At 27.5% G+C, this 57,671-nt stretch carries 57 protein-coding genes (2 of these 57 running past the window's edge); 48 read left to right on the top strand and 9 right to left on the bottom strand.

Features of this window, described 5'->3' with window-relative positions; translation table 11 throughout:
* The 3 genes in view from VJI77_RS01865 to VJI77_RS01855 are tightly spaced (at most 41 nt apart) and all read left to right on the top strand, a layout consistent with a single transcriptional unit that may run on beyond the window.
* On the top strand, positions 1-629 hold the 3' portion of the coding sequence (locus VJI77_RS01865) for a type II restriction endonuclease (RefSeq protein ID WP_323988030.1). Its footprint begins 232 nt before the window's first position; only the last 629 of its 861 coding nucleotides appear in the window; its start codon lies off the left edge, out of view; it ends in the stop codon at positions 627-629.
* Positions 630-644: 15 nt separating this feature from the next.
* A complete protein-coding gene (locus tag VJI77_RS01860; RefSeq protein ID WP_248110287.1) occupies positions 645-1,388 on the top strand; it encodes a TRM11 family SAM-dependent methyltransferase in 744 nt (247 codons plus the stop codon).
* A gap of 41 nt (positions 1,389-1,429) precedes the next feature.
* Positions 1,430-1,855: a deoxycytidylate deaminase gene (locus VJI77_RS01855; RefSeq protein ID WP_009372833.1), complete on the top strand. Its 426-nt coding sequence runs from the start codon at positions 1,430-1,432 to the stop codon at positions 1,853-1,855.
* Between the two features lie 63 nt (positions 1,856-1,918).
* On the opposite strand, the gene VJI77_RS01850 is transcribed toward VJI77_RS01855, so the two are convergent.
* The 3 genes from VJI77_RS01850 to VJI77_RS01840 form a co-directional block, all read right to left on the bottom strand.
* The gene (locus VJI77_RS01850) at positions 1,919-2,800 is read right to left on the bottom strand and encodes a PSP1 domain-containing protein (RefSeq protein WP_004833069.1); all 882 of its coding nucleotides are present in this window, start codon (positions 2,798-2,800) and stop codon (positions 1,919-1,921) included.
* A gap of 174 nt (positions 2,801-2,974) precedes the next feature.
* Complete coding sequence (locus VJI77_RS01845) at positions 2,975-5,284, bottom strand: ABC transporter permease (protein ID WP_323988028.1); 2,310 nt, start codon at positions 5,282-5,284, stop codon at positions 2,975-2,977.
* A gap of 1 nt (position 5,285) precedes the next feature.
* Complete coding sequence (locus tag VJI77_RS01840) at positions 5,286-5,984, bottom strand: ABC transporter ATP-binding protein (RefSeq protein ID WP_323988027.1); 699 nt, start codon at positions 5,982-5,984, stop codon at positions 5,286-5,288.
* Positions 5,985-6,204: 220 nt separating this feature from the next.
* Here VJI77_RS01840 and uvrB point away from each other — a divergent pair, with 220 nt between their 5' ends.
* The 23 genes from uvrB to VJI77_RS01725 all read left to right on the top strand — a co-directional run bounded on the left by uvrB (position 6,205) and on the right by VJI77_RS01725 (position 30,466).
* Complete coding sequence (gene uvrB, locus VJI77_RS01835; RefSeq protein WP_009354255.1) at positions 6,205-8,178, top strand: excinuclease ABC subunit UvrB; 1,974 nt, start codon at positions 6,205-6,207, stop codon at positions 8,176-8,178.
* Positions 8,171-11,008: an excinuclease ABC subunit UvrA gene (gene uvrA, locus VJI77_RS01830; RefSeq protein ID WP_323988025.1), complete on the top strand. Its 2,838-nt coding sequence runs from the start codon at positions 8,171-8,173 to the stop codon at positions 11,006-11,008. The genes uvrB and uvrA overlap by 8 nt, the downstream gene beginning before the upstream one ends.
* A complete protein-coding gene (locus VJI77_RS01825) occupies positions 11,001-11,591 on the top strand; it encodes a DJ-1 family glyoxalase III (protein WP_323988023.1) in 591 nt (196 codons plus the stop codon). Before uvrA ends, VJI77_RS01825 begins: the two co-directional genes overlap by 8 nt.
* Positions 11,581-12,627, top strand: coding sequence for a 23S rRNA (adenine(2503)-C(2))-methyltransferase RlmN (rlmN, locus tag VJI77_RS01820; RefSeq protein WP_323988021.1), 1,047 nt, complete (start codon positions 11,581-11,583; stop codon positions 12,625-12,627). The genes VJI77_RS01825 and rlmN overlap by 11 nt, the downstream gene beginning before the upstream one ends.
* A 232-nt stretch (positions 12,628-12,859) precedes the next feature.
* Positions 12,860-13,120, top strand: coding sequence for an HPr family phosphocarrier protein (locus VJI77_RS01815; protein ID WP_009372701.1), 261 nt, complete (start codon positions 12,860-12,862; stop codon positions 13,118-13,120).
* 46 nt (positions 13,121-13,166) lie between these two features.
* Positions 13,167-14,831 (top strand): phosphoenolpyruvate--protein phosphotransferase, encoded by a 1,665-nt coding sequence (ptsP, locus tag VJI77_RS01810; protein WP_323988019.1) that lies wholly within the window; start codon positions 13,167-13,169, stop codon positions 14,829-14,831.
* A 139-nt stretch (positions 14,832-14,970) separates the two neighbouring features.
* A complete protein-coding gene (ftsE, locus tag VJI77_RS01805) occupies positions 14,971-15,660 on the top strand; it encodes a cell division ATP-binding protein FtsE (RefSeq protein WP_323988017.1) in 690 nt (229 codons plus the stop codon).
* The gene (ftsX, locus tag VJI77_RS01800; RefSeq protein ID WP_323988015.1) at positions 15,647-16,543 is read left to right on the top strand and encodes a permease-like cell division protein FtsX; all 897 of its coding nucleotides are present in this window, start codon (positions 15,647-15,649) and stop codon (positions 16,541-16,543) included. Before ftsE ends, ftsX begins: the two co-directional genes overlap by 14 nt.
* A 9-nt stretch (positions 16,544-16,552) precedes the next feature.
* Positions 16,553-17,749 carry a murein hydrolase activator EnvC family protein gene (locus VJI77_RS01795; RefSeq protein WP_323988014.1) on the top strand — a complete coding sequence of 399 codons (1,197 nt, stop codon included), beginning with the start codon at positions 16,553-16,555 and terminating at the stop codon, positions 17,747-17,749.
* A gap of 12 nt (positions 17,750-17,761) precedes the next feature.
* Positions 17,762-18,958: a S41 family peptidase gene (locus VJI77_RS01790; RefSeq protein WP_323988013.1), complete on the top strand. Its 1,197-nt coding sequence runs from the start codon at positions 17,762-17,764 to the stop codon at positions 18,956-18,958.
* A gap of 310 nt (positions 18,959-19,268) precedes the next feature.
* Entirely contained in the window at positions 19,269-20,021 is a 753-nt protein-coding gene (locus VJI77_RS01785; protein ID WP_009372446.1) for a PP2C family protein-serine/threonine phosphatase, read from the top strand.
* The gene (gene pknB / locus VJI77_RS01780) at positions 20,015-21,955 is read left to right on the top strand and encodes a Stk1 family PASTA domain-containing Ser/Thr kinase (protein WP_323988012.1); all 1,941 of its coding nucleotides are present in this window, start codon (positions 20,015-20,017) and stop codon (positions 21,953-21,955) included. The genes VJI77_RS01785 and pknB overlap by 7 nt, the downstream gene beginning before the upstream one ends.
* 1 nt (position 21,956) lies before the next feature.
* Positions 21,957-22,832 (top strand): ribosome small subunit-dependent GTPase A, encoded by an 876-nt coding sequence (rsgA, locus tag VJI77_RS01775; protein WP_323988011.1) that lies wholly within the window; start codon positions 21,957-21,959, stop codon positions 22,830-22,832.
* Positions 22,833-23,492: a ribulose-phosphate 3-epimerase gene (gene rpe, locus VJI77_RS01770; RefSeq protein WP_323988010.1), complete on the top strand. Its 660-nt coding sequence runs from the start codon at positions 22,833-22,835 to the stop codon at positions 23,490-23,492. It begins immediately after the preceding gene.
* Between the two features lie 72 nt (positions 23,493-23,564).
* Complete coding sequence (gene obgE, locus VJI77_RS01765) at positions 23,565-24,830, top strand: GTPase ObgE (protein WP_009372763.1); 1,266 nt, start codon at positions 23,565-23,567, stop codon at positions 24,828-24,830.
* 12 nt (positions 24,831-24,842) lie between these two features.
* A complete protein-coding gene (yhbY, locus tag VJI77_RS01760) occupies positions 24,843-25,139 on the top strand; it encodes a ribosome assembly RNA-binding protein YhbY (RefSeq protein WP_009732731.1) in 297 nt (98 codons plus the stop codon).
* Positions 25,139-26,284 (top strand): nicotinate (nicotinamide) nucleotide adenylyltransferase, encoded by a 1,146-nt coding sequence (gene nadD, locus VJI77_RS01755; RefSeq protein WP_323988009.1) that lies wholly within the window; start codon positions 25,139-25,141, stop codon positions 26,282-26,284. Before yhbY ends, nadD begins: the two co-directional genes overlap by 1 nt.
* Positions 26,285-26,288: 4 nt before the next feature.
* Positions 26,289-26,597: a ribosome silencing factor gene (gene rsfS / locus VJI77_RS01750; protein ID WP_323988008.1), complete on the top strand. Its 309-nt coding sequence runs from the start codon at positions 26,289-26,291 to the stop codon at positions 26,595-26,597.
* 17 nt (positions 26,598-26,614) lie between these two features.
* Complete coding sequence (locus tag VJI77_RS01745) at positions 26,615-26,986, top strand: RidA family protein (protein ID WP_293438692.1); 372 nt, start codon at positions 26,615-26,617, stop codon at positions 26,984-26,986.
* 427 nt (positions 26,987-27,413) lie between these two features.
* Positions 27,414-28,928: a D-alanine--poly(phosphoribitol) ligase subunit DltA gene (gene dltA / locus VJI77_RS01740; RefSeq protein ID WP_293438694.1), complete on the top strand. Its 1,515-nt coding sequence runs from the start codon at positions 27,414-27,416 to the stop codon at positions 28,926-28,928.
* Between the two features lie 10 nt (positions 28,929-28,938).
* Positions 28,939-29,166 carry a D-alanine--poly(phosphoribitol) ligase subunit DltC gene (gene dltC / locus VJI77_RS01735; protein WP_293438696.1) on the top strand — a complete coding sequence of 76 codons (228 nt, stop codon included), beginning with the start codon at positions 28,939-28,941 and terminating at the stop codon, positions 29,164-29,166.
* Positions 29,167-29,168: 2 nt separating this feature from the next.
* Positions 29,169-30,341, top strand: a complete 1,173-nt coding sequence (gene dltB / locus VJI77_RS01730) for a D-alanyl-lipoteichoic acid biosynthesis protein DltB (protein WP_323988007.1) — start codon at positions 29,169-29,171, stop codon at positions 30,339-30,341.
* Positions 30,335-30,466, top strand: a complete 132-nt coding sequence (locus VJI77_RS01725; protein ID WP_009372389.1) for a hypothetical protein — start codon at positions 30,335-30,337, stop codon at positions 30,464-30,466. The genes dltB and VJI77_RS01725 overlap by 7 nt, the downstream gene beginning before the upstream one ends.
* 90 nt (positions 30,467-30,556) lie before the next feature.
* Here the strand turns inward: VJI77_RS01725 and dltD (VJI77_RS01720) are convergent, their stop codons facing one another.
* Positions 30,557-31,699, bottom strand: coding sequence for a D-alanyl-lipoteichoic acid biosynthesis protein DltD (gene dltD / locus VJI77_RS01720; protein WP_293438702.1), 1,143 nt, complete (start codon positions 31,697-31,699; stop codon positions 30,557-30,559).
* 428 nt (positions 31,700-32,127) lie between these two features.
* Between dltD (VJI77_RS01720) and dltD (VJI77_RS01715) the strand changes: the two genes are divergently transcribed.
* The 14 genes from dltD (VJI77_RS01715) (at position 32,128) to VJI77_RS01650 (ending at position 44,238) form a co-directional block, all read left to right on the top strand.
* Positions 32,128-33,282, top strand: a complete 1,155-nt coding sequence (gene dltD, locus VJI77_RS01715) for a D-alanyl-lipoteichoic acid biosynthesis protein DltD (RefSeq protein WP_323988006.1) — start codon at positions 32,128-32,130, stop codon at positions 33,280-33,282.
* A 104-nt stretch (positions 33,283-33,386) separates the two neighbouring features.
* Positions 33,387-33,905 carry an adenine phosphoribosyltransferase gene (locus tag VJI77_RS01710; protein WP_009372315.1) on the top strand — a complete coding sequence of 173 codons (519 nt, stop codon included), beginning with the start codon at positions 33,387-33,389 and terminating at the stop codon, positions 33,903-33,905.
* Positions 33,905-34,144: an RNA-binding S4 domain-containing protein gene (locus tag VJI77_RS01705; protein WP_323988005.1), complete on the top strand. Its 240-nt coding sequence runs from the start codon at positions 33,905-33,907 to the stop codon at positions 34,142-34,144. The genes VJI77_RS01710 and VJI77_RS01705 overlap by 1 nt, the downstream gene beginning before the upstream one ends.
* A 60-nt stretch (positions 34,145-34,204) precedes the next feature.
* Entirely contained in the window at positions 34,205-34,492 is a 288-nt protein-coding gene (locus VJI77_RS01700; RefSeq protein WP_009372834.1) for an FtsB family cell division protein, read from the top strand.
* Between the two features lie 31 nt (positions 34,493-34,523).
* Positions 34,524-35,918: a tRNA lysidine(34) synthetase TilS gene (gene tilS / locus VJI77_RS01695; RefSeq protein ID WP_323988004.1), complete on the top strand. Its 1,395-nt coding sequence runs from the start codon at positions 34,524-34,526 to the stop codon at positions 35,916-35,918.
* Entirely contained in the window at positions 35,906-36,466 is a 561-nt protein-coding gene (hpt, locus tag VJI77_RS01690; RefSeq protein ID WP_009372489.1) for a hypoxanthine phosphoribosyltransferase, read from the top strand. Before tilS ends, hpt begins: the two co-directional genes overlap by 13 nt.
* 20 nt (positions 36,467-36,486) lie before the next feature.
* Entirely contained in the window at positions 36,487-38,433 is a 1,947-nt protein-coding gene (ftsH, locus tag VJI77_RS01685; protein ID WP_323988003.1) for an ATP-dependent zinc metalloprotease FtsH, read from the top strand.
* Positions 38,434-38,478: 45 nt separating this feature from the next.
* Positions 38,479-38,955: a DUF5673 domain-containing protein gene (locus VJI77_RS01680; protein ID WP_313960904.1), complete on the top strand. Its 477-nt coding sequence runs from the start codon at positions 38,479-38,481 to the stop codon at positions 38,953-38,955.
* The gene (locus VJI77_RS01675; protein WP_323988002.1) at positions 38,955-39,830 is read left to right on the top strand and encodes a DNA-3-methyladenine glycosylase family protein; all 876 of its coding nucleotides are present in this window, start codon (positions 38,955-38,957) and stop codon (positions 39,828-39,830) included. The genes VJI77_RS01680 and VJI77_RS01675 overlap by 1 nt, the downstream gene beginning before the upstream one ends.
* Positions 39,831-40,015: 185 nt before the next feature.
* On the top strand, positions 40,016-40,558 hold the full coding sequence (locus VJI77_RS01670; RefSeq protein ID WP_004833108.1) for a helix-turn-helix domain-containing protein: 543 nt from the start codon (positions 40,016-40,018) through the stop codon (positions 40,556-40,558).
* Between the two features lie 9 nt (positions 40,559-40,567).
* Positions 40,568-41,617: a spermidine/putrescine ABC transporter ATP-binding protein gene (potA, locus tag VJI77_RS01665; RefSeq protein WP_323988001.1), complete on the top strand. Its 1,050-nt coding sequence runs from the start codon at positions 40,568-40,570 to the stop codon at positions 41,615-41,617.
* The gene (locus tag VJI77_RS01660) at positions 41,618-42,445 is read left to right on the top strand and encodes an ABC transporter permease (RefSeq protein ID WP_004833110.1); all 828 of its coding nucleotides are present in this window, start codon (positions 41,618-41,620) and stop codon (positions 42,443-42,445) included.
* Positions 42,435-43,211 (top strand): ABC transporter permease, encoded by a 777-nt coding sequence (locus tag VJI77_RS01655; protein WP_269722443.1) that lies wholly within the window; start codon positions 42,435-42,437, stop codon positions 43,209-43,211. Before VJI77_RS01660 ends, VJI77_RS01655 begins: the two co-directional genes overlap by 11 nt.
* Positions 43,204-44,238 carry an ABC transporter substrate-binding protein gene (locus tag VJI77_RS01650; protein ID WP_323988000.1) on the top strand — a complete coding sequence of 345 codons (1,035 nt, stop codon included), beginning with the start codon at positions 43,204-43,206 and terminating at the stop codon, positions 44,236-44,238. Before VJI77_RS01655 ends, VJI77_RS01650 begins: the two co-directional genes overlap by 8 nt.
* A gap of 43 nt (positions 44,239-44,281) precedes the next feature.
* Here the strand turns inward: VJI77_RS01650 and VJI77_RS01645 are convergent, their stop codons facing one another.
* Entirely contained in the window at positions 44,282-45,307 is a 1,026-nt protein-coding gene (locus tag VJI77_RS01645; protein WP_323987999.1) for a M42 family metallopeptidase, read from the bottom strand.
* A gap of 130 nt (positions 45,308-45,437) precedes the next feature.
* On the opposite strand from VJI77_RS01645, the gene VJI77_RS01640 reads away from it, so the two are divergent.
* Entirely contained in the window at positions 45,438-45,665 is a 228-nt protein-coding gene (locus VJI77_RS01640) for a hypothetical protein (RefSeq protein WP_323987998.1), read from the top strand.
* A gap of 23 nt (positions 45,666-45,688) precedes the next feature.
* Here VJI77_RS01640 and VJI77_RS01635 read toward each other — a convergent pair whose 3' ends face one another.
* The 3 genes from VJI77_RS01635 to VJI77_RS01625 form a co-directional block, all read right to left on the bottom strand.
* Positions 45,689-47,188, bottom strand: coding sequence for a C69 family dipeptidase (locus tag VJI77_RS01635; RefSeq protein WP_323987997.1), 1,500 nt, complete (start codon positions 47,186-47,188; stop codon positions 45,689-45,691).
* A gap of 146 nt (positions 47,189-47,334) precedes the next feature.
* The gene (gene pdxS, locus VJI77_RS01630; RefSeq protein ID WP_323987996.1) at positions 47,335-48,192 is read right to left on the bottom strand and encodes a pyridoxal 5'-phosphate synthase lyase subunit PdxS; all 858 of its coding nucleotides are present in this window, start codon (positions 48,190-48,192) and stop codon (positions 47,335-47,337) included.
* Positions 48,193-48,289: 97 nt separating this feature from the next.
* Positions 48,290-48,919 (bottom strand): thiamine diphosphokinase, encoded by a 630-nt coding sequence (locus VJI77_RS01625; protein ID WP_323987995.1) that lies wholly within the window; start codon positions 48,917-48,919, stop codon positions 48,290-48,292.
* Between the two features lie 133 nt (positions 48,920-49,052).
* On the opposite strand from VJI77_RS01625, the gene VJI77_RS01620 reads away from it, so the two are divergent.
* Positions 49,053-50,807 (top strand): 1-deoxy-D-xylulose-5-phosphate synthase, encoded by a 1,755-nt coding sequence (locus VJI77_RS01620; RefSeq protein WP_323987994.1) that lies wholly within the window; start codon positions 49,053-49,055, stop codon positions 50,805-50,807.
* 31 nt (positions 50,808-50,838) lie between these two features.
* Entirely contained in the window at positions 50,839-51,312 is a 474-nt protein-coding gene (locus VJI77_RS01615; RefSeq protein ID WP_323987993.1) for a flavodoxin, read from the top strand.
* A gap of 80 nt (positions 51,313-51,392) precedes the next feature.
* On the opposite strand, the gene VJI77_RS01610 is transcribed toward VJI77_RS01615, so the two are convergent.
* Positions 51,393-52,031 (bottom strand): superoxide dismutase, encoded by a 639-nt coding sequence (locus VJI77_RS01610; protein ID WP_323987992.1) that lies wholly within the window; start codon positions 52,029-52,031, stop codon positions 51,393-51,395.
* 179 nt (positions 52,032-52,210) lie between these two features.
* Here VJI77_RS01610 and trkA point away from each other — a divergent pair, with 179 nt between their 5' ends.
* The 5 genes in view from trkA to VJI77_RS01585 are tightly spaced (at most 28 nt apart) and all read left to right on the top strand, a layout consistent with a single transcriptional unit that may run on beyond the window.
* Positions 52,211-53,566, top strand: a complete 1,356-nt coding sequence (gene trkA, locus VJI77_RS01605; RefSeq protein ID WP_323987991.1) for a Trk system potassium transporter TrkA — start codon at positions 52,211-52,213, stop codon at positions 53,564-53,566.
* A gap of 7 nt (positions 53,567-53,573) precedes the next feature.
* Complete coding sequence (locus VJI77_RS01600; protein WP_323987990.1) at positions 53,574-55,019, top strand: TrkH family potassium uptake protein; 1,446 nt, start codon at positions 53,574-53,576, stop codon at positions 55,017-55,019.
* A gap of 13 nt (positions 55,020-55,032) precedes the next feature.
* Positions 55,033-55,653, top strand: coding sequence for a ribonuclease H family protein (locus VJI77_RS01595; protein WP_323987989.1), 621 nt, complete (start codon positions 55,033-55,035; stop codon positions 55,651-55,653).
* A 3-nt stretch (positions 55,654-55,656) separates the two neighbouring features.
* A complete protein-coding gene (locus VJI77_RS01590) occupies positions 55,657-56,682 on the top strand; it encodes an L-threonylcarbamoyladenylate synthase (RefSeq protein WP_323987988.1) in 1,026 nt (341 codons plus the stop codon).
* A gap of 28 nt (positions 56,683-56,710) precedes the next feature.
* Positions 56,711-57,671 carry the 5' portion of a DUF262 domain-containing protein gene (locus tag VJI77_RS01585; RefSeq protein ID WP_323987987.1) on the top strand. It continues 779 nt past the right edge of the window, so 961 of the gene's 1,740 nt are visible here — the first part of the coding sequence; the start codon lies at positions 56,711-56,713; its stop codon lies off the right edge, out of view.

The following is a 57,671-nucleotide window of genomic DNA, read 5'->3' as shown; positions in this document are numbered from 1 at the left end:
AAGAAATTTATGCTATTGATGAATTTGGAGAATTTAATTATTCTTTTAAGAAAACAAATTTACCAATAGAACAATATAGTATGTTTATGAGAAAAACAGGATTGTTTGATTTGATTCAAAATCATATAATTACGAATTTAGTAGATTACGTTACAGGAGTAGAAACTGGATTAGACTCAAATGCAAGAAAGAATCGAGTAGGGCATGTGATGGAAAATTTAGTTGAGAAATATATCATAAATGCTGGATTTATTAAAGATTTTAATTATTTTAAGGAAATGTATATAAGTGATATTACTAAAAGATGGAATATTGATTTATCCGCAATTTCTAATACTGGAAAAACTGAAAAAAGATTTGATTTTGTAGTTAAAACAGAAGATATGATTTATGTTATAGAAACAAATTTTTATAGTAGTGGAGGAAGTAAACTTAATGAAACTGCTCGTAGTTATAAAAATATAGCAATAGAATCTAATAATATAATAGGGCTAAAATTTGTATGGTTTACAGATGGAAAAGGTTGGGAAAGTGCTAGACATAATCTTGAGGAAACTTTTGACATTATGGAGCATCTATATAATTTAAATGATTTAGAAAATAATGTTATTAAAGAAATTTTTGTCTAATAGAAGGTTATAGCCATGAAAAAAGAAAAAAAATGGGATCCTGAAGATTTTGAATTAGAAATGACAACACATTGGTCTTTTCCAAATAGAGGAAATTGGGCAACTCATGATGCAAAGTGGAGAGGAAATTGGTCACCTTATATACCAAGAAATATAATTCTTAGATATTCAAAAGAAAATGATATTGTATTAGATCAATTTGTTGGTGGGGGTACGACCCTTGTTGAAGCAAAACTTTTGAACAGAAATATTATAGGTGTCGATGTTAATGATATAGCAATACAAAGATGTAAAGAAAAAGTAGATTTTGAATATAAGCAATCCAATAGCAAAGTGATAATTAAAAAGGGAGATGCAAGAAATTTATTTTTTCTTGAAAATGAAAGTATAGATTTGATATGTACTCATCCACCATATGCTAATATTATAAATTATAGTGATGATTTGGAAAATGACTTGTCTAGATTAAATATAAAGGATTTTTTAATACAAATGGAAAAAGTTGCAAATGAAAGCTATAGAGTCCTTAAAAAAGGAAAGTTTTGTGCTATATTAATGGGTGATACTAGACAAAAGGGTAATATGATACCAATGTCTTTTAAAGTTATGGAAATATTTAAAAAAACTGGATTTACTTTGAAAGAAATTATAATAAAAGAGCAACATAACTGTAAAGCTACAGGATTTTGGAAAACTAATAGTATAAAATATAATTTTTTATTAATAGCACATGAATATTTATTTATTTTTAAAAAATAAATAAATTATAAAATTATTTAATAGTAAAAATAGGAGGGAATATGAGAAAACCTTGGAACGAATATTTTATGGATTTAGCGAAGATGGTTGCAACTAGAGGAACTTGTGATAGGGCTTATGTTGGTTGTGTTTTAGTTAATAAGGATAATAGAATTATATCAACTGGATATAATGGTTCAATTTCAGGTAATCCTCAATGTGACGAAATAGGTCATACAATGAGAGATGGACATTGTATTGCAACGATTCATGCAGAACAAAATGCACTTTTGTATTGTGCAAGAGAAGGGATAAAAGTAAAGGGTTGTACTTGTTATGTAACTCATTTTCCTTGTTTAAATTGTACTAAGGCTTTAATCCAAGCAGGAATTTCTAAAATTTATTATGAAAATAGTTATAGAATGGATGAATATGCGATAGAATTATTGGAAAGAAACAAAATAGAATATATAAAAATTGGTAATTAGATTATAAAAAATTAATTGACATAATAAAAAAATAGAGTTAGAAACAACTCTATTTTTTAATGCTTATAATAATTCCTCAATATATTCAAATTGAATATCTTCATCTTTTTTAGCATAAGCCATATCTCTTTCTTTTGTAACTGCAATATCATCTACAAAAAATGGTTTAATAGTTTCAGTGTTATTATCTTCATTTACTATCTTTACTTTTACAATTTCTGATAGAGTATAACTGTCAACTATAATGCCTTTGCCTTCACTTGTTATTACATAAGTACCACAAGGTGGAATTTTTTTTAATTTTTCTTCGTAAACATTTTGTTCGTATTTCAAACAACACATTAGTCTACCACATGTTCCTGAGATTTTATTTTGATTTAGAGATAGAGATTGATCTCTTGCCATTTTTATAGTTACAGGAGCAAATTCTCCTAAAAATCTTTTGCAACAACAAACTTGACCACAAGAGCCGAGAGCACCTACTATTTTCGCATGATCTCTAACTCCAATTTGTCTAAGTTCGATTCTATTTTTAAATATATATGCAAGGTCCTTAACCAATTCTCTAAAATCAATTCTATTGTCAGAAACAAAGTAAAAAATAACTTTTTGATTGTCAAAAGTATATTCACAATCAACTAATTTCATATCTAAGCCGTGTTCATTTGCTTTTACTTTGCAAATTTCAATAGCATCTTTAGCTTTCTTTTTATTTTCTTCATGTATATAATCATCCATGTTATCAGCAATTCTCAAAACTGGTTTTAATGATGAAACTAGTTTTGATTCTTCAACTTCTCTAGGTTCAATGGCTACATTTCCATACTCTATACCACGAGAAGTTTCTACGATTACATTATCATTTTTATTTATACTAAAGTTGCAGGGATCAAAGTAATATATCTTTCCGGCTTCTTTGAATCTTATCCCAACTACTTTTTTCATGATTCCTCCTAAAATTTATACACACATATTATACCATAATTTTCTGTTGAATACTAGATATATTAATTTAATGGGATTAAAGTTGTCATAAAAAACAACGGAATTTTTTCCGTTGTTTTCTAAATTAAATATAAGATTATACTCTTGATTATGACAGAATTAAGTGATAGTAAATTATTCTCTGTTTTTTAGAACTTCGCTGAAATTCATTTTTGATATTCTATAAAATTGTAATATACTTACAAATAAATAAGTAGCAATAGTTATCACAATTGACATTATTACAATTTTTGGCGAAATATCAAGCTCTAAATATCCTGAAAATTTTAGCATTGAATAATACATTATTTGTTTTACTGTATATATTTCAAGTGGTATTAAAGCTATTAAACTTAATAATACTGTTAGAGTTACTGGTCGAATATAGATTTTTGAAATTTCTCTATTAGTGTAACCGAAAATTTTTAAATATGCAATCTGGATAGTATTTTTATCTGTTATTATTTTCATTAGACTGTAAGTAAAGCCTGCTAAGAATATTGTAGATACAGCTATAAATGCAGATAGCATTGGTCCCATGAGTTTAGACATCTGTTTAGAAACATCTGTCATTGAATTTTCATCTATTGTTGTTGAAACATACTTTTCATCAATATCCAATTTTTCATTACTAAAATATCCATTAAAGAATTCTTTATTTTGCTCTAATTCTTCATTCAAATATTCTTGCTTTATAAAGGCTGAAAGATTAGCAGACTTTTTGTGTATATTAACTATTTTATAAGTCTTTTCTTTATCTGACAATTTCCCTTTAACTGTTATTTCATCTCCAACATACTTTCTAAGTTTCTTTGAAAGATTTTCACTAATAACTATCTCATTTTTGTTTTCGGGTAGTTTGGTGTTTTCAAAGTATTTTGAATTTTCAGTAATTCCTAAAAGAAGTATGTCTTCATCTGATTTTTTGATACTGTGATAAACCCTTGCTGGTGTAGTCGTATATTTTTCTGCTGTTTTATTGCTAATTTCAATAGGAGCCTTTAGCACATATTGATATTTACTAATCAAATTTTCTTTTATATTATTTCCGTAGTTGTCGAATGTAGGTTTTGCAGAAATTCCAAAGATGAATAATATTGAAGTAATAAATATTCCAAGTACTATCGCTACATAATCACCTTTGTTGGATTTTATAATTGATTTTCTAAATGAGCCTAAAAAGTTTTTGTTGACTTTTAATTCATTTTCATGCTTTGATTTTCTTTTATTTTTATAATGTTTTAAATTTTTTCTTAAAAAATCTAAAGGTGTGAAGTTTAATTTTCTATAAATATAAATATAATTAAAAATTAAAATTATTGAAATAGGTATGATAGTCGTAATTATTAATGCTTCAAAGTTGAAACTAGGAGTGAAGTTCTGCATATTAAATGATTTGTAGTAAACAGATTTAAAAGAATTTGTAAAAACTGTGTACCCAAAAATATTTCCTAAAACAGCAGCTAAAAATGTAATTATAACAGAGTTTGCTATATAATTTATAACGAGCTCTGATTTTTTATATCCATTCGCAAGAAGTATTCCAATTATTTCAGATTCTTCTTGTATTTTACTCACAATAGAAAGTGCAAATATGAATCCTATTAGCGTTACCATTAGACAAAGCATAACAATAACCATAGGCCTATCTCCACCCATATCGTCAATCAAATAACTTATAGCATTATTATCTTTTTTTGGAAGTTGTTCTAAAACTGTTTTTGATATATTTGCAGAATTTACAACTTCTTTATTTTTTTCTTTCGTTTCTTTTTCACTTAGGTTTCTATCATTAAATCTATATGAAACTTGATATTTTAACTTGCTTTCGTTAAAAATATCTTTGTCTTTATCAGATACTAATCCTACTCCAAAATCTATTGCATTAAATATTAAATCTGTAGATTTTTGAAAAGATGAATTATAATCCGGAGTTGCTATTAAACCAACTATTTTAAAGCTTCTTTCTTTATTATCTTTAAAAAATTCTTTTTTAAAAGTGATAGTGTCACCGACTTTTAAATCATTATTTTCAGCAAATAATTTATTTATAGCTATTTCATTTTTGTTTTTTGCAAGATTACCTTCATTTATAACAGGGAGATTTATATTTTTTCTATTTGTATAAAGTCTAATTGTCTTTTCATCTTTATCATCTTTAATTTTATTAATTTTTGCATCAACGTAAGGAGCTTTTTCGACTTTAACATTAGTTTTTTCAATGGATCTTAATATTTCATCTGTAGGGTCAAATGCGAATAATATTTTTCCATCTTCAACAACTCCAGTTGACATAAGTTCATAATATAAAGTCTTGATACTTCCTGATGAAACTAACATGCCTGAAGTTGTGGAAATCATAAAAAACAGAAGTATAAAGAGAAATAAATTTTTTGACCATTGAGCTTTTAATCCTCTAAGAATTCTTTTATTTAAATTTCTCATGTTACCACTCCAATTCTTGTGCATCAATTACCTTGTCATTTTCAATTTCTTGACATATAATTCCATCTTTTAGCCTTATTGTAATATTAGACATCTTTGTTATTTCTTCATTATGAGTTGCAAGAATAATGGTAGTTTTATATTCCTTATTTATTCTTTGAAGTAGGGATAAAATATCCTTTGAAGTTTTATAATCTAAAGCACCCGTAGGCTCATCACAAAGTAATATTTCAGGTTTTTTTATTAAAGCACGGCCTATTGCACATCTTTGTTGTTGTCCACCTGATAATTGTCTAGGATATTTATTTTTATGTTCCCATAGACCTAAATCTTTTATTAATTTTTCAATATCCATAGGGTCGTTATGTATAAAGGAACCTACTTGAATATTTTCTGTTACAGTTAAATCTGGAATCAGATTATAAAATTGAAAAATAAAACCTAAATATTTTCTTCTAAAATTTGAAAGGGCATTTTGTTTTAAACTTGAAATTTCATATTCATTTATATCTATAGAACCACTGTCGATTTTTTCAAGTCCGCCAATAGCATTAAGTAATGTTGATTTTCCTGAACCAGATGGTCCTAATAGAGTACAAAGTGCACCTTTTTCTAAAGAAAAATTTATATCTTTTAAAACGGAAATTTTATTTTCATTTGTTCCATAAGATTTGTTTAAATTTTTTACAACTAAAAACATAAATACCTCCATAAAAATTTATTTAACTATAAACAAATTATAGCACTTTCGATATTTATTATCAACAATAAAATTTTATAACAGAAAGTATTTTTTAATTTGATTATTAAAGAAATTTTTGCGGTATATTAGTTACGTTATAGATGAAAAATATAGTATAATATTATATAGATTATTTTAAATAAAAATATTTGATTAATAAATAAATGGGGAGTACATTATGGAGTTTGTTTTAAATTCAAAATTTAAGCCTACAGGAGATCAACCCGAAGCTATTGAAAAAATATCGGATTCAATTAAAAAAGGTAATAAAGAAATAATTTTAAAGGGTGTTACAGGAAGTGGAAAGACCTTTACAATGGCAAATATTATTGAAAAAGTTCAAAAACCAACACTTGTAATTGCACATAATAAGACTTTGGCTTATCAGCTTGCGAGTGAATTTAAAGAATTTTTTCCTAACAACGCTGTTGAGTTTTTTGTGTCCTATTATGATTATTATCAGCCTGAAGCCTATGTTCCACAATCCGATACTTATATAGAAAAAGACAGCTCAATAAATGATGAGATAGATAAACTTAGACACTCTGCGACAATGTCTCTTTTTGAAAGAAGAGATGTAATCATTGTTGCTTCTGTTTCTTGTATTTATGGTTTAGGTGATCCAATAGACTATGAAAATTTAGTTGTTTCATTAAGACCAGGAATGATAAAAGATAGAGATGAAGTTATAAGAAAACTTGTAGATATTCAATATGTAAGAAATGATATTAATTTTATTCGTGGTACTTTTCGTGTAAGGGGAGACAGTTTAGAAATATTTCCAGTTTCCTCATCTGAAAATAGTATTAGAGTAGAATTTTTTGGAGATGAGATAGATAAAATTTCAGAAATTGATGCCTTAACAGGCAATGTAATAGGAACACGTGAGCATGTTGCAATTTATCCTGCATCTCACTTCGCTACAAGTTCAGAAAAAATCGAAAGAGCAATTGGTACAATTTCAAAAGAATTGGAAGAAAGACTTTTAGTTTTAAATCAAGAAAATAAATTAGTTGAAGCTCAAAGGCTTGAACAGAGAACAAAATATGATTTGGAAATGTTACAAGAAATTGGATTTTGTAGTGGTGTAGAAAATTATTCTGCTCATTTAAGTGGTAGAGAAAGAGGTTCAAGACCTTATACTTTGATTGATTATTTTCCTGATGATTTTTTGATTATTGTAGATGAAAGTCATGTTACTGTTCCACAAATTGGAGCAATGTATGAAGGGGATAGAAGTAGAAAACAAAATTTGGTTGATTATGGATTTAGATTGCCTTCTGCTTTGGATAACAGACCATTAAAATTCACAGAATTTGAAAGTATGGTAAATCAAATCTTATATGTATCTGCAACTCCTGGCAAGTACGAAAAAAGCCATAATTTAGAAGAAGTTGAACAAATTATAAGACCTACAGGACTTTTGGATCCTTTAATTGAAGTTAGAAAAACAGAAGGACAAATTGACGATATAATTGGTGAAGTAAATTCAGTTATTAAAAAAGGAGAACGTGTTTTAATTACAACTTTGACTAAAAAAATGGCTGAAAATTTAACGGATTATTTAAAAAATGTAGGAATAAAAACAACTTATTTGCATAGCGATATTGATACGATTGAACGTATGGAAATAATTAGAGATTTGCGTGTTGGAAAGTTTGACGTTTTGGTTGGAATAAATTTATTAAGAGAAGGACTTGACTTGCCTGAGGTAAGTATGGTTATAATTATGGATGCAGATAAGGAAGGTTTTTTGCGTTCTGAAACTTCTATGATACAAACAATCGGACGTGCTGCAAGAAATGTAAACGGAAGAGTTATTATGTATGCTGATAGAATTACAAAGTCAATGGATGTGGCAATTAAGGAAACAAATAGAAGGCGTGAAATTCAAAATAAATACAATATAGAGCATAATATCACTCCAAAGAGTGTTAAGAAAGATATTAGAGAGATTATTCAAGCTACAAAGGTTGCTGAGGATAATGTGGATTATAAAACAGAAGATGTTGAAATTACAGATTATGAAAGTTTCATTGAAGATTTGAAAAATGAAATGTTATCTGCTGCCGATTCTTTAGACTTTGAAAGAGCAGCATCAATAAGAGATGAAATAAAGAGATTAAAAGAAATGTGGGGATTAGATGTCTAAAAATACGATTAGAATTAAAGGGGCAAAAGTAAATAATTTAAAGAATATAGATTTGGAAATTCCAAGGGATAAAATGGTTGTTTTTACAGGACTTAGTGGAAGCGGAAAATCATCTTTAGCTTTTGATACAATTTATGCCGAAGGGCAAAGAAGATATGTTGAGAGCTTATCAAGTTATGCAAGACAATTTTTGGGTCAAATGGATAAACCTGATGTTGAATATATTGATGGACTAAGTCCGTCAATTTCTATTGATCAAAAAACTACAAATAGAAATCCAAGATCTACTGTAGGAACTGTTACTGAAATTTATGATTATTTAAGATTGCTTTTTGCAAAAATTGGAATTCCAAAATGTCCAATATGTGGAACTGAAATAAAAAGTCAAAGTATCGATCAAATGGTTGATAGGGTTATGAAACTTGAAGAGAGAAGTAAGATATTTGTGTTAGCTCCTGTAATTCGTGGAAAAAAGGGAGAACATAAAAAACTTTTAGAAAATATAAAAATTCAAGGTTTTGTTCGTGCGATTATTGACGATAAAGAATATGAACTTACTGAAGAAATTGAATTAGATAAAAATAAAAAACATAATATTGATATTGTAGTTGATAGACTTGTTGTAAAAAAGGGGATTGAATCAAGACTTACAGAGAGTTTGGAAACAGCTTTTAAATTTAGTGATAGTATTGTTAAGGTTAAAGTGGTTGATGGAGAAGAAATTTTATTTTCTGAAAAAATGTCCTGTCCTAACGGGCATATTTCATTTGATGAAATTGAACCTAGAACTTTTTCTTTTAACAGTCCTTTTGGAATGTGTCATGATTGTAATGGACTTGGAAGCCATAAAATTATAGATCCGGATTTGGTAATTCCTGATAAAAATAAATCACTTTTAGAGGGAGCTATTGAATGTTACAATATGACTACCGGAGAAGATGGATACTATTATAAAATATTTCACGAAATCATAAAATATAATGGTTTTGATGAAAATACTCCTTTTAAAGATTTAAGTAAAGAAACTATAGATGAACTTCTTTATGGGACAGGATTAAGAAATATAAAATTTAGGTTTGAAAGTAAGTTTACAAATGAAAATAAAACTTTTAATAAACCATTTGAAGGAATAGTAAAGAATTTGGAAAGAAGATATGCTTCTTCTCCAATGTCTTCTATGAGAGAAAAAATTGAAACAGTGATGTCTGAAATGGAATGTGAAACTTGTAAAGGAAAAAGACTTAATGAAAAAGCTCTTTCAATTTTTATAAGAGATAAAAATATTTCAGATGTTACTGCAATGTCTGTTCAAAAATTAAATGAATGGTTTAATGATTTAGAATTAACAGAAACTGAAAGTATTATTGGTGAAAGAATTTTAAAGGAAATTAGAGAAAGACTTAAATTTTTAAAAGATGTAGGTCTTGAATATTTAACTTTGGCAAGAAGTGCTGGAACTCTTTCAGGAGGAGAAAGTCAAAGAATTAGACTTGCAACTCAAATCGGTTCAGGGCTTGTTGGAGTTGTTTATGTTTTAGATGAACCAAGTATCGGTTTACATCAAAGAGATAATGAAAAACTTTTAAATGCTTTAAGAAATTTAACAAATCTTGGAAATACTTTGATTGTAGTAGAACATGATGAGGATACTATTCGTTGTGCTGACCATATTGTAGATATTGGACCAAGAGCAGGCATTCATGGTGGAGAGGTTGTTGCTCAGGGAACTCTTAAAGATATTATGAAGAGTAAAAAATCTATTACAGGTGCATATCTTTCAGGAAAAAGTAAGATAGAAGTACCTAAACAAAGAAGAAAATACACAGATACAATTAAAGTTTTTGGAGCAAGAGAAAATAATTTAAAAAATATTGATGTTGAATTTCCTATCGGTGTTTTTACTTGTGTAACTGGTGTTTCCGGAAGTGGAAAGAGCAGTTTGGTAAATTCAATTTTAAATAAAGAATTGTCAAACAAATTAAATAGGAGTAAACAAAAAACAGGAAAATTTGATAGGATAGAGGGCTATGAAAAACTTGATAAAGTTATTGAAATTGACCAAAGTCCGATAGGTAGAACTCCGCGTTCAAATCCTGCAACTTATACTAAACTTTTTGATAATATAAGAGATGTTTTTGCCATGACTACAAAGGCAAAAATGAAAGGATATAGCAAAGGTAGATTTAGTTTTAATGTTCATGGTGGTCGTTGTGAAGCTTGTAAAGGAGACGGAACAATAAAGGTTGAAATGCACTTTTTACCTGATGTATATGTTCCTTGTGAAGTTTGTGGTGGTAAAAGATATAATAGAGAAACTTTGGAAGTAACATATAATGGAAAAAATATTTCAGATATTTTGGAAATGACTGTTGAAGATGGACTTAAATTCTTTGAAAATCATCCTTCAATAAAAAGAAAATTACAAACTTTATATGATGTAGGATTGGATTATATTAAGATTGGTCAAAGCTCAACAGAGCTTTCAGGAGGAGAGGCTCAGAGAGTTAAACTTGCATCTGAACTTGCTAAACGTGGAACGGGACAGACTGTTTATATTTTAGATGAACCGACTACAGGATTACACATTGATGATATAAAAAAATTGATTGAAGTTTTAAATACCTTAGTTGAACAAGGAAATACTGTTATTGTTATAGAACATAATTTAGATATGATAAAAATTGCAGATCATATAATTGATTTAGGTGTTGAAGGTGGCGATGGTGGAGGAACCATTGTAGTAACAGGCACACCTGAGGAAGTTGCAAAATGTGAGAAATCATATACAGGACAATTTTTAAGGAAAATATTAGGAGAGCAAAATGGATAGATATATTTTAATTTTAACAGATACCTTTGAAGAAGTTGAAGCACTTACTCAAGTTGATTATCTTAGAAGAGCGGATATTAAGGTCGATATGATTTCAATTACAGGAAAACTTCAAGTTACAAGTAATAGAGGAATAACTGTTTTAGCAGATGATTTGATTGAAAATATAAATTTAAAAGAATATGCAGGAATTATTATTCCAGGTGGACTTCCTGCTGCTTTTGATATCAGAGATGATAAAAGAGTTTTAGAAATAATAAAGAAATTTGACGAAGAGCATAAATTAATTTCTGCGATTTGTGCAGGACCTTCAGTTCTTGCAAAATCAGGTGTTTTATCCGGAAGAAATGCAGTTATTTATCCTGGAATGGAAGATGAGTTGCTTGATGCAAATGTTAAAGAAGATGCAATTTGTATTGATGACAATATAATTACAGCAAGAGGAGCAGGACTTGCAGGAGAACTTGCTTATACATTGATTAGAAAAATAAAGGGAAAAGTTCAAGAAAAACAAGTTCGTTTTATGTCTGTTGATTATTTGTTGAGGGATTTTATTCTAAAGGAAGAAAAGAATGGAAAATAAAAAAATAGAATTTAACTCTTTGAAAATTGAAGAGCTTGAAGATTTATTTTTAAGTTTGGGAGAAAAGAAGTTTAGGGCTGAGCAATTTTTTAGATTTATGCATCAAAAGAAAAACTTTGAAATAGAAAATTGCAAGCAACTGCCTAAAGTTTTAATTGAAAAACTAAAGGAAATAGGATATATAAATACTTCTTCAATTTATACAAAATATGAATCAAAGCTAGATAATACAAAAAAATATTTGATTAAATTATATGATAATAGAATAATTGAAACTGTATTTATGGACTATGGAAGTTATTGTACTGTTTGTATTTCAAGTCAAGTAGGTTGTAGAATGGGATGTACTTTTTGTGCGTCAACAAAAGAAAATTTTAAAAGAAATTTAACTTCTGCTGAAATGTTAAATCAAATTTATTTAATAGAGAATGATTTGAATTTAACTATAAATAATGTTGTTATTATGGGTATTGGAGAACCACTTGATAATTATAATAATGTAATAAGATTTTTGAAAATTATAAATTCTGAAAAAGGTAAAAATTTGAGCTTAAGAAATATTACAATTTCAACATGTGGGCTTGTCCATAATATTTATAAATTAGCTGATGAAAAATTACCCGTAACACTTACAATTTCACTTCATAATCCATTTCAAAATGAAAGACGAGAAATAATGCCGATTTCAGATAATTTTTCAATTGATGAGATATTAAAGGCTTGTAAATATTATTTTGATAAAACTTCAAGAAGAGTAAGTTTTGAATATACACTAATCAAAGGACAAAATGACTCAAAAAAACATGCGTTGGAGCTTAAGAATATTCTAAAAGGTTTAAATTGCCATGTAAATATAATCCCTTTAAATTCAATAAAAGAATTTGATGGAGAGGCTCCTAGTACAAAGTATATTTATTCTTTTAAGTCGATGCTAGAAAATTATGGAATAAATGCCACGATAAGAAAGAAACAGGGCGATGATATAAATGGAGCTTGTGGACAACTTAGACAGGGCGTTTTAGAAGAAGAAGCATAGAATTATTTTCACTAAGCAAGAATTAATTATAAACTCATAGATTGAAGTTCATATTAAAAGTATAAATAATATGTGAATTTTCTATGAGTTTTTGTTATACTAATTTTTAAAAAATTATTTGTTTTAGTTATGAAAAACGTTTTTAAAAATTTTAGTAAAACTATTGAATTGTTTAAACAATAATGGTAAAATATATATGTAGTTTAAATATTAGAAACTTAGGAGGCTTATTATGATAGAAAAAAACGTTATAATAAAAAATGAAACAGGATTACATGCTAGACCTGCTGCATCTTTAGTTCAATTTGTTAAGAAATTTGATGAAAGTATTGAAATTATTTTAGATAACAAAGTTGCTGATGCGAAAAGTATTTTTAATGTTATGAGTTTAGGTATTTCTAAGGGAACAGAAGTAACATTGAGAGTTGATGGAGAAAATGAAGAGAAAACTTTAGGGGAAGTTGTAAACTTCATAGAAAATTTAGCTGATTAATTTTAAGTATAGCTTCTCGAAAGAGGAGCTTTTTTGGTGGAGTATTATGAAAGTATATGATGGATTTTCCGTTTCTAATGGAATTGCTTATGGTAAGGCAATTACTTTATTTTATGAAAAGAATTTTATTCAAGAAAATATATCTGACAATGATAAAGAGAAAGAAATTACAAGGTTTGAAAGTTTATTATCAAGTTATTTAGAATCTGATAGGATAAAAGTTCAAGATGAAAAATTAGAGAGTTTATTAAATGTTCATATTGAATTAATAGATGACCCATTTTTAAAAGATAGTGTAAAAAGTAAAATATTGACTGAAAATAAATCTTTAGAAAAATCAATAGAGGAGACAATTAGTCATATTTGCTATGAATTGAATAATCTAGATTCTGACTATATGAGAGATAGAATTTATGATTATATTTCAATTCAAGAAGAGTTTATTAGAACTTTAACATCAACTGAAGAAATTAAAATATATGAAAATAAATTTGTGCTTTTTACAGAAAATTTATCACCAAAAATAATTGATAAATATAAAGATCAATTAATTGGTATAGTTTCAAAAAATGGTGGAAAAACTTCACATGCTTCTTTATATGCAAAAAATTTACAAATTCCTTATATAATATGTGATTCTCTTGATTTTCAAGAGTTAAAGGATAGGAACTTTGATTGTATTTTAGATTGTAATCAAGAAAAATTGTTTTTAAATCCTGATGAAGATGTAGTTAATTCATATAAAAATTTATTGAAATCATCACAAAAAGAATTTTTAGATAGGAATATAGTAAGAACAAAAAATAATAGATATATAAGAGTATGTAGTAATATTTCAAGTTTTGAAGAGTTTGAAGTATCTTTAAAGAATGGTACAGATGGATGTGGGTTGTTTAGAACAGAGTTTTTATTTATGTCTGATGAATCTCCAACGGAAGAGTATCAATTTGAAATTTTTAAAAAGCTTGCTCAAAGTACAGACAAACCTATTGTAATTAGAACTTTTGATATTGGTGCTGATAAAAAATCTATGTTTTTTAAGTTGGATGAGGAAAAAAATCCATTCTTGGGACTTAGAGGTTTTAGAATTTATAAAGAATTTTATAAGGAATTAAGAAAACATTTAAGGGCAATTTTAAGAGCATCTGCATTTGGAAATATAAAAATTATGATTCCAATGATAACTACATTAGATGAAGTTTTGTGGATAAAAAATGAAATATTAAAAATCAAAGATGAATTAAGAGAAGAGAGAGTGCATTTTGATGAAAATATTGAGTTTGGGATTATGATAGAAACTCCTGCTTCAGTTTTTCTTATTGATATTTTGATTAAAGAAGTTGATTTTGTGAGTATTGGAACAAATGATTTGGTTCAATATATGTTAGCATGTGATAGAGAAAATTCTAAGATGCAACAATTGTATGATTGTTATAACCCATCAGTTATTCGTTCAATTCATCGTGTTGTAGATATTGCTCATAGAAATGGAAAAATAGTTTCAATGTGTGGAAACTTTGCAAGTGAATTAGATGCTGTTGAACTTTTAATTTTGCTAGGTATTGATGAGTTCAGCGTTACTAATGATGTTTTACAAAAAATAAAGAAAAGAATAAAATTATTTGATCATAATAACTATTTAGATTTTTTTGATAACATAAATAAATTTAAAACAGGACGTTCAGTTCTATATTATTTTGATAATAAATAGAATATTTTTGCTAAATGTTAATTATTTGTAATATATTTGTAATTATTTTGTAACTTTTTTTGCTTTTTTTACTACATTTTATAAATTTTATGATATAATAGTACTGTCGATTGGTTAGAAATTTAATTGAGGTGATATTTTGTTAGAATTTATAGAAGTAAATAAAGTATATAAAAACGAAGTTTGTGCTTTGAAAGATCTTAGTTTCAAAGTAGAAGATGGAGAGTTCGTTTTCTTAATTGGAGCAAGTGGTGCAGGTAAAACAAGTATCATAAAAATGCTTTTAAGAGAAATAAAACCAACATCAGGTGAAATAATTGTTGATAATGTTAATATAGTTAAGTTGAGAAACAGAAAAATACCGCAACTTAGAAAAACAATGGGTGTTGTATTTCAAGATTTTAGACTTTTAGAAGGTAAGACTGTTTTTGACAATATAAAGTATCCATTACAAATTCTAGGAGTTTCAAAAAGAGTTATTAATAAAAGAGTAACTGAAATTTTAGAGTTAGTTGGATTGTCAGATAGAGCAGACTCATTTCCAAATCAATTATCAGGTGGAGAGCAACAAAGAGTTTGTATTGCAAGAGCTCTTATAAATAGACCTAAGTATTTAATTGCTGATGAACCAACAGGAAATTTGGATCCAAATACTTCAGAAGATATAATGAAGTTACTTTTGGATGTAAATGCTAAAGGTACAACAGTTATTGTTTCTACACATGATAAAGATATAGTTAATAAACTTAAGAAAAGGGTTATAAGTATGGATCATGGCGCAATGATTAATGACGAAGAACGTGGAGGTTATTTTGATGAGTTCAATTAGAAGATTTTTTTCTGCCATAGGAGAAGGATTTGTAGGTGTTTGGAGAAATAAATCTATGAGTGTTGCATCAATAGTATCTATTTGCTCAATGCTTTTAATTCTTGGTGGAATTACTTTTGGAGTTTTTGTAGCTAATAATATAGTAGAAGATATGAAGACTAAGGTTGATCAAATAGATGTTATTTTAACACCTGAAGTTACATCCGAAAGGATTGCAAAAATTAAAGAAGAATTACAAAAAATAGAAAATGTAAAAGAAGTAAACTATGTTTCAAAAGAACAAGCTTTAGCAAAAATGAAAGAACAATGGAAAGAAAATTCATTTTTACTAGAGGGTATGGAATCTGCCCTTCCTGAAAGCTTTGAATTGAAGGTTGAGAATATAGAAAATTCTAATGCTGTTGCATCTAGCATATATAATGTTAAAGATGTAGAAAAAGTAGTTTATTATAAAGATATTGTTGATAAAATAGCAAAAGTGTCGGAAATGGTTAAATATGTAGGAATTACATTAGTTGCTGTACTATTAATGGTAAGTTTCTTTATAATGTCGATAACAATTAAATTAACAGTTATAGCAAGGAGAAAAGAAATAAGTATTAAGAAATACATAGGCGCAACTAATATGAGTATTACAGGGCCGTTTATCGTAGAAGGTATGTTACTTGGTATAATTGGTGCTGGAATATCTTTTACAATAATATTCTTTATTTATAAATATATTTATGAAAGCTTTGCTTGGGGAGTAGGAAATATGTTCTCAAATTATTTGTTACCAGTTGATGTTTTTGGTATTTATGTAGCTATTGCATATTTTGCAATAAGTATTGGTATCGGAGTATTAGCATCAATATTCTCAAGTAGAAAATATATGAAAGTGTAGGAGGTTGTGATGAAAAAGAGAAGATTTGTAGCATGGATTCTTGTGTTTTCAATGTTTGGTTCAGGCATAATTTCTTATGCTGATAAAGTAGATGATTTAAAGAAAGATAAACAAAGTCAAGAAAAGAATTTAGAAAATAAAAAGAAATCAATTCAAGATATGACTACTGAAAAGGATGAGGCGTTCAAGGAAATTGTTGAAAAGCAAAAAAAGATTGATCAGTTAGACAAAGACCTTACAGAGTTAGAAGATGCAATATCTAAAATATCTGATGAAATTCAAGCTTCTAAAGAAAAAATAACAATCTTAGAAGATAGAATTACAGAAAATCAAGAACTTTTTAAGAAAAGAGTTCGTGTAATGTATGGTAATAAAGATTTAAATTCTATTGAAGTTTTGTTCTCTGCATCAGATATAAGAGATTTTATTTCAAAATATTTTATGATGCAATCAATTGCTGATTACGATAAGAAATTAATTACAAGCTTGAAGAATGATAAAGTTGCTTTGGAAAAAGAAAAAGAAGAATTAGAAGCAAGAAAAGAAGAAAAAGTAGTTAAGAAAAAAGAAATGGAAGTAAAGTATCAAGCTTATACTGAAGAAGTTGAAAAGAATAAACAACTTATTGCTAAATTGGAACAAAATATTGAATATACAAAATCAGAAATTGATCAATTACAAAATAAAGTTAAAAATCTAAATGCAAATATAAGCTTTGAAGAAAAAGTAAAAGCAGATATTTTAAGAGGAATAAACGAAAAGAAAATTCAAAAAGATATTGATGAAGGCAAGATAACTTCTCGTCCATCAAATGGAGAGATGATGTGGCCTTTAAGTGGATATTATAGAATTTCAAGTCCATTTGGATGGAGAAATGCGCCAATTGGTCAAGGTGGAGAAAGACACAGAGGAATTGATATTCCTGCTCCAACAGGAACTCCTGTTTACTCTGCAACAGATGGTGTAGTTATTTCAGCAGGATGGAATGGAAGTTATGGTAATGCTGTTATGATTAAATATACAAATAATATTGTTATTGTATATGGACATAATTCAAGCTTGGTTGTAAGAGCTGGACAAAAAGTAAGTAAAGGACAAGTTATTTCACTAGTAGGTTCTACAGGAAATTCAACAGGCCCACATTTACATTTTGAAGTTAGATATAACGGTTCACCAGTAGATCCACTTAGATATTTGAATCATTAGGAGTAATAATATATGATAAAAAATAAAAAACTTACGGTTTTTCTGGTCTTTATGATATTTTTAAGCTCATTTATATCATATAAGGCTGGAAAAAATTCATCAGTTTCACCAGTTACTAATACTAAAACTGAAGAAACTTCGGATTATGGTAGTTTTAAACCTTTTGTTGATGCAATAAAAGAAAAGTATTATTTCGATATTGATTATGAAAAAATGAATACTGAAATTAAAAAAGCAATATTTTCTTCTTTGGGAGATCCTTATACTCAATATATGACTGAAAAAGATATGAAGGAACTTCAAAAAACTAATACAGGAAAATTTGTTGGTATAGGTGTTCAAGTTAGTGTAAATGAAAATGGAGAAATTGTAGTTGTTGCACCGATAAAAGGTGGTCCAAGCCAAAAGGCTGGGATACAAGCAGAAGATATTATAGTAAAAGTCAATGATGAGGAAATAAAGAAGAATGATTTAGAGTCAACTGTTAAACTTATGAGAGGTAATGAAGAAATTGGTACTGAGGTCAAAGTTACAGTTAAAAGAATTGTAGACTCTGAAGAAAAGATAATAGATTTCACATTAAAGAGAGAAGAAATAACTACGGAATCTGTAAATTCAAAACTTTTAGATAATGGAATTTTATATGTTCAAATTACTAACTTTGCTGAAAAAACAGGTACTGACTTTGAAAAGGCTATTGATGATGGCTTGAGTAAGGGAGCAAAATCTTTAATTATTGACCTTAGAAATAACCCAGGAGGGCTATTGACATCTGTTAAGCAAGTTGCTGATAAACTTTTACCTGAATCTACAATTATGAAAATTGTAGATAGTAAAGGAAAAGAAACGGTTGAAAAAGCTACAGGAAAAGGAACAGATATTCCAATAGTAGTTTTAATTAACAAAGGTTCAGCATCAGCTTCTGAAGTTTTAAGTGTTGCTCTTCATGATAATAAGAAAGCTACATTGGTTGGAGAAAAATCTTTTGGAAAAGGAATAATTCAATCTATTTTCCCAATAAATAATGGAGGAAAATCTGAAGGAATAAAGATGACCATTGCTGAGTATTTTGGACCTAATGGAACTAAAATACACAAAGTTGGGTTAGAGCCTGATTATAAAGTTGAACAAAAGAATTATTCTAAAACTGGAATAGAACATTTAAAAGATGATGAACAATTAAAAAAAGCTATTGAATTGTTGAAATAATATTATGTATAAAAAAGCAACCATAAATAATTAGGTTGCTTTTTTAGTATATAATTAATTGCTTATATTCAAAATTGTCATTTGTATAATAATAAATAATTAGATTAAAAAATTCAATTATTTATAAAAAATTTTTAAATAAATGTCTAATGTAGGTAAATTATATTGTAATTTAGAATTGATTTTTAAAAATAGAATATTGAAATATCAACATTTAAAAAAACAAAACTTGACTTATTAAGATATTTAGAATATAATACTTTTATGAAAATTATAGGTTTTCATAAAGGATATTTTAAAGGAGTGTTTTATGTCTTTTTATATGAATTCGGATAAAGGAAATGTTAGAGAGAATAATGAGGACAATTTTCTTTTTGAAAAATTTGAAAAACTAAATATTCTAATTTTAGCGGATGGTGTAGGAGGACATGATAATGGAGAAATTGCATCAAGTCGTGCAGTAAGTATAGTTATGAATTATATAAAAAATAATTATAAACTATATTCCGAATATTCCCTCCTATTAATAGATGCTTTTTGTGAAGCTAATAAAGTTATTTATGAGCTTAATTTAGAAATAAATTCTGGAGAAGAAGAAATTTCTAAAAAAGTAATGGGAACAACTTTAGAAGTTCTTTTGATAGATGGTAATACTTTATACTTCGGACATGTTGGTGATAGTAGAATATATATTAAAGACGAAAGTTTTAGAATGTTAACAAAAGATCATTCTTTAGTTCAATATTTATATTCAAGTGGTGCATTAACTGAAGAAGAAGTGAAAAATTATAATGATAAGAATTCTATCCTAAGAGCAATCGGAATGGAAAAACATGTTGAAGTTGATGTTGAATCTATTAAAATTAAGCCAAAAGATATTTTACTCGTTTGTTCTGATGGACTTACAAATGAACTTGATGATGACGAAATTTCAGAAATGATAGACTTTAAATACAGTGCAAAAGAAATGGTTGATAATATTATATCTACTGTTAAAAGTGGATTAGCAAGAGATAATGTTACTGTTGGAATTTTTAAAAATGATGAGGAGATTTTATGTTAGGATCAATTTTAAATGGCAGATATGAGGTAATTGAAAAAGTTGGAATTGGCGGGATGGCCATTGTATATAAAGCTAAGGATATTTATTTAAAAAGAATTGTTGCCGTTAAAGTTTTGAAGGAACAATATCTTGAAGATAAAGAATTTATAAAAAAATTCGTTATAGAAGCTCAATCTGTTGCTAATTTAAACAATCAAAATATAGTTAAAATTTACGATGTAGGTCAACATATAGAAGATGGCAAGACTTTTAACTATATTGTAATGGAATATATTAAAGGTAAGACTTTAAATGAATTAATAAAGGATAAGGGCAGATTAAATTCAAATGCTGTTGTTGCTATTTCTAAGCAGATAGCCAATGCTTTAGATTGTGCTCATAAACATCATATAATACATAGGGATATCAAACCTCATAATATTATTATTGATGAAAATTTAAATGTTAAAGTTACAGATTTTGGTATAGCAAGAATTGCTACAAGTTCAACTATAACTTATACTTCTTCTGTACTTGGAACAGTGCATTATATTTCACCTGAACAAGCAAAAGGGAAATTTATTGATGAAAAATCAGATATTTATTCTTTAGGTGTTGTTATGTATGAAATGGTTACAGGAAGAGTTCCTTTTGATACAGATAATGCAGTTGGAATAGCAATGCAACATATAAATGAGCCATTAGTTGAACCAATTAGACTTGTTCCAAATTTGGAACCTTGGCTAAATTCTATAATTGTAAAATGTATGGAAAAAAATCCAGAAAATAGATTTGAAAGTGCGGAAAGTCTTATAAAAGCTTTAGAAGATAAGAACGTAGGAAGTAATCAAAAAGCTACATTTAATGATAATACAGATAGAGCTTTTTATAGAGAATCTGTGTATAAGGCTGATAAGCAAAATGATTTTAATAAACCTATTATAAAAAATAATAATAAAAACAGAGAACAATTAAAAAAGAAAAAGGGGATTTTCGATTATAGTATAACTTATGTTGTATTAGCTTTACTTATAGTCGCATCTGTATTCTTTATATATAGATTGGCTGTTTCTAATAAAGCTACTAATACTGTTAAAGTACCTCCAGTAACCGGATTGGATAAAGATGAAGCTATTAGGGTGTTAAAAGAAAAGAAACTTAATGGACTTATAGTAAAAACTGTGAATGATGATTCTGTTGAAGCTGGGAAAATTGTTCAACAATCGCCAGCACCAAATGCTGAAGCAAAAGAAGGAACGAATGTTGAATTGACTGTAAGTGTAGGTAAGAATAAAACAATTGTTCCTAATTTATCAAATGTTGAGTTTGAAAAAGTTGAAGAGCTATTAAAAAAGAGCAATTTGGCATTGGGTAAAGTTGAAAGAAAATATGACGATAAAGTTGATGAAAATAAAGTAATAAGTCAAAGTGTAAACTATGGCGATGAAGTTGAAAAAGGAACTAAAATTGACATTGTAGTAAGTAGAGGAAAAGAAGATAAAAAGGTAGAAGTTCCAGATTTGATTGGGAAAACTGAAGCTGATGCAATAAAGGCATTGTATGATAGCGGACTTGCTGTTGGTAAAACAGAGAAAAAAGCTGATTCACAAAAAGCGGGAACTGTAATTTGGCAATCTTATGGAAAAGGTGTAAAAGTTGATGCATCTACTAAAATTGATATTGTTGTAAGTTCAGGAAAGACAACTAAGGACAATGTGTTAAACTTGACTTCTTATAGTGAAGCTGATTCTGTTACTAAAAAGTATACAATAAATGAACCAGACAAGAATTATCTTTTAATGGTAACTAAAAATACTGAAAATGGTGAAACAAAGCTATATGAAAAAACTATGGTTACAGGTGGCGGGAAGCTAACAATAAATATAAAAGCAAAATCTAGTGAAAAATTTAATATTTATGTAAATGGAGAACTTATTTTATCAGGTGAGAATTAATATGTTTGAAATTGGCGTTATATTTGATATTTCAAAAGATTTATATTATGTAAAAACTAAAACTGGTAGATATATGTCAAAAGCTAGGGGAGTTTTTAGAAAACAAAAATTCACTCCAATGGTTGGAGATAATGTCAAAATTGAGATTTTTGCTGATAATACAGCATGTATAGTTGAAGTTTTTGATAGAAAAAATGAAATTTTAAGACCTCCAGTTGTAAATGTAGACCAAGCTATAATAGTTTTTTCTTTAAAAGACCCAGAAATTTCATATAAAATTATTGATAGATATATAATGTACTATGAAGTAATGAAAATTCCAATAATTTTATGTTTAAATAAGTGTGATTTAATTGATAAAGAAACAGAAATTAGTTTTAGAAATATTTATGATAAACTTGGTTATAAGATAATTTTTAATAGCATTAGTTTAGACAATAGAAAATTATTTGAAGAGATTTGTAAAGATAAAATTTCAGTTATTACAGGTGCTTCGGGAGTTGGAAAAAGTACAATTTTAAATTTTTTAAATCCGGATTATAATATTTGGGTTGGAGATATAAGTAATAAGACAAAAAGGGGTAAACATACAACAAGAGCTGCTACTTTGTATGAATTTTTTGATAACTCATTCATCATTGATACGGCTGGTTTTACTTCTCTTGATCTTACTAAATTTATAGATAGTGAAGTTCAAATTAGAGATGCATTTGTAGAATTTGAATTTGGCTCTAAATGTAAGTTTTCTGACTGCAAACATATCAATGAACCGGATTGTTATGTAAAATCAAAATTAGAAAGTGGAAGTATAAGTAAAAGTAGATATGACAGTTATATCTTTTACTTAAATGAATATCTAAAAAATAGGAGGTATTAAATGTTAGAATTATCACCATCATTGTTATCAGCTGATTTTACAGATTTAAAATCTGAAATAGAAGTATTAGACAAAAATGGAGTTAAGTATTTACACTTAGATGTAATGGATGGAATGTTTGTTCCGAATATTTCTTTTGGACCAATGATAATTAAACAGTTAAGACCTTTAACAAATATGATTTTTGATGTTCATCTAATGATAGAAGATCCTGATAGATATGTTCAAAATTTTAAAGATGCAGGAGCAGATATTTTAACTGTACATTATGAAGCTTGTAAACATCTTCATAGAACAGTTTCTTATATCAAATCATTAGGAATGAAAGCCGGAGTTTCTTTAAATCCTGCAACTAATATTGATGTTTTAGATTATGTATTAGAAGATTTGGACTTAGTTTTAATTATGAGTGTAAATCCAGGTTTTGGTGGGCAAAGTTTTATTCCTTCAGCTATTGATAAAATAACAAATTTAAAAGCAAAAATAAGAGAAAGAAATTTAAATGTTATAGTTGAAGTTGATGGTGGTGTAAAAGCTACAAATGTTAAAGATGTTATTGAAGCTGGAGCAGATTTGATAGTTTCAGGTTCAGATGTTTTTGCGGATAAAGAAAATAGAATTAGAGCTTATAAAGAAATTTTTAAAAACTATGAAAAATAATTATGAGCTTGTCATTAAAAAAAGATTGAGCTTTCAATCTTTTTTAAAATTAAATAAGAAAAAGAGGTTAATATGTTTATAGATATTGCAAAAATAGAATTAAAGGCCGGAAAAGGTGGAGATGGCTGTGTTTCTTTTAGAAGAGAAAAATATGAACCTGATGGCGGGCCTTACGGTGGCGACGGCGGAGATGGCGGAAGTGTAATTTTTATATCCGATGAAGGCGTAAGGACTCTTATGGATTTCAGATATAAAAAACATTATTTTGCTCAAAACGGCGAAAATGGAAAAACAAAAAAACAATATGGGAAAAAAGGTGAAGATTTAATAGTAAAAGTCCCTGTTGGTACCTTGATTAAAGATTTTGAAACTAATAGGGTTATTCATGATTTTAAAGTTAAAGATGATGAATTTATAGTTGCTAAAGGTGGCCGAGGTGGAAAGGGAAATGCAAGATTTGCCACAAGTACAAGACAAGCACCTCGTTTTGCACAACCCGGAACAAAGGGTGAAGAAAGAACTATAAAATTAGAATTAAAGCTAATTGCAGACGTTGGACTTGTTGGTCTTCCAAATGTTGGAAAATCTTCTTTGCTTTCTGTTTTAAGTGATGCAAAACCTAAGATTGCAAATTATCATTTTACAACATTAGAACCTAATTTAGGAGTTTGTAGAGTTGAAGAAAATAAATCATTTGTAATAGCTGATATTCCTGGTCTTATTGAAGGGGCTAGCGAAGGAATTGGACTTGGTTTTGAATTTTTAAAACATGTTGAAAGAACAAGACTTTTAGTACATGTTTTAGATGTTTCCGGAATTGAAGGCAGAGATCCTATTGAAGATTATAATACAATTTATAAGGAATTAGAGCTTTATAATGAAAATATTAAAAATAAAAAAGAGATAATTGTTGCAAATAAAATAGATTTACTTACTTCTGATGAGAATTTAAAAAGAGTAAAAGAATATTTTAAAGATAGAACAGTATTGGAAATTTCTGCTGTTACTCAAATGGGAGTAAAGGAATTAAAATATAAAATATTTGATGAATTATCAAAAATTGAAATTGATTATGAAACTTTTGATGAAGATTATGAATATATAGAAGAAGTTGAAAAAGAGGCTTATGAAATTTATAGTGAAGATGGAACATTCTATGTTGAAGGACCTCTTATCGACTATTTAGTTTATATAACAAATTTTGAAGATTATGATTCTTTAAAATATTTCCAAAAAGTTTTAACTGATAAGGGAGTAATTGAAGAATTAAAACAAAAAGGTGTAAAAGAAGGTCAATCCATTGTAATTGGAGAAATGGAATTTGAATTTTTTGAATAGTAAGGAGAAGATATGATAAATCCAAAACAAAGAGCATTTCTAAAGTCATTATCTCACTCTATGGAACCTATTATGAATATAGGCAAGTATGGAGTTAATGATGAAACTATTAGACAACTAGATTTGGCTTTAGAGAAAAGAGAGCTTATAAAAATTAAAATTCTAAATAACAATTTAGACGATAATAAAGAAACAGTAGATTTAGTTTTACAAAAAACTAGAGCAGAGTTTGTTCAACATATTGGAAACAAATTTGTTATTTACAGAAGAAAAAGAAAAGATGAAAATAGAATAGAGTTACCAGAATAATGAAAAAAATTGGAATTTTTGGTGGAAGCTTTTCACCTATTCATAACGGACATTTACAAATTGCAGAGGATTGTTTGCTAGAAACGGGACTTGATAAGATAGTTTTTCTCCCGAATGCAAATCCTCCACATAAGGCTGTCGATAAGTTCACTTTTGATGCAAGAGTTAATATGTTAAGATTAGCTTTAGAAGATAATGAGAATTTTGAAATTTCTTTAGTAGAAAATGACCCTACAAAAGTTCATTACTCTTATAATACCATTAGTGAAAATTTTTACAATGGAGAAGATAAATTTTATTTCATAATGGGAGATGACGAGTTTTTAAATATAAGGTCTTGGTATAAATATGAAAAACTTTTAGAGCTTACTTCAGTAATAGTTTTTCTTAGAAAATACGATTATAATTTTATTTTAGAAAAAAATAAAGAGATAATTGAAAAATACGATATTAATATAATTAAAAATTCTGTTATTTCTATTTCATCTACCGAAATTAGGAACAGAATTAATGAAAAAAAATCTATAAAATATCTTGTGCCTGAAAAAGTAAGTAATTATATTTATGAAGAGCTTAATTATTTTGATATACTAAAGATTAAAAAAGATTTAAAAGAAAAACTTACAAAGAATAGATATGAACATTCTTTAAGAGTAGCAGATTATTGTAGAAGACTTGCGAAAATTTATAAGGCTGATGAAAATAAGGCTTATTTAAGTGGTCTCGTTCATGATTGTGCAAAGAACCTAGAAGAATATTATATGTTGAATAAAAAGCTAAATTCTGATATAATATTGGATGTTGAAGAAAAAAATAATCCAAAAATTCAACATGCACCAATAGGTTCAGCTGTTTGTAAAGATATATATGGTATCTTTGATAATGAAATAATTTCAGCGGTTCGTTATCATACAACAGCAAGAGAGAATATGTCTTTAATTGAAAAAATTTTATTTATTTCAGATAAAATTGAGCCTAATAGAGAGTATGATACAGTTGATGAACTTAGAAAAATTGCAGATTATGATATTGACAAAGCTATAATAAAATTTTTAAACGATAGTTTTGAATATTTAGAAAAAAAATCTCAAAAAATTCATCCCTTGTCAATTAAAGCAAGAGATTATTTAGTAAATATGAGGTGATATTATGGAGAAACTTGATATTATATTGAAAGCATTGGATGATAAGATTGCAAAAAATGTTGTAAGTATTGATTTAAAAGGTAAGTCATCTATTGCTGAATATTTTGTAATCGCAACTGGAAGTGTAGTTAATCACAATCAAGCTATTTGCGATGAAATTGAGTTCCAATTAAAAAAGAATAATATGGACTGTTTAAGTACAGAAGGATATAAAGATGGAAATTGGATTTTATTGGACTGTGGAGAAATTATAGTTCATATTATGACAGAAGAATATAGAAGCTATTACAATCTTGAAAGATTGTGGGCATAGATTTAGGAGGTAAGAAAATGAGCGTAGAATTTTTAAAAACTGATAAGGCTCCAGCAGCAATTGGACCTTATTCACAAGCTGGAAAAGTTGGTAATTTAATATTTGTTTCTGGACAATTACCAATTACAAACGGAGAATTACAAACTGAAATAAAGGCAGCAACACTTGCTAGTTTAACAAATGTTTTAGAAATTATTAAAGCAGGTGGGGGAAATTTAGAAAGTATTGTTAAAGTTAATGTTTTTGTAAAAGACATGAATGACTTTGAAGCAATTAATGGAGTATATGCTGAATTCTTTGGTAATCATAAACCAGCCAGAGCATTAGTTCAAGTTGCTAAATTACCAAAAGACGCTTTAATAGAAATTGAAGCAGTAGCAGCTGTTTAAAAAATATTTTATACTGATGTTTAGATACATCAGTATTTTTTTGCAATAATATATTTTTTATTAAAATAATATATTTTTTATTAAAATAATATATTTTTTATTAAAATAATATATTTTTTATATAAAAAAGTTGAAATATTTGTTTATAGTTGTAGTTTCAGTCTTTTGTTTTTCTTATAATTTTGTTATAATATATTTTATAGGATAATAATTATTGCTAATTTATTTAGTATTTTAGTTTTATTTAAAGTTACTATTATAAAATATGTATGCTTAGTAGTGATATGTTTTATCTGAAATTGAGTTTGATATTATAAGAATATTGTATGAATTATATATATATATATATTAAATTATAAGTAAAATAAAACGATTACTATTGTAGCGAGATTAACTTTATAATTTATTATGATTGGGAGGATTTTTTGTGGGGTATTTAGAAACTTTTAATAGTTATAAAAGTTCGGAAAAAATTGCCTATATATGTGATGATAAATCCATTACATATAGGGAACTTATGTTATATTCAGATCGACTTGCAAAATATATTCTGAAAAATTTTGGGATTAGGAATAAAGATGCAATTGCAGTTTATGGGCATAAAGATTTTTTAATGTTAGTTAGCTTTTTAGCTTGTACAAAATCAGGACATCCTTATTGTCCTATGGATATTTCTTTTACTAGAAATAGGGTTGAAGATGTGTTGACTGTTACCGATTCAAAATTTTCTATTTTTACAGAGGATTTTGAAGTTGATAAAAAATTTAGCGTTTTAAATAGAAAAGATATTTTAGATATTATTGATGATGAAAAATATGATGATATTTCAAATGAAAATCTATATAAAATTGAACCAGAAGATATAGTTTATATAATTTTTACATCTGGAAGTACTGGAAAACCTAAAGGTGTTCAGATTACATATGATAATTTAAATAATTATATTGGTTGGATTCATAATGTTGTAGGAAATGAAAAAAATAAAGTTTATTTAAATCAAGCACCTTTTTCATTTGATTTATCAGTAATGGATTTATATTTATCTTTATATTCAGAATCTACTTTATTTGCTATAACTAAAGAGAAACAACAAGATTTTTATAAACTTTATGAAAATTTAGAAAAATCTGGAATTACAAATTGGGTTTCTACACCTTCGTTTGTAGACATGTGTTTATCTTTACAAGAATTTAATTCTGACAATATAAAGAATATTGAATATTTTCTATTCTGTGGAGAAGTTCTTACTAAGAAAACTGCACAAAGATTAAAAAAGAGATTTCCTAATGCAAGAATAATTAACACTTATGGGCCGACTGAGTCAACAGTATGTGTTACTGATATTTTAATTACAGATGAAGTTTTAGAAAAGTTTGATATACTTCCGCTTGGAGATGTTAAAAATGGAAGTAGAATTGAAATTAGAGATGATGAAAAAATTCTTGGTGATGGAGAAATTGGTGAGATTGTAATAATAGGAGATACAGTAAGTAGCGGATATTATAAAAATCCAGTTCAAACTGAAAAAGTTTTTTTTACTACAGATAACAATGAAAGAGCTTATAAAACAGGGGACTTAGGATATTATAAGGACGGTAATTTATTTTTCTCAAACAGAAAAGACTTTCAGGTTAAATTAAATGGTTATAGAATTGAACTTGGAGATATTGAAAGCAATCTTTTAAATATTAGTGGAATAAGCTCTTGTTGTGCATTGCCAAATTATGATTCAGACAATAAAGTAAAAAGTATTACAGCATTTGTTGTAAGTAACAGTGTTTCTGATGAAAAAGAGTATGCAAAATTTTTAAAGGCAGAGTTAAAAAAGTATATTCCAAGTTATATGATACCAAAAAAATTTAGATTTTTGGAAAAATTACCAATGAATAATAATGGAAAAGTTGATAGAAAAGAATTGAAGAAAATAATAGAAAATAGATAGGGAGATTATTATGGAAGAAAAAGTTTTTGAAATTTTAGAAGATATTTGTGAAGAGGATTTAAGAGACACTCCTGATTTAAATATCTTTGAAGAAGGTCTAATGGATTCTCTAGGACTTGTTAGATTTATTGTTGAAGTTGAAGAAAGATTGGGAATAACTTTAGGAATAATGGAATTAGATAAGGAAGTTGTTAATACTCCAAATAAAATAATTGAATTTTTAAACAGTAGGAAGTAAAAATGGAGTTTTTTAGTGGATTAAATTTCTGGGTAGTATTTATTTTGATATCTATACCTGCGATTATTTTAGGTATTAGGGAAAAGAAAAGTAAATACTATATCTTAGGGGTATCTCTAGTTTTTTGCTTTTTAGTATATTCAAAAAAAATAAATTCTCTTATCTCGTTAATTATTTTTATACTATATGAATTTTTATTAATAAAAATATATTTAAAACTTAAAATAGAGAAAAATTTTGGAAAAGTTTCTATATTTGTATTTTTAAGTTTATTACCACTTATTTTGGTTCGCTTATTACCATTTACGAAAATTAATTATAAATTAGGTTTTTTAGGAATATCATATATAACTTTTAAAGTAATGCAAATACTTATAGAAATTAAAGATAATTTAATAAAAGAAGTGAAATTTGTTGACTATTTATCTTTTATGATATTTTTTCCAACCCTTGCATCAGGTCCAATTGATAGAAGTAGACGATTTTTTAAAGATTTGGAAACTACAGTTAGTAGGTCTGAGTATTTAGATAAGTTAGGTAAGGGAATAGAGTATATATTACAAGGTCTAGTTTATAAAATGATTTTATCTCAACTGCTTTATGATAAAATCAATGTTATTTCTGAAATGAGATATACAATTCCTAATCTATTAACTTATATGTATTTATATGGTTTTTATTTGTTTTTTGATTTTGCGGGGTATAGCTTAATGGCTGTTGGAGTTAGTAAAATTTTTGGAATTGAAACTCCGATGAACTTTAATAAACCGTTTTTGGCAAAAGATATGAAAGACTTTTGGAATAGATGGCATATTAGCTTATCACATTGGTTTAGAGATTTTATTTTTAGTAGATTAGTTTTTACAATGTTTAAGAGAAAAACTTTTAAAAGTTCGCTAACTACTGCTATGGTTGCCTATGTAATAAATATGACAGTAATGGGTATTTGGCATGGGTTAAACTTCAGTTATCTTTTATATGGATTGTATCATGGAGTTATTCTTGCATTTACAGAATTATTTCAAAAGACTAAATTTTATAAAAATAATAAAAACAAAAAATGGTTTGAATACACATCTATTTTTATAACTTTTAATTTGGTTATGTTTGGGTTCTTTATATTCTCAGAAAAATTTGTTTACATTTTACGAGTAATAGGAGGTAGATTATGGTAAAAAAAGAAACAAAAGAATTCTTATTTAGAGTTGTGTTTTATACAATAATGATTACCTCACTAATAATATTTTGTATATTATATGATTTTAATGTTGTAAAAGAATTTATATATAGTAATTTTTAAAATAATATTTAAGGATTAGAATAAATATTTATTATTTATAGAAATTCATTACAAAAAAGGAGTAACTGCTATATGTTACTCCTTATTTTTTTAATCTTCATTTTCTAGTAAATCTTTTTGTAATTGTAAAAAACCTAATCTTCCTAAATGCATTATATCTTTGAAAAAATATGGTTTATAAGAATACATACTGTAATCTGTAAGCTGGACTTCATTTTCAGATGCTATTTTTTTTATTTTATCATAATATTCATTTATTGAGTCTTTAGAAATTCCAGTATAATCTGCCCAGTAACCTTGTAATGGAATCATTATCAAATTAACTTCGTAACCAAGTTCTTTAGCAACGTTAATGAATAACTCTAAATCTTCATACTCAGGACTTTCAGAATAGCTTTGTTTATTCATATAGCCTTCGTATTTTTTTAAATCATTTCTTATATATTCGTTATAATATTCATTTTCTATATAAAACTTATTATTATATGTCTCTTTTTTTGCTCTTTCAATAGCTTTTTCTTCTAGAACATCCCAATTGAGTCCATTGAATTTTCTACAATTTACTGAGCTATCATATTTATATTTTTTAACGAAATTCCTCTTTTCCTGTAAGTTGTATTTATACTTAAAAATAGGATTAATAAGATTGTTAAAGAATTTAGGTGAAAAGATATTATCTAAAGTCGAATTTATAAAACTTGTTGAATCCGTTAAATTTTTTATTCTGTTGTACATTTTTTCTTTAGTACTATTGGAAATATTTTTATTACCAAAGAAATGATAAAGGTGATCTAAAGAAACCCTACTTTCAAATGCTTCTTTTGCTATACCATTTTTTTCAAACCATTGCATTGATATTATTAGATTGACTTTTTTAACAGGAATGTCACTTCCGATAGAACCTAGAACAATTGATTGTAATAAGCTTTGATAATGGCCACCACCGATTTGCATGATATTCTTATCAGAATAATCTAATAAGTGTTTTGGATGTTCTTCATTTTCTAAAGTAGCAACAAGTTCAGAAGAACCCATAAGTAAAATTGTATTTTCATCTATATTTTTTGTTAATACATCGTAAGAATTATATTTTGAATATAGAGTATTATATTTTATACTATTATTTTTTACAGTTATATCTTTATCAATATTTTTAGAATATGATGTTAATATAAATGAAGAAAGAAAAATAGACAAAATAAATGAAATTGCTAATGCTTTTAATCTTTTCATAAACACTCCTAAAAATTGTTATATAGTTTTTTAAACAATAAACTATATTTTTATGTTTTTTTCATCTAAAATATTAAGAATAAGAAAAGTATTTTAATATTTAAATAAATTATATCATAGTAGTTTTTTATTATCAACATAAGTCATTTTTGTAATATATCGTCATAATAAATAATGTAGTATAAATTTAGCTAAAGTTTTTTATTTTTATAAATTTTATGTTATAATATTAATCGTGTGATAGATATATAATATTTTATATTATATTTTTAGTTTAGTTTAAAGTTTGTGTTATAAACTTATTAAAGACTATTTGTAGATTTTTTAAAATTTTTTATCATATTTAAACTTTTAAAAAATCTATAATTTTTTGTTTATTAAATGATGTTATATTGAAACATTTTATATATTAAATTTTAGGAGCGTTTATGAAAAGATTAAAAGCATTAGCAGTATCGATAATTTTATCTGTAATTATTTCTTTTACATTTTTACATTTTTATACTAACAGGGAGAAAAACGAATTTGATGAATTAACAGTTAAAAATAATTCTATAAGATATAATGACTCTCCAAATAAATATAAATCTCATGATGCAATTACAAAAAACATAGGAAAGGGTACTATTATACTTTTAGGATCTTCTGAACTTATAGTAACTAGTGATTGGAAAGAACATCCAAAACACTTATTAGATTATTCTGATAAGAATATCATGCAAATTGGAGAAGGGTTTTATCAATCTTTAATTCAAGCTATAACTTTAGGTTCTATTGGTGAAAAATCTCCTGTAAAGACTGTTAATTTAATATTGTCTATGCAATGGTTTGAAAAGCATGGATTAAGTCCCGAAGCATTTCAACCAAGGTTTTCAATAGACCATTTATATAATTTATATAAGAGTGAAAAAATTTCTAAAGAAACTAAAGAAAAAATATATGATAGAATTTTAGAACTTTCAAAAAATAATTCTATTGTAACTAGAATGGTAGAAGGATTAAAGAGAGATAACCCAGTTGACAATGCCATAAATCAAGCTAATGCTGAAAAATATAAATTAATTGCAAACAGTAAGTTTTTAAAGTCATACCATAGAGATGATAGTGTTAATGATAAAAAAGCACCTAAAGAATTTGATTGGGATCAGTTAAGAAAAGAAGCATTAGAAACAGCCAAAGAAGAATCAAATGAAAACAAATTTTTTATGTATAATAAATATTTTGATAAAAACTTTAAGAAAAATTTTGATAAATTTAAGGGATCGGCTAAAAACACTAAGTATAGAAGTGAAGAAGAATATGGTGATTTACAATTATTTTTAGATGTCGCTAAGGATTTAGGATTCAAGGTAAATTTAATTTTAGTTCCACTTCAAGGACATTGGGCGGACTATACTGGTGTTCCTCAAGATGAGATAGAATACTACTATAAGAGAATTAGAGAAATTTCTGAAAAGAATAATGTAAATTTGATAGATTATAGTAAATATTCTTATACAAAATATTTCTTTAAAGATGCTACACATTTGGGAAGACTTGGACTGTTGCAATTACAGGAAGATTTATTAAAATATAATGATTAAGTATTACCGAAAAATATTTTAAATTTGATATATTGTCCTAAATCATTGCAAAAAATTTAAAAATGTTATATAATGAGTAGCCAGCAAAATTTTAGGAGGAAATTATGGATTTAAAATCAAAAATAAGAGTTATTGAAGGATTTCCTAAAGAAGGAATCAGTTTTAAAGATATAACTACATTAATTAGTGATGCAGAAGCTTTTAAAGAAGCTGTAAATATTATGAAAAAAAATTTAGAAAATAGAAATATAGATTATATTGTTGGACCTGAAGCAAGAGGATTTGTTTTTGGATCTGCTGTTGCTTATGCTTTAAATATTGGGTTTATTCCAGTTAGAAAACCTGGAAAATTACCTGGAGAAACTGTTTCTTATGAATATGCATTAGAATATGGAACAGATGTACTTGAAATATGTAAAAATTCTTTAAAAGCTGGTGATAGAGTAGCAATAGTGGATGATTTACTTGCTACGGGTGGAACAATTAATGCCTGTGCAAAATTAATAGAATCACAAGGTGCAGAAGTTGTTTCAATGCAATTTTTAATGGAGTTAACAGACTTAAAAGGTAGAGAAAAAAATAAAGACTATCAAATAGATGCTGTGTTGGAGTATAATATTTAATGAGAATTGATAAATTTTTAAAAAATTCAAGACTTATAAAGAGAAGGACTGTTGCAAAAGAGGCTTGTGAAAAAGAAAGAGTTTTTAGAAATGGAAAGGCTATGAAACCATCCGATGAAGTCAAAGTTGGAGATGTTATAGATTTGAAATTTGGAAATTCTGAAGTTAAAATTAGAGTTTTAGATATAACTGACAGTCAAAAGAAAGAAGATTCACAAAAAATGTATGAAAATCTTTAAAAGTATTGAAAAATTATATATTTTATTATATAATCTATGTTAGATGGGAGTGATGACTTGATGAATAAAAGAAATAAGGGTCGAATTAGAGTTTACAGTTTAATATTTCTTGTTTTATGTATAGTTTTTGGAAAGACTTATGTTTATCAAGTCAAAGAAAAGAACAGATTGAATAATAAGATTCAAACTTTACAAGAAAGAAAAGATAAATTAAACTCTGAGATTGGAGAGGCTAAAGAAAATCTTCAAAAAGTTGATAGTGAAGAATTTATAAAAAAAGTTGCTAGAGAAAAACTTAAAATGGTTGAAAAAGATGAGATAGTTGTAAAGTATAAAGATAATGATTAGTTTGATTTAGTGAAGAAAGGGGACCGAGTTTTTGCTCGGTTTTTTAATTTTTATGAGAAAAGAATTTTTAAAAAAATTAAAAAGCTATGGTATAGAAAGTTCTAGAATTTTACTTGCTGTATCGGGTGGTAAAGATTCTATGACTATGCTTGATTTGTTTAGTTATTTTAAGGATGAGTTAAAATTAGATTTAGTTGTTTGTCATTTTAATCATTCTTTAAGAGATGATGCAGACAGAGATGAAAAATTTGTTAAATCTCAATGCAAAAAATATGGATTAAAATTTTATTCCAAAAAGGAAGATGTTCTCCTTTATTCTAATGAAAATAAATTGTCAACTGAAGAAGGAGCAAGATTTTTAAGATATAAATTTTTTGATGAAATAAAAAGAATTGAGAATCTTGATTATATAGCAACTGCACATAATAAAAATGATTTAGCAGAAACTGTTATGATGAGAATTCTACGAGGAACTGGAATTAATGGACTAATAGGAATACAATCTGAAAGAGGAGATTTAATAAGACCAATTTTAGATTTTTCAAGAGAAGAAATAGAGAAATATATTGAAAAAAATAATATACCTTTTGTTGATGATAAAACTAATTTTGAAGATATGTATTTAAGGAATAAAATTAGACTAAATTTATTTCCAATTCTACAAAATGAATATAATCCTAAAATTTCTGATGCACTTTCAAGATTATCAAACATTGCTTTTGATTTTAGTACAATTTCAAGAGAATATATTTTATCAAAAGAAGGTTTGTTGTGGGAATTTAGTAAAGATAAAATACTTGTTTATATTGAAAAGTTAAAACTTCAGTCTAGGTCTTTTAGAAATATTATGTATAGAGAATTTTTTGAATTTATAAGTAAAGATCCAGATGGAATAAATTTTAAAATAATTGAAGAAATTGATAATTTGATTTTCTCAAAAACGGGTAAATATATAGAAATTAAAAATGTAATTTTTAAAATTGAATATGATAAACTTCTCATTTTTGATAAAAATATTAATGAAAGTGTAGAAACAGATTTTTATTATGAAAATTTGGATTTTTCTTTGTATTCTACAAGATTTTTTGATATAATTATAGAGCAGTCGAATTTTGATGAATTTACAAATTTAAAACAAAATAAGAATTTGCTTTTCATAAATAAAAAATATCTAAAATCTTTAAAAATTAGAAATAGAAAAAATGGAGATTTTTTAGAATTTGAATTTGGAAAGAAAAAACTAAAAGATATATTTATTGATGAAAAAATAAGTAAAGAAATTAGAAATAATATTCCTATTTTTGAAATAGATAATACTATTGTTTGGGTCCCAAATACTAGAAGATCTAATAGATATTTGGTTGATGGAAAAGATGATATTATAAAAATTAAAGTTTTATCAAAGGAGAATTTATGGAGAGATTAGATAATGTCGTAAAGTCAGATATGAAGGATTTGTTATTTGATGAAAAAACTATTAAAAATAGAGTTGAAGATCTTGGTAAAGAAATAACTAAACACTACGAAAATGATGAATCTGAACTTGTGGTAGTTGGAATTTTAAGAGGTTCTACATTGTTTTTTGCAGATTTAATTAGATATATAAATCTACCTATTTCAATAGATTTTATGGCTATTTCATCTTATGGTAATTCATCCGAAAGTGGGGTTGTAAAAATCATTAAAGATTTAGAAGCGGATGTTACTGGAAAAAATATTTTGATTGTTGAAGATATTATCGATACAGGAAAAACTTTAAAATATCTTTTAAATTATTTTAAAGAAAGAGGAGCTAAAACTGTTAAAATTGCAAGTATGTTAGACAAACCAGAAAGAAGACTTGTTGAAATATCAGGCGATTTTGTAGGTTTTGCGGTTCCAAATGACTTTATTGTTGGTTATGGATTAGATTATAATCAATCATATAGGAATTTACCATATATAATTTCTCTAAAAGAAGAAGTTTATAAATAGAGAGTAATAGGAGGAAAAACGTGAATAAAAAAACTAAAGCATATCTAGTGTATTTGGTGCCAATCTTATTTTTAGTTGTATATTTTTTTGTTATAAAAACTTCAACTCCTGTAGTTAAAGAATATACAGTTACAGAGATTGTATCAAAAATAAAAAATGATGAAGTCTCAGAGATAACAACTCAGGGTTCATATATAACCGGAAAATTAAATGATAAGGATAAAACGGAATTTAAAACATATTTACCACAAGAATTTAGATTTCAATTTTATGAAAATTATTTAAAATCAAAAGTAGAGAATAATACTTTGAAATATAATGGTAAAGCTGAACCTACAAAACCTTTTTATCTTGAAATTTTACCAACTCTATTACTTTTGGTAGGACTTGGAGTTGTTTGGTTCATATTTATGAAACAAGCTCAAGGTGGCGGAAAAGTAATGAACTTTGGAAAGAGTAAAGCAAGACTTCATAAAGATAAGAAAAATGAGGTTACTTTTAATGATGTAGCTGGTCTTGAAGAGGAAAAAGAAGAATTACAAGAAATAGTAGACTTCTTAAGATCACCAAAAAAATATAGTGATATTGGTGCTAGAATTCCAAAAGGTGTTTTACTTGTAGGTCCTCCAGGAACTGGTAAAACTTACCTTTCTAGAGCAGTAGCTGGCGAAGCTAAAGTTCCGTTTTTTAGCATAAGCGGTTCAGACTTTGTTGAAATGTTTGTTGGAGTTGGTGCTTCAAGAGTTAGAGATTTATTTGAAGAAGCTAAAAAGAATGCTCCTTGTATAATATTTATTGATGAAATTGATGCTGTTGGTAGAAGAAGAGGTGCAGGACTTGGTGGTGGACATGATGAAAGAGAACAAACATTAAATCAATTACTTGTTGAAATGGACGGTTTTGGTGTGAATGAAGGAATCATTGTTATGGCTGCAACAAATAGACCTGACATACTTGACCCTGCTATTTTAAGACCGGGTAGATTTGATAGACAAATTTATGTTGGAATTCCGAATGTAAAAGAAAGAGAAGCAATACTAATGGTTCACACTAGAAATAAAAGATTAGATCCAGATGTAGACCTAAAAGCTATTGCAAAACATACAACAGGATTTACTCCTGCAGATCTTGAAAACTTGTGTAATGAGGCAGCTCTTTTATCTGCAAGACAAAACTTAAAGAGTATTCCTATGAGAATATTTGAAGAAGCTGCAATAAAAGTTGTTGCAGGACCTGAAAAGAAATCAGCTGTTGTAACTGATAGAGATAGAAATATTACAGCATATCATGAAGCGGGACATGCAATTGTGTCAAGATTTGTACCATTGTCAGATCCAGTACAAATGATTACTATTGTTCCAAGAGGAAGAGCTGGTGGATTTACAGCATATACTCAAGATGAAGATAGTCAATATATGACAGTTAAAGCAATGAAGTCAAGACTTGCAATGATGCTTGGTGGACGTTCAGCAGAGCTTATAATTTTTGAAGATTTTACTACTGGTGCTTCTAATGACATTGAGAGAGCAACTAAACTTGCGAGAAGTATGGTTACAACTTATGGTATGAGTAGCAAGATTGGACCTATAAATTATGATATGGGTGAAGAAGAAACTTTCTTAGGTAGAGACTTTGGTAAAGGAAGAACTTACTCAGAAGATATTGCAAAACTTATTGATGGAGAAGTTAAGGATTTACTTGATGAAGCTTACGAAACTGCTAAAAATATTTTAAATGAGAATGTGGAATTTTTACACATAATAGCAAAAAAACTTTTAGAAGTTGAAACTATAAGTGGAAAAGACTTCGAAACTATGTATAATAAATATATGGGAATTGAAGAAGAAAAAGAAGAAACTACAGAAGAAACAATTTTTGGAGAAGAAAATACTATTGAAGAAACATCAAATGAAGAAAACAATGCAGATTCAACTGTAGTAGAAAAAACTGAAATAGATGAAAATTAAAATTAAGTAGAAGTTCGCTTCTACTTAATTTATATGGAGGATTTTATGGGAAGTAATGATTTTTTATTAATAATTTTTGGTATAGTTTTAATTTTTGTAATTAAGAAAATAGTAGCTATATTTCAAACAAGAAAAAAATTAACAGGTGAAGTTCAAACTATTACTCTTAGAGGAAGAAAAGTATTGTTTGGGCTATCAGTAGCTTTAGTTGGATTTGGAATTGCATATGCAGTAAAAGTTCAAGACATTTTTAGTATAGTATATGTATTAATTGGTTTGACTTACTCTATAGTTTCTCTTGATAAATTATACATTGGCGAAAATGGATTTTGCTTTGATGGAAAGTTTGGAGAATTTAAAAAAATAAAAAAATGGGGTGCCATTAGTAATAAATTTTTTGAAGTTCAAGTTTCTGGAGATTTAAAAGATGAAGTACTAACTATTCCACTTGATAAAGAAAATTCTGATAAATTGTCTGCAATTATAAAACAACATAAGTCAAAATCAAAGGCGAAAAAATAATGAAACTTTATGAAAAAGATAATTTAGTAATTTTAGAAGATGTTGAGAATTTTGATGCTAGAGCTATATTTACTTGTGGGCAAGCTTTCAGATGGTATGAAGAGAGTGATGGAAGTTTTACAACAGTCCATTTAGGAAGAGTTTTAAATGTTTTAAACGAAAAAGATATGGTTGTATTTAAAGGAACGAATTTGGAAGAATTTAAAGAAATTTGGATTGATTATTTTGACTTGAATACAAACTATAAGGAGATAAGAAAAGAGCTATCAAACAATGAAATTTTAGCAAAGGCGATGGAATATGGAAAAGGTATTAGGATATTAAATCAAAATCATTTTGAAATGTTAATTAGTTTTATAATTTCAGCTAATAATATGATTCCTAGAATAAAAAAATCTATCGAAGTAATCTCCATGAGATATGGGAAATTTATCTGTGAAGATGAAAATCGAAAATATTATTCATTTCCAACGGTAGAAGAATTGAGTAAGGCAACTGTTGAAGATTTAAGAGAATTTGCAAAAGTTGGATTTAGAGATAAGAGAATTTTTGATACAGTAAATATGATTTTAAATGAAAAAATCGACTTAGATAATTTTGAAAATTTAGAAACTGATATTTTAAGAGAAGAATTATTAAAATTTTCAGGAGTTGGAAATAAGGTTGCAGATTGCATAATGCTATTTTCATACAAAAGAGGAGAAGTTTTTCCGGTTGATGTTTGGATAAAAAGAGTGATGGAAGAACTTTTTATAAAAAAAGAAACTCCTGTTAAGAAAATTTCAAAGGAAGCAGATAGAATATTTGGTAAATACGCTGGATATGCACAACAATATCTTTTCTATTATGGAAGAGAAGAAAAAATAGGAAAGTAGAATTATGTACCGATTTAATCGGTACTTTTTTTATATTATTTTGTTTAATATTTTAAAATTTTAATAAAAAATTTTAAATTTTTAGTAAAAAAGTATTGAATAAAGATTTATTTGTGATATAATATTTATTGTTTAATATAGGGATATTTATAGTTTAATATAGTGTTATATTAGGAGAAAGAAAAGTGGATATTGGAGAAAAAATTAAAAATTTAAGAACCATTTTGGGACTTACACAAGAAGAACTCGCAGAGAGAGCAGAGCTAACTAAAGGCTTTATTTCTCAACTTGAAAGAGGACTTACTTCACCATCAATTAGTTCTTTAGAAGATGTTTTAGAGGCACTTGGGACTAATATTTCAGATTTTTTTAAAGAAGAGAAAGAAGAAAAATTTGTTTTTCAAAAATTTGATGCTTATGAAACTATTTTTGAAAATGGAAATAGTAAATTAGAGTGGATTGTTCCAAATGCACAAAAAAATTCAATGGAACCGATTATAATAACTTTGAATGAACAAAAAAGTTTTTCAAGGACTTATGAACCTTTTGAGGGAGAAGAATTCGGTTATGTTTTGAAGGGAAAAGTTGAACTTCATCTTGGAACAAAGGTATTTGTTTTAAAAGAGGGTGAATGCTTTTATACGAGTGGTCAATTTGAAAGAAGTATAATAAATTTGTCTAAAAAAGAATCTAAGGTTTTGTGGATTACTAATCCACCAAGTTTTTAGGAGGAATATATGGGAAATCATGCAGTCGAATTAGTTAATATAAATAAAAGATTTGGAGATAATATTGTTCTTGACGATATAAATTTATATATTAGAGATAAGGAGTTTTTAACTCTTTTAGGTCCATCAGGTTGTGGAAAGACAACTACATTAAGACTTATTGGAGGTTTTGAAACTCCTACAAGTGGAAAAATTTTATTTGAAGGAAAAGACATTTCTAATGTTCCTCCTTATGAAAGAAATATAAATACAGTCTTTCAAAAATATGCTCTTTTTCCAAATATGAATGTTTATGAAAATATTGCTTTTGGTCTTAGAATTAAGAAAATGCAAGAAAGTATTATTAATGAAAAAGTTAAAGAAATGCTAAGACTTGTAAACTTGAAAGGGTATGAAAAAAGATCTATTCTATCTTTAAGTGGGGGTCAACAACAAAGAATTGCAATTGCAAGAGCTTTGGTAAACGAACCAAAAGTTTTACTTTTAGATGAGCCACTTGGTGCTTTGGATTTACAACTTAGGAAAGATATGCAAGTTGAGCTTAAAAATATTCAAAAGAGAGTTGGGATTACATTCGTTTATGTAACTCATGATCAGGAAGAAGCTCTCACAATGAGCGATACTATTGTAGTTATGAATGATGGTAAAATTCAACAAGTTGGAACTCCGATAGATATTTATAACGAACCTAAAAATGCCTTTATAGCTTCTTTTATTGGAGAAAGTAATATTTTAGGCGGAGTTATGAATGAAGATTTTGTCGTAAGTTTTTCAAATAGAACATTCAAATGTGTTGACAAAGGCTTTGCACCAAATGAAGAGATTGATGTAGTAATTCGTCCAGAAGATTTGGAGCTTGTTGATGAAGAAAATGGAATGTTGGTAGGTATTGTAAAGTCTGAAATTTTTAAAGGAGTTCATTATGAATTACTTGTTAAAGTTGGAGAAGTTGAGTATATGGTTCATTCCACGATTACAAAACCTATAGACTCAAAAGTTGGACTTAGAGTTACACCTGATAATATTCATATTATGAAAAAAGGAGCTAAAGAAATATAAATGAAATTTAAGAGGTTTGCATATCCATACGTTGTATGGTTAGTGATTTTTATTGTTGTTCCTCTTGTTTTCATAGCAAAATATTCAGTTGACTATGGAGGAGAAAATTTTCTTTTTTCATTGGAACATTACAAAAGATTTTTTAACCCGACTTATATTAAAGTTTTATTAAGATCTTTAAGAATGGCGGTTTTATCTACAGTATTATGTCTTATAATTGGCTATCCTTTTTCATATTTTATTTCAAAGTTTAAAGTTAAAACCAGAAATATGATGATTTTGTTGGTAGTAATTCCAATGTGGATGAACTTTTTACTTAGGACTTATTCTTGGATTAGTATTTTGAGTAAAAATGGACTTTTAAATTCAATTTTGAATTTTTTTGGACTTCCAACTGTAAATTTAATGTATTCTAATGTATCAATTTTAATAGGGATGGTATATAACTTTTTACCTTTTATGATTTTACCTATTTATACAACTTTGATTAAGATAGATAAGGAATATATTGAAGCATCTCATGATTTAGGTGCTAATAGACTTAAGACTTTTACTAAATTAGTATTTCCTATGAGCTTGCCTGGAGTTATTACGGGAATTACAATGGTATTTATTCCTGCAATTTCAACTTTCGAAATATCTGCGCTTTTAGGTGGAAATAAAGAGAATTTAATAGGGAATATAATTGAACAACAATTTAGAGTAACAGGAAATTGGAATTTTGGTTCTGCAATGAGTATGGTGCTTTTAGTTATGATTTTGGTTTCACTTTTCGTTATGAATAAGTTTGATCCAGAGTATTCAAAAGAGGTGGAAAATGGAAAATAAGTTAAAAAAATTATATATTTCATTAGTATTCATATTTATATATGCACCAATTTTTGTGCTTATACTTTATTCATTCAATGATTCAAAACTTAGAGGCTCTTTTACAGGAATTACTTTTAAATGGTATGTTGAATTATTTAATGATAAAGAGGTCTTGAGAGCTCTATATTATACAATACTGATTGCTGTTCTAACTACGGTAATTGCAACTTTTATAGGTACTGTTGCAGCTATCGGGATATATTATATGAAAAAAAGTGAAAAGTTTGTAGTTTTAAATTTGAATTACATTCCAGTTTTAAATCCAGATATAGTAATAGCTATTTCATTAATGGTTTTATATAAAGTTTTTAATATCGATTATGGATTTTTGACTTTGCTTGCTTCACATATCGTACTTGCGACGCCTTATGTAATACTTTCTGTTTATCCAAAGATGAAACATATGAATAAATTTTTACCTGAGGCAGCCATGGATTTAGGGGCAACACCTTTTTATGCTTTGAGAAAGGTTATTTTACCAGAAATTAAGCAAGGAGTATTTGCTGGAGCATTACTTGCGTTTACTCTTTCATTAGATGATTTCGTTATAGCATATTTTAATAGTGGAAATGGTGTTGTAAACTTAAGTACACAAATATACTCTATGGCAAGAAAAGGAATAAATCCATCAATAAATGCTCTTTCAACATTGATGTTTATTGCAATGTTAGTTCTTTTACTAATAATAAATAAGAAAAGTGAGGATGGTATATTATATGACTAAAAAAAATATATTTTTGAATGTACTTTTTTCATTTTGTATGATTTTTTTACTATCTTCTTGTAGTAAAAGAGAGGGAAATGTTGTAAATATGTATAATTGGGGAGAGTATATAGATAAAGAAGTTTTGGATGAGTTTACTAGAGAAACTGGAATTAAAGTAAATTATGAAACCTTTGTTACTAATGAAGATATGTACTTGAAGATAAAACAAGGTGGAAGTAATTATGACATAGTTGTCCCTTCTGATTATATGATTGAAAAGATGATTAAGGAAGATATGCTTGAACCAATTGATAAAAGTAAACTTTCAAATTTAAAAAATATAGATGAGAAATTTTTAAATAAGAGCTATGATCCTGAGTCAAAATATTCAATTCCTTTATATTGGGGAACATTAGGTATTTTGTATAATAAAAATTTAGTTGATGGAGAAATCACTTCTTGGGCTGATTTATGGGATGAAAAGCATAAAGATAAAATTGTTATGTTGGACAGTTCAAGAGATAGTTTTGCAGCAGCGCTTTTAAAAAATGGTTTTTCGATGAATTCAAGAAATAAAGAAGAATTAGAAATTGCTAAGAAAGATTTAATTAAACAAAAAAAATCAATACTTGCATATCTTGTTGATGAGACAAAAGATAATATGTTAGCTGAAAATGCTGCAATTGCTGTGATGTACTCTGGAGATGCAACAGAATTGTTAGATGCAGATGAGAAGTTTGAATATGTAAAACCTAAAGAGGGGACAAATCTTTGGTTTGATTCAATGGTGATTTTAAAAAATTCAATAAATAAAGAAAATGCTCATAAGTTGATAGATTTTTTAATTAGAAAAGATATTCTTTCGAAGAATATGAACTACACATATTATGCAGTTCCTAATCAAGAAGTTATTAATGAGAATGAACTAGTAAAATCTGTAACAAAAATTGATGATGAGTATTTCAAAAAAATGGAAGTATTCAAAGATCCATCAGACTTTTTAAAAGAATATGATAATATCTGGACTGATGTAAAAGCAGATTAGAAAAGAGCATAGATTAAAAATCTATGCTCTTTTAAATTTAATATTATTTAGCTAATAAATATTCTAACATTAATTTACAAGTATTTTCTATACCTAAGATATGAGTTCTTTCATAACTATGGCTTGCATCAACTCCTGGGCCAATTAATGCACAACGAATATCATGTCCTGCTCTAAGTGCAGCAGTTGCATCTGATCCATAATGTGGATAAATATCTATTCTATAATCAATTTTCTTTTCTTCAGCAATTTTTCTCAATTTATTTCTCATTCCTAAATCATAAGGTGTTGTAGAATCCATTGCACATATTGTTACAGCTTTTTCATCGGATTCTTGTCCAACTCCCGGAGCCGCCATATCTACGGCAAAGAATTCAACAGTATTTTCAGGAACAAAACTTGAGCCATGACCGATTTCTTCATAATTACTTATGAAGAAATTAATTGTATTTTTCGGGTTGATTTTGTTTTCAACTAAATGTTTTGCAAGTCCCATCATTGCAGCTATACAAGCCTTATCATCCAAATGTCTTGATTTGATAAAACCTGAGTCATAAATTCTACATCTTGGATCTAAACAGATAAAATCTCCAACAGAAATTCCAAGCTTTCTAACATCTTCAGCAGTTTTAACATCTTCATCAATTCTGATTTCCATATTTTTTATTGAGCGTTGACCGGTAGTCGTAGTATCATAAACGTGAACTGACGCTTCATTATATAGAGCAGTTCCCGGAATTAATTTTCCGTTATAAGTTTTGATAAATACATTTTCAGTTTCAACACTTGTTGGAGAAAAACCACCAACTAAGCTAAAAGCTAGACGTCCATTCGCTTTTATTTCCTTAACCATTAAACCTAAAGTATCAACATGACCTGAAAAAGTTATAGCTTCTTTTTCTTCACCTTCTATTGTAGCTATAAGAGCGTTCTTATTAGTTCTTCTACAAGGAATGTTCAATTCCTTAAACTTTTTTTCCATAAAACAAATTGCGTTTTCAGTGTCTCCAGTAGGACTGTAGATGTTTAATAACTCTTCAAGTAAATTTTTAACATAATTTCTATCCATAAAAACCTCCAAATATATTTAATACAAATATTATACACGATATTAAATATATTGTAAATTATCCCAAAATTGACAATGGTATCATAAAATGATATACTTTCATTGATTTTAATGGAATAGAGGAGATACTATGAGCATTTTGACGAATAAAAAATTTAATTTAATTATAAATATTTTGATTGTTTTTATCTGTATTTTAATGTTAATCTTTCTTAAGGCGAGAACTTTTGAAAAAGTATTAATTATTATGATTTTAATTTTAAAATTATTAAGTGTTTTTGATTTTTTTAAAAATAAAAGAATAGAAGAAAAACAGGAAGTAAAAAAAAGTGGGAAAAAGAAAAAGGGAGCAAAATAAAGCTCCCTTTAAATTTTAATTTTTTAAGCATCAGATCTTGAAAAACCATTTTTCATTTCACAGCTTGCTGTGTAAAGAACTTTGCCTAATAAATCAATTGTTTGTTTTCTTAATTCTGTTGCAATTTCTTCATTTGCATTTTCACAAAATTCAACAATTTTTCCTTTAGCTACTTTTTTACCTAAGAATTTATCGTCGTATTTATTAATTATTTCATTACATTTTGATTGAATAGCTAATTGATAACGTTCAATATGTGAACTACAAGAAGCATAATGAGCATCTGCTAAAGCTGCTACTAAACGATTTGTCCAATAGAAATCATCTGTAGTAGGTACTCCTGTAGTATTTGCTAGATATTCAGGTGTCTTATCTATATTTACATAGAAAGGAATCATTGCATTAAATACATTTGAACCAAGAGCAAGCCATTCAATGCTTCTAATTGCTTCAGGCATATAAGGTCTTATTTGTACAAGACCTAAGAAATTATTTCTATTAATTCCAATTGGTCTGAATTTTCCTTTTTCATCTGAGAATTTGCCATAAGGATCATAAGGTGTTCCTTGGAAATGATTAGAAAGTGCATATTTAATATCTTCAACAGTTATTTTTTTATCTGGAGTTCTACACCATGGTATATCATCTGATTCTGGTACATAATCAGCTTCCATTCCATCCCAATAATTTGTAAGTGGATTGAAATATCTTTGTAATACCCAAGCACGAGGAGTATTATAAGTATGATCTGCATCAGAGTGACTACCAAAAGCGTCTCTAGGGTTTAAAGATCCATCAATAGAAAGATCTAGATGATATCTATTTATAAAATCTTTTAAGTCAGCAGAACACATATATTCTTTTTGTTCTCCAAAAGCATCTTCTAAATCAAAATAATCAAGACCAAGTTGATTTGGCATAATTACATAGCAATCGTCAGGAACACGTCTTGCAATCCAATGATGACCTCCGATAGTTTCTAACCACCAAATTTCATTAACATCTTGAAAAGCTATACCATTCATTTCATAAGTGCCATACTTTTCTAAAATTTCTCCAAGTCTAATTACACCTTCACGAGCAGATTTAATATATGGTAAAACTAAAGTAACCATATCTTCTTCACCAATTCCGCCTACTTTTTCAGGAACATAATCTTTATCACCTTTTTTTCCTACTGCAGGAACGAATTCTACAAGAGGATCTGCACCTAATACTCTTTCATTTGAAGTTAAAGTTTCAGTTGCAGTCATAGAAATATTTAATTCATTAACACCACAAGCACCCCAAATTCCTTCATTATCAACTGCATTAGGCATGCAAGTATAACGCATAGGATTAGTAGGTAAGTCAATTTTAACATGAGATAAAACTGATTTATATTTTACAGGTTGTTCCTTTGGATGAACAACTATAAACTTCTTTTCACAAAATTGACCTGATGGAGAGTCCTCATTACGAGCAACCATTGTTGATCCATCATAAGTAGCATTTTTTCCAACTAAAATTGTAGTACAAGCCATAATAAAATCTCCTTTCAAAATATAACTTTTTTGCATAAATTGTGTAACATTTCATCTATGCTACAACTATATTATACTCTGAAAAAAATAAAAAGTAAATATATTTAATAATAAATATCAAAAAGAAGTAAATAATCTAAAAATTTTTAAATTCCTCTTTCAGCCATAATAATTTCAATTTCATTTTCGTTAATTCCTACCATAGCTTCTCCAAGATTTTCAGAGACTTTAGCAATAACCTTAGGATCATTGTAATGTTTAACTGCTTCAACTATTGCCTTAGCTCTTTTTTCAGGATTTCCTGATTTAAAAATTCCAGAGCCCACAAAAACACCTTCAGCTCCCAATTGTCTCATAAGAGCTGCATCTGCCGGAGTTGCAACGCCACCTGCTGAAAAATTAACAACTGGAAGTTTTCCGTTTTCATGAACATATTTTAATAGTTCATAAGGAACTTTAAATTCTTTAGCCTTTTCAAATAATTCATCTTCTGCCATTGCAGTTACTTGTCGAATTTCTCCTTGAATTTTTCTCATATGTGATACAGCTTGAACAACATCTCCGGTACCTGCTTCTCCTTTTGTACGAATCATTCTTGCACCTTCTTGAATACGTCTTAAAGCTTCTCCTAAATCTCTTGCACCACATACAAAAGGTGTATTGAATTTTGTTTTATCTACATGATGAATATTATCAGCAGGGGATAGCACTTCACTTTCATCAATGTAATCTATTCCTATTTCTTGTAAAATTTGAGCTTCAACAAAATGTCCGATTCTGCATTTTGCCATAACAGGAATAGAAACAGCTTTCATTATACTTTTAATCATTGCAGGGTCGCTCATTCTTGAAACACCACCAGCAACACGAATATCAGCAGGAATTCTTTCTAAAGCCATTACAGCTACTGCACCTGCTTTTTCGGCTATCTTTGCTTGTTCTGGTGTTGTAACATCCATTATAACTCCGCCTACAAAATTTTGTGTTAAATCTTTCTTTTTCATAATAACCCTTTCTCCTTAAATATATTTTATACAAAAAGTATAATATATTTTTGATACTAGAGAAAGAACCAAAATTGATATAAAAAATGGTATCAGATTATTTTTTTATCACACATAAAATTTTTCCTTTATCAAAATTTATCTTTGCAGAATTAGACTGTATAATATTGCTCATACAAAGCGAATCACCTTTTTTAAGAGTAATATTTTCTATATTATATTTAAAGCCTTCTAATTTTAAATTTTTTATTTCTTCTGAAAATGGTATAAAAGAAATTTTAGTATTTAGTTCATTTTTAAAATAAAATTCTTTTTCTATTTTAAAAAGCAGCTCATTTTCTTTCAACAAAAATAAATTATCATATTTAAACATTAAATTAATATTTGTAAGTTCATGATCTATATCTCCACCGAATGCACCAATACAATAGATTTTATCATAAAGCTTATCTTTAATATGGTTTAAAATTAATTCAGAATCTGTAAAATCTTTATCTTTAGGGAATTTTTTTATAATTACATTTTTTTCTTCGTAAAAACTTAAAATATCTTTATCAATTGAATCTAAGTCTCCCCAAATTTCATTTGGGGTTAAATTCAATTCGTGACATAGATTAGCACCGCCATCTGCACAAAAGATATCTCCATTATTTTCCATAAAAAAATTTTTAAAAAAATTTACATTTCCTAAAAGTTTTCCATTAAAAAATATATAAGCAATTTTCATAATTTTTCTCCTAACTTTATTATAATTATATTTTAACATAATTTTAAAAATTTTAAACTATTGAATATTTTAATTAATAAGGGTATAATTTAATAAATTGAAGTTTAAATTTTAATTAAAAGGAGTAGATACTATGTACTTAGAAAAAATAAATTCGCCAGATGATGTAAAAAAATTATCTATTGACGAGTTAAAAGAGTTAGTTGTAGAACTTAGGACACATTTATTAAAAAGACTTAGTGCAAAGGGAGGGCATATTGGTCCTAATCTTGGATCGTTGGAGTTTACACTTGCACTTCACTATGTTTTTGACTCACCAAAAGATAAGATTGTATTTGATGTGTCTCATCAAACTTATGTTCATAAGATGTTGACTGGAAGAAAAGACGCTTTTATGATTCCTGAAAAATATGGATCAGTTACAGGTTTTACTTCTCCAAAAGAAAGTGAACATGATTTTTTTACAATAGGTCATACTTCAACTTCAATAAGTCTTGCTTGTGGTCTTGCGAAAGCTAGAGATTTAAAAGGAGATAATGAAAATATTATTGCTGTTATAGGAGATGGTTCCTTAGGTGGAGGAGAAGCTCTTGAAGGTCTTAATAATGTTTATGAACTGAAAAGTAATATAATCGTAATTATAAATGATAATGATCAATCTATTGCTGAAAATCATGGTGGACTCTATAAAAATCTTCATGATTTAAGAAAAACTAAAGGCAAAGCAGAAAATAATCTATTTAAAGCAATGGGTCTTGATTATTTCTATGTTGATGATGGTAATGACATTGAAGAACTTATTTCATCATTTAAGTCAGTTAAAGATATTAAAAAACCTGTAGTTGTTCACCTTTCAACAACTAAGGGGAAGGGATTTAAGCCTGCAGAAATTAATAGAGAGAAATTTCATTACGGAGCACCTTTTGATATTGATACAGGAGAATTTAAAACTTTTGGGAATGTACAAAATGTAGAAAACTATAAAAACTTAACTGTCGATTATTTATTGAATACAATTAAAAAAGATAAAACAGTGGCAATTTTGAATGCTGGGACACCAGGAGCTTTTAGATTTTCAAAAGAAATTAGAGAAGAAATGGGCAAGCAATATATTGATGTTGGAATAGAAGAAGAACATGCAGTTGCAATGTCTTCAGGACTCGCAAAAAATGGAGCAAAACCAGTTTTTTGTATATATAGTACATTTATGCAAAGAACATATGATCAACTTTCTCAAGATTTGTGTTTAAATAACAATCCTGCATTAATATTAGTCTATGGGGCATCAATTTATGAAGAAAGTGATGCAACACATCTTGGAATTTTTGATATACCAATGATTTCAAATATTCCAAACTTGGTTTATCTTGCCCCTACTAATAAAGAAGAATATTTTAAGATGCTAGATTGGGGTTTAAATCAAACTGAACATCCAGTAGCAATAAGAGTTCCTGTAGTTGATGTTGTATCAACAGGAGAAGAAGATAAGACAGACTATTCTATACTAAATAAATACAAAGTTACTAAAAAAGGAAAAGATGTAGCTATAATAGCTCTAAGTAATTTCTATAATTTAGGAAAAGAAATAGCAGATGAACTGGGTGACGTTACTTTAATTAATCCTGTATATATTACTGGGTTAGACGAAGAATTATTAGAAAAATTAAAGGAAAATCACAAATTAGTAATAACATTAGAAGATAGTGTACTTGATGGAGGTTTTGGAGAAAAAGTTTCAAGATTTTATGGCACTTCGGATGTTAAAGTTAAAAACTATGGAATTAAAAAGAGTTTTCCAGATAGATTTGATGTAGAAGAATTTCTCATGGAAAATGGAATTTCAAAAGAACAAATTATTAAAGATATTAAAGAATTATTAGCTAAATAATTCTTCGGTAAAGATAAAGGAGGTACTAGTTATGAGTAGAAAATTAGTAGCATATTTTAGTGCAACTGGGGTAACTAAAAAGCTTGCAGAAAGAGTTTCAAAAATTGTTGGCGCAGATTTACATGAAATTGTTCCTAAGGAAATTTATATAGAAGAAGATTTAAACTGGATGAATGAAAATAGCCGTAGCAGTATCGAAATGAAAAATAAATCATTTAGACCTGAAATAGCAAATAATGTTGATAATATGGCAGATTATGACACTATTTATGTAGGATTTCCGATTTGGTGGTATGTAGCACCTACAATTATAAATACTTTTTTAGAAAGTTATGATTTAAAAGGAAAAACTATTATTCCTTTTGCAACTTCCGGACAAAGTTTAATGGGAAATACAAACGAAGAATTGAAAAACTCTTGTAAAAATTCAATTCTAAAAGAAGGAAGAAGATTTGACATTAAGGATAGTGACGAAGTAATAAAAAATTGGATTGAAAACTTATAAAAAAATTAGCCGACTTAATTTTAAGTCGGCTATTTTTGTATAAAAAAAGAGATTTCAGATGAAATCTCTTTAGATTATAATTAGCATCCACAACCACATGAACATTCATTATGATTTCTATTTTGGTATCTTTGTTCAACTATATCCCAGTTTACAACTTTCCACCATTCTTTTAAGTATTCAGCTCTTCTGTTTTGGTATTTTAAATAATAAGCATGTTCCCAAACATCATTGCCTAAAAGAATTATTTTACCACAAGAAATAGGGCAGTCTTGGTTTGGAGTAGCAATTACATCAATATTTCCTTCTTTATCAGAAATTAGCCATACCCAACCTGAACCAAATTGTCCAGCACCTTTTTTGTTGAATTCTTCTTTAAATGCTTCAAAGTTTCCAAATTTTTCATCTATTTTTTTAGCTACTTCTCCAATAGGTTCTTTTGAACCACCTGGAGTCATGCTTTCCCAGAAAACATTGTGGTTAAAAACTCCACCAACATTATTTTTTATTCCATTCTTTTTATCTTCTGGAGCATGATCTAAATGTGTTAATATTTCTTCTAATGAAGCTTCTTCAAACACTGTATCTTTAATTAAGTTATTTAAGTTATTTACATAAGTTTGATGATGTTTATCATGATGAAATTCCATAGTTTCCTTGTCTATAACAGGTTCTAGTGCATCATAAGCATAATTTAATTTTACTAATTCAAAAGCCATTTTTTCCTCCTAAATTTTTCATTATTATTTAAAAACTTATTAGTTTTTCAAATCTAATTTACCCATAGGAATACCTTTAAAACTTTAATAATTATTATCAATAAAATAAGGTTTTTTATAATAAAACTTTGCTATTGAAGTTTTTTAAAAATGTGATATACTATGAACTGGAGGTATTTATGAAAATTATAATTGTTGGAGCAGGTAAAGTTGGAGAATATTTATTTACCGATTTAAATACAGAAGATAATGATATTATTTTAATAGAAAAAAGACAAGAAATTCTGAATGAAATGTTATCTAAATATGACATTATGGGGATTTTAGGAAGTGGTACAAATTTTGAACTTTTAGATGAAGCAGGAGTAAAAGATAGTGATGTTTTTATTGCTGTAACTGATAGTGATGAGATAAATATCATATCTTGTATTTTTGCTAAGAATATGGGTGCAAAGTATACAATAGCTCGTGTTAGAAATCCAGAATATTCTTCTAAATCTGGTTTTGTTAAGGAAGTATTGGGAATTGATTTAGTTATAAATCCTGAATTTGTAGCTGCAAGAGAAATATCTAGAGGATTAAAATATCCTTCTGCTCATTCTGTTGAAACATTTGCAGATGGTCGAGTAAAACTTATAGGTGTATCTATTGGAAAGGATAGCCCTATTAAAGGCACTAAAATTGTAGATTTACAACAAAAATTTAATATAAAAATTTTAATTGGAATAGTTGAAAGAGAGGAAGAAATTTTTATTCCTTCAGGAGACTTCGTTATTAAGGAAAATGATAAAATTTATTTTACTGGAACTGATGAATTTGTATATAAATTTTATAACATTATTAAGGGTGGAGATAAAAAAATAGAATCTGTTTTTATAATAGGTGGAAGTAGAATTTCTTATTATTTAGTTTCTAATTTGATTCGTGAAAATATTAAAATAAAATTAGTTGAAGTTAATAGAGATTTAGCAATGTCATTTAGTGAAAAATTTCCATCAAACGTTAAAGTTATTTGTGCAGATGGTTCAGACTCTGATGTTTTAGATGAAGAGGGATTAACAAATTATGATGCTTGTGTAGCTTTAACAGGTATTGATGAAGAAAACATTATGTTAGGAATGTTTGCAGAAAAATCAAATGTAAAAAAAGCAGTAGCAAAGGTTAGTAGAATTTCCCTTTTAAATATAATTCCACCTACTGAAAGATTTTCATTTGTAACACCAAAAAGATTGGTTTCAGATATCATAATTAGTGTTGTAAGATCAATTATTAATAGTGAAGGTTCTAATATAGAGACTTTACATAGATTATCAAATAATGTGGAAGCAGTTGAAATAAAGGTTAATAAAAAGTCTAAAGCTGTAGATATTCCACTAAAAGAGCTTGAAATAAAGAATAATGTACTTATAGCATACATAATTAGAGATAATAAATTAATTTTCCCAAGTGGAGAAGATTCTATAATGGTAAATGATACTGTAATAATAATTTCAAAGGCAAATTTAATACAAAATATAGATTGTATTTTGGTATAGGTGTATTATGAATAATAAAATTATAAGATATATTTTGAGTAAAATTTTATATATTGAGGCAGGATTTTTACTTTTACCAGTTATTGTTTCTCTAATATATAAAGAAAATTATATAAATATTTTAAGTTTTCTAGCTACTATATTCATATTATTGATATTTGGATATATTGTTGGATATAAAGCTGATGGAAGTGGAGCATTTTATGAGAAAGAGGGATTTATTATAGTTTCTTTGTCTTGGATACTTTTATCCGCTTTTGGAGCATTGCCATTTGTTTTTTCGGGTTCGATACCAAGTTTTATAGATGCTTTTTTTGAAACTTCCAGTGGTTTTACTACTACAGGAGCAAGTATCTTAACAGATGTCGAAGCACTTAGTCATTCAATACTTTTTTGGAGAAGTTTTACACATTTGATTGGAGGTATGGGTATTTTAGTTTTTGCTCTTGCAATTTTACCTCGTTCAAATAGACATTCTCATATTATGAAAGCAGAAGTTCCGGGTCCTGTTTTTGGGAAACTTGTTGCGAAGATGAGTTATACTGCAAGAATTTTATATAAAATCTATTTTGCAATGACCGGAATTTTGATAATTGTACTTATTTTAGCAGGGCATCCTGTTTTTGATTCATTTATTCATGCTTTTGGATCAGCAGGAACGGGTGGTTTTGGAATAAAAGCAAGTTCAATAGCTTATTATAATAGCCCGCTAGTTGAAATGATTCTAGCAATTGCAATGATAATTTTTGGTATAAATTTTAACATATTTTATGTTATCTTAATAGGAAAAGCCAGAGATGGTTTAAAAAGCGAAGAATTAAGATGGTATTTGTTTATAGTTTTTGGAAGTGTTGTTTTAATATTTTTCAATATAAAAAATAATTATACTTCATATTTAACTGCAGTTAAGGATATATTTTTTACAGTTTCTTCAATAATATCTACAACTGGGTATGCTACAGCAGATTTTGGAAAATGGCCACCTTTTTCTCATTTTATTCTTCTGTTCTTAATGTTCACAGGAGCTTGTGCTGGTTCAACTGCAGGTGGATTAAAAATTTCAAGATTTATAATTCTAGTTAAGTCATCTATTCTACAATTTAGAAAGGCAGTAAATCCAAAAAGAGTATTAAGTGTGAAAATGGATAATAAGGCTGTCGGGAATGAAGTATTAGAAGAAGTAAGGGCTTACTTTGTAATTTATATATTTTTAATTATTATTTTTACAATTTTAATATCTTTTTCGGTTCCTGACTTTTTAACTGCATTTTCAGCAGTAATGGCAACATTTAATAATATTGGCCCTGGAATGGCGATTGTAGGTCCTACAGGAAGCTATGCAAGTCTTACAGATTTTAATAAGGTAGTTTTATCTTTTGCAATGCTAGCAGGAAGACTTGAAATATTCCCAATATTAATTTTATTTTCTTCAACAACTTGGAGAAAGAAATAGGAGGGAGATGTTTTTGGCTAAAAAATATTATGCGGTTAAGGTTGGAAAATCTGTTGGAATTTATAATAATTGGGAAGACTGTAAAAAACAAGTTACAGGTTTTTCAGGGGCAATTTATAAATCTTTTCCAACTTTAGAAGAAGCTAAAAATTATTTGAATAATGGAAATATAGAAAATGAAGTTAATAGCTTTAGTTTAGAAGATATTTCAGAAGATGAGATTGTAGCCTATGTAGATGGTTCTTATAAAAAAGATACTTTAGAATATGGATATGGAGTTGTACTAATTTTAAAAGATGATATTATTGAACTTTTTGGAAAGGGAGAAGATCCTGAAGTTGCAAAGAGTAGAAATGTAACTGGAGAGCTTTTTGGTTCAATTAGAGCTATTAGTGAGGCAATAAAACTTAAAAAGAAAAAAATAACTGTTTTTTACGATTATCAAGGCATTTCATCTTGGGCTAATGGAGAATGGAAATGCAATTTGCCTCTTACGATAGGATATAGAGATAAGATTAAAGAGTTTAGAAAGGAAATAGAGATTTTATTTGTAAAGGTTAAGGCACATTCAAATGATAAATATAATGACCTTGCAGACCATTTGGCAAAAAAATCTTTGGGAATTGAAAAATAGTTTATGACTGAGATATTAAAACCGACAAAAGAAAATATAGAAAAATCTGCAAATTTAATATTAAATGATGAAATTGTTGCGATTCCAACTGAAACTGTATATGGTTTAGGAGCGAATGGATTATCAGATATTGCAGTTTCAAAAATTTTTAAGGCGAAAAATAGACCACAGGATAATCCTTTGATATTGCATATTTCAGATTATGATATGATGGAAAATTTGGTTTATAAATTAAGTGATGAGATAAAAGAATTTTTAAATCATTTTTGGCCAGGACCACTGACTGTTGTTATGAAAAAGAAGGAGATAATTCCTGATGCCGTTAGTTGTGGACTTGATACTGTTGCAATTAGAATGCCGAATAATGAAATTGCAAGAAGTTTTATAAAGCAATGTGGAGTTCCAATAGCTGCACCTTCTGCAAATATTTCAGGAAAGCCGTCACCAACGACTGCAGAAGATGTTTTTACTGATATGAATGGTAAAATTTCTGTAATCTTAGATGGTGGACTTTGCAATATAGGAATAGAATCAACAGTTTTGGATTTGACTAAAAAACCATATACGATTTTAAGACCTGGCTTTTATACGAAGGAAGACTTTTTGAAATATGAAGATGAAATTTTAATTGATGATGCTATTGTAACAGAAAATACAATTCCAAAATCACCGGGGCAAAAGTATAAACATTATGCACCAAAGGCAAAAGTTGTAGTAATTTCAGCTAAAGACAGAAAAAAATCATCAATTGAGATTGAAAAAATAATAAAAGAAAATAAAGACTTAAAAATTGGAATATTTAAGTTTGACGAAACTATTTTAAGTTTGGAAAGTGAAAATATTTTATCATTGGGTTCAGTTTTTGACTTAAAAGAAATGTCTAAAAAATTATTTAGAGGTCTTAGAGAATTCGATGAAAATAATGTTGATTTGATTGTTGTTGAAGGTTGTGATGAAAAGGGACTCGGATTTTCAATAATGAACAGATTAAAAAAATCTGCAAGTGGAAATATAAAATACATTGATTAATATAAATATTAAAACAAGGAGGAAAATAATGTCAAAATTAAACATAGAAGATAAAACAATTCAAGAATTGTTTTCAGATAAAAATGCAGACTTTTTGATCCCAGACTATCAAAGACCATATGCATGGAATGAAGATGAATGCAGAACACTTTGGGAAGATTTATTTGCTTTTATATTTCCTGATAATGATAAGGATAAATTCAACGATGACGAGTATTTCTTAGGACCGATTGTTACTTTTAAGAACAATAGGCAATCCGAGATAATTGATGGGCAACAAAGGCTGACTACGTTAATGCTTTTATTAAGAGCTTTTTATGATAAGTTTGAGAATATGAAAGATGAACAATCAATTACTACCAAAAAGAATATCGCTCAATGTATCTGGAAAACTGATGAATTTGATAAACCAGATAAAAATAGATTAAAGATTGATTCTGAAGTTGCAACTGATGATGACAAAGAAGAATTTCTATCCATTTTAAAATCAGGAAAAACTAACTCAAGCCAGAAAAGCAGATATGCTAAGAATTTTCAATATTTTCAAAAGAAAATAGATAAATTCTTGAATGAATATCCAGGATATTTTCCTTATATGCCAAATCGTATAATGAAAAATTGTATCTTACTACCGATAGAAGCAATGTCACAAGATACTGCATTGAGAATTTTTTCTACATTAAATGATAGAGGTCTCCCTTTGTCTGATGCAGACATATTCAAAGCACAGTTTTATAAAATGTTTTCGGGTAAAGGAGAAAAAGATAAATTTATTAAGAAATGGAGAGAATTAGAAACTATTTGTAGTGAATTTTTTGAAGCAAAAAGTGGGTCCCCAATGGATGAGCTTTTTACAAGATACATGTATTATGAAAGAGCTTTGATGGGAAACAAAAATACGACGACAGAAGCTTTAAGAAAATTTTATGAAAAAGACAATTATAAATTGCTTAAAAATGAAGACGTTTTTAATAACCTTATTGAACTTG

The sequence above is a fragment of the Parvimonas sp. D2 genome (assembly GCF_035282635.1).
Lineage (GTDB): Bacteria > Bacillota > Clostridia > Tissierellales > Peptoniphilaceae > Parvimonas.
Note: the sequence above shows the minus strand (reverse complement) of the source record. Positions and strands in the feature narration are given on the sequence as shown.

Bases quoted from the DNA above. Each gene is read 5' to 3' on its own strand.
- VJI77_RS01855 (WP_009372833.1), top strand. From the start codon at position 1,430: ATGAGAAAACCTTGGAACGAATATTTTATGGATTTAGCGAAGATGGTT.
- dltB (WP_323988007.1), top strand. From the start codon at position 29,169: ATGGAGTTTTTTAGTGGATTAAATTTCTGGGTAGTATTTATTTTGATA.
- rpe (WP_323988010.1), top strand. From the start codon at position 22,833: ATGTTAGAATTATCACCATCATTGTTATCAGCTGATTTTACAGATTTA.
- VJI77_RS01710 (WP_009372315.1), top strand. From the start codon at position 33,387: ATGGATTTAAAATCAAAAATAAGAGTTATTGAAGGATTTCCTAAAGAA.
- VJI77_RS01600 (WP_323987990.1), top strand. From the start codon at position 53,574: ATGAATAATAAAATTATAAGATATATTTTGAGTAAAATTTTATATATT.
- VJI77_RS01615 (WP_323987993.1), top strand. From the start codon at position 50,839: ATGAGTAGAAAATTAGTAGCATATTTTAGTGCAACTGGGGTAACTAAA.
- VJI77_RS01840 (WP_323988027.1), bottom strand. From the start codon at position 5,984: ATGTTTTTAGTTGTAAAAAATTTAAACAAATCTTATGGAACAAATGAA.
- hpt (WP_009372489.1), top strand. From the start codon at position 35,906: ATGGAGAGATTAGATAATGTCGTAAAGTCAGATATGAAGGATTTGTTA.
- VJI77_RS01610 (WP_323987992.1), bottom strand. From the start codon at position 52,031: ATGGCTTTTGAATTAGTAAAATTAAATTATGCTTATGATGCACTAGAA.
- pdxS (WP_323987996.1), bottom strand. From the start codon at position 48,192: ATGAAAAAGAAAGATTTAACACAAAATTTTGTAGGCGGAGTTATAATG.
- VJI77_RS01815 (WP_009372701.1), top strand. From the start codon at position 12,860: ATGATAGAAAAAAACGTTATAATAAAAAATGAAACAGGATTACATGCT.
- VJI77_RS01635 (WP_323987997.1), bottom strand. From the start codon at position 47,188: ATGGCTTGTACTACAATTTTAGTTGGAAAAAATGCTACTTATGATGGA.
- dltD (WP_293438702.1), bottom strand. From the start codon at position 31,699: ATGAAAAGATTAAAAGCATTAGCAATTTCATTTATTTTGTCTATTTTT.
- obgE (WP_009372763.1), top strand. From the start codon at position 23,565: ATGTTTATAGATATTGCAAAAATAGAATTAAAGGCCGGAAAAGGTGGA.
- VJI77_RS01650 (WP_323988000.1), top strand. From the start codon at position 43,204: ATGACTAAAAAAAATATATTTTTGAATGTACTTTTTTCATTTTGTATG.
- uvrA (WP_323988025.1), top strand. From the start codon at position 8,171: ATGTCTAAAAATACGATTAGAATTAAAGGGGCAAAAGTAAATAATTTA.
- ptsP (WP_323988019.1), top strand. From the start codon at position 13,167: ATGAAAGTATATGATGGATTTTCCGTTTCTAATGGAATTGCTTATGGT.
- VJI77_RS01850 (WP_004833069.1), bottom strand. From the start codon at position 2,800: ATGAAAAAAGTAGTTGGGATAAGATTCAAAGAAGCCGGAAAGATATAT.
- VJI77_RS01590 (WP_323987988.1), top strand. From the start codon at position 55,657: ATGACTGAGATATTAAAACCGACAAAAGAAAATATAGAAAAATCTGCA.
- VJI77_RS01620 (WP_323987994.1), top strand. From the start codon at position 49,053: ATGTACTTAGAAAAAATAAATTCGCCAGATGATGTAAAAAAATTATCT.
- dltC (WP_293438696.1), top strand. From the start codon at position 28,939: ATGGAAGAAAAAGTTTTTGAAATTTTAGAAGATATTTGTGAAGAGGAT.
- yhbY (WP_009732731.1), top strand. From the start codon at position 24,843: ATGATAAATCCAAAACAAAGAGCATTTCTAAAGTCATTATCTCACTCT.
- VJI77_RS01700 (WP_009372834.1), top strand. From the start codon at position 34,205: ATGAATAAAAGAAATAAGGGTCGAATTAGAGTTTACAGTTTAATATTT.
- VJI77_RS01705 (WP_323988005.1), top strand. From the start codon at position 33,905: ATGAGAATTGATAAATTTTTAAAAAATTCAAGACTTATAAAGAGAAGG.
- VJI77_RS01655 (WP_269722443.1), top strand. From the start codon at position 42,435: ATGGAAAATAAGTTAAAAAAATTATATATTTCATTAGTATTCATATTT.
- VJI77_RS01860 (WP_248110287.1), top strand. From the start codon at position 645: ATGAAAAAAGAAAAAAAATGGGATCCTGAAGATTTTGAATTAGAAATG.
- VJI77_RS01645 (WP_323987999.1), bottom strand. From the start codon at position 45,307: ATGGATAGAAATTATGTTAAAAATTTACTTGAAGAGTTATTAAACATC.
- VJI77_RS01660 (WP_004833110.1), top strand. From the start codon at position 41,618: ATGAAATTTAAGAGGTTTGCATATCCATACGTTGTATGGTTAGTGATT.
- VJI77_RS01640 (WP_323987998.1), top strand. From the start codon at position 45,438: ATGAGCATTTTGACGAATAAAAAATTTAATTTAATTATAAATATTTTG.
- rsgA (WP_323988011.1), top strand. From the start codon at position 21,957: ATGTTTGAAATTGGCGTTATATTTGATATTTCAAAAGATTTATATTAT.
- trkA (WP_323987991.1), top strand. From the start codon at position 52,211: ATGAAAATTATAATTGTTGGAGCAGGTAAAGTTGGAGAATATTTATTT.
- uvrB (WP_009354255.1), top strand. From the start codon at position 6,205: ATGGAGTTTGTTTTAAATTCAAAATTTAAGCCTACAGGAGATCAACCC.
- rlmN (WP_323988021.1), top strand. From the start codon at position 11,581: ATGGAAAATAAAAAAATAGAATTTAACTCTTTGAAAATTGAAGAGCTT.
- potA (WP_323988001.1), top strand. From the start codon at position 40,568: ATGGGAAATCATGCAGTCGAATTAGTTAATATAAATAAAAGATTTGGA.
- VJI77_RS01675 (WP_323988002.1), top strand. From the start codon at position 38,955: ATGAAACTTTATGAAAAAGATAATTTAGTAATTTTAGAAGATGTTGAG.
- VJI77_RS01825 (WP_323988023.1), top strand. From the start codon at position 11,001: ATGGATAGATATATTTTAATTTTAACAGATACCTTTGAAGAAGTTGAA.
- pknB (WP_323988012.1), top strand. From the start codon at position 20,015: ATGTTAGGATCAATTTTAAATGGCAGATATGAGGTAATTGAAAAAGTT.
- VJI77_RS01725 (WP_009372389.1), top strand. From the start codon at position 30,335: ATGGTAAAAAAAGAAACAAAAGAATTCTTATTTAGAGTTGTGTTTTAT.
- VJI77_RS01625 (WP_323987995.1), bottom strand. From the start codon at position 48,919: ATGAAAATTGCTTATATATTTTTTAATGGAAAACTTTTAGGAAATGTA.
- nadD (WP_323988009.1), top strand. From the start codon at position 25,139: ATGAAAAAAATTGGAATTTTTGGTGGAAGCTTTTCACCTATTCATAAC.
- VJI77_RS01680 (WP_313960904.1), top strand. From the start codon at position 38,479: ATGGGAAGTAATGATTTTTTATTAATAATTTTTGGTATAGTTTTAATT.
- VJI77_RS01845 (WP_323988028.1), bottom strand. From the start codon at position 5,284: ATGAGAAATTTAAATAAAAGAATTCTTAGAGGATTAAAAGCTCAATGG.
- VJI77_RS01745 (WP_293438692.1), top strand. From the start codon at position 26,615: ATGAGCGTAGAATTTTTAAAAACTGATAAGGCTCCAGCAGCAATTGGA.
- VJI77_RS01785 (WP_009372446.1), top strand. From the start codon at position 19,269: ATGTCTTTTTATATGAATTCGGATAAAGGAAATGTTAGAGAGAATAAT.
- VJI77_RS01795 (WP_323988014.1), top strand. From the start codon at position 16,553: ATGAAAAAGAGAAGATTTGTAGCATGGATTCTTGTGTTTTCAATGTTT.
- rsfS (WP_323988008.1), top strand. From the start codon at position 26,289: ATGGAGAAACTTGATATTATATTGAAAGCATTGGATGATAAGATTGCA.
- VJI77_RS01790 (WP_323988013.1), top strand. From the start codon at position 17,762: ATGATAAAAAATAAAAAACTTACGGTTTTTCTGGTCTTTATGATATTT.
- ftsX (WP_323988015.1), top strand. From the start codon at position 15,647: ATGAGTTCAATTAGAAGATTTTTTTCTGCCATAGGAGAAGGATTTGTA.
- dltD (WP_323988006.1), top strand. From the start codon at position 32,128: ATGAAAAGATTAAAAGCATTAGCAGTATCGATAATTTTATCTGTAATT.